57 protein-coding genes and 1 pseudogene (1 of these 58 cut by a window edge) are annotated in these 55,237 nt (G+C 60.1%); 23 read left to right on the top strand and 35 right to left on the bottom strand.

The window, feature by feature from the left end; genetic code table 11:
* The first annotated feature begins 282 nt into the window (after positions 1-282).
* Both DXY10_RS12725 and DXY10_RS12730 read left to right on the top strand, forming a co-directional pair.
* A complete protein-coding gene (locus DXY10_RS12725; RefSeq protein WP_115019829.1) occupies positions 283-819 on the top strand; it encodes a photosystem I assembly protein Ycf4 in 537 nt (178 codons plus the stop codon).
* A 5-nt stretch (positions 820-824) separates the two neighbouring features.
* A complete protein-coding gene (locus tag DXY10_RS12730) occupies positions 825-1,517 on the top strand; it encodes a peptidylprolyl isomerase (RefSeq protein WP_115019908.1) in 693 nt (230 codons plus the stop codon).
* Positions 1,518-1,562: 45 nt separating this feature from the next.
* Here DXY10_RS12730 and ilvN read toward each other — a convergent pair whose 3' ends face one another.
* Positions 1,563-2,093 (bottom strand): acetolactate synthase small subunit, encoded by a 531-nt coding sequence (gene ilvN, locus DXY10_RS12735; RefSeq protein WP_115019830.1) that lies wholly within the window; start codon positions 2,091-2,093, stop codon positions 1,563-1,565.
* Entirely contained in the window at positions 2,090-3,100 is a 1,011-nt protein-coding gene (locus DXY10_RS12740) for an alpha/beta fold hydrolase (protein ID WP_115019909.1), read from the bottom strand. Before DXY10_RS12740 ends, ilvN begins: the two co-directional genes overlap by 4 nt.
* 99 nt (positions 3,101-3,199) lie before the next feature.
* Here DXY10_RS12740 and DXY10_RS12745 point away from each other — a divergent pair, with 99 nt between their 5' ends.
* The 5 genes from DXY10_RS12745 to DXY10_RS12765 all read left to right on the top strand — a co-directional run bounded on the left by DXY10_RS12745 (position 3,200) and on the right by DXY10_RS12765 (position 6,672).
* Positions 3,200-4,279: a N2,N2-dimethylguanosine tRNA methyltransferase gene (locus DXY10_RS12745; RefSeq protein ID WP_244282320.1), complete on the top strand. Its 1,080-nt coding sequence runs from the start codon at positions 3,200-3,202 to the stop codon at positions 4,277-4,279.
* Between the two features lie 28 nt (positions 4,280-4,307).
* Positions 4,308-4,406: a cytochrome b6-f complex subunit PetM gene (gene petM, locus DXY10_RS12750; protein ID WP_115019832.1), complete on the top strand. Its 99-nt coding sequence runs from the start codon at positions 4,308-4,310 to the stop codon at positions 4,404-4,406.
* 61 nt (positions 4,407-4,467) lie between these two features.
* Positions 4,468-5,430, top strand: coding sequence for an NAD(P)H-binding protein (locus DXY10_RS12755; protein ID WP_115019833.1), 963 nt, complete (start codon positions 4,468-4,470; stop codon positions 5,428-5,430).
* Positions 5,431-5,593: 163 nt separating this feature from the next.
* Entirely contained in the window at positions 5,594-5,809 is a 216-nt protein-coding gene (locus DXY10_RS12760) for a hypothetical protein (protein ID WP_115019910.1), read from the top strand.
* A gap of 65 nt (positions 5,810-5,874) precedes the next feature.
* Complete coding sequence (locus tag DXY10_RS12765; RefSeq protein WP_115019834.1) at positions 5,875-6,672, top strand: methyltransferase domain-containing protein; 798 nt, start codon at positions 5,875-5,877, stop codon at positions 6,670-6,672.
* On the opposite strand, the gene DXY10_RS12770 is transcribed toward DXY10_RS12765, so the two are convergent.
* The gene (locus tag DXY10_RS12770; protein ID WP_115019835.1) at positions 6,626-7,279 is read right to left on the bottom strand and encodes a pseudouridine synthase; all 654 of its coding nucleotides are present in this window, start codon (positions 7,277-7,279) and stop codon (positions 6,626-6,628) included. The genes DXY10_RS12765 and DXY10_RS12770 overlap by 47 nt on opposite strands.
* A gap of 317 nt (positions 7,280-7,596) precedes the next feature.
* Here DXY10_RS12770 and infA point away from each other — a divergent pair, with 317 nt between their 5' ends.
* The gene (gene infA, locus DXY10_RS12775; protein ID WP_006041809.1) at positions 7,597-7,866 is read left to right on the top strand and encodes a translation initiation factor IF-1; all 270 of its coding nucleotides are present in this window, start codon (positions 7,597-7,599) and stop codon (positions 7,864-7,866) included.
* Positions 7,867-7,936: 70 nt separating this feature from the next.
* On the opposite strand, the gene trxB is transcribed toward infA, so the two are convergent.
* The 3 genes from trxB to DXY10_RS12790 all read right to left on the bottom strand — a co-directional run bounded on the left by trxB (position 7,937) and on the right by DXY10_RS12790 (position 11,316).
* A complete protein-coding gene (trxB, locus tag DXY10_RS12780) occupies positions 7,937-9,340 on the bottom strand; it encodes a thioredoxin-disulfide reductase (protein ID WP_115019836.1) in 1,404 nt (467 codons plus the stop codon).
* A gap of 149 nt (positions 9,341-9,489) precedes the next feature.
* The gene (locus DXY10_RS12785; protein ID WP_115019837.1) at positions 9,490-9,735 is read right to left on the bottom strand and encodes a hypothetical protein; all 246 of its coding nucleotides are present in this window, start codon (positions 9,733-9,735) and stop codon (positions 9,490-9,492) included.
* Positions 9,736-9,831: 96 nt separating this feature from the next.
* Entirely contained in the window at positions 9,832-11,316 is a 1,485-nt protein-coding gene (locus DXY10_RS12790; RefSeq protein ID WP_244282308.1) for a DEAD/DEAH box helicase, read from the bottom strand.
* Between the two features lie 60 nt (positions 11,317-11,376).
* On the opposite strand from DXY10_RS12790, the gene DXY10_RS14680 reads away from it, so the two are divergent.
* Positions 11,377-11,553, top strand: a complete 177-nt coding sequence (locus DXY10_RS14680; RefSeq protein ID WP_170955848.1) for a hypothetical protein — start codon at positions 11,377-11,379, stop codon at positions 11,551-11,553.
* A 19-nt stretch (positions 11,554-11,572) separates the two neighbouring features.
* On the opposite strand, the gene DXY10_RS12795 is transcribed toward DXY10_RS14680, so the two are convergent.
* On the bottom strand, positions 11,573-12,151 hold the full coding sequence (locus DXY10_RS12795) for an EF-1 guanine nucleotide exchange domain-containing protein (RefSeq protein WP_115019912.1): 579 nt from the start codon (positions 12,149-12,151) through the stop codon (positions 11,573-11,575).
* 118 nt (positions 12,152-12,269) lie between these two features.
* On the opposite strand from DXY10_RS12795, the gene DXY10_RS12800 reads away from it, so the two are divergent.
* Genes DXY10_RS12800 through DXY10_RS12820 form a run of 5 tightly spaced genes read left to right on the top strand, consistent with a single transcriptional unit; the run spans position 12,270 to position 16,545 of the window.
* Positions 12,270-13,415 carry a Re/Si-specific NAD(P)(+) transhydrogenase subunit alpha gene (locus DXY10_RS12800; RefSeq protein ID WP_115019838.1) on the top strand — a complete coding sequence of 382 codons (1,146 nt, stop codon included), beginning with the start codon at positions 12,270-12,272 and terminating at the stop codon, positions 13,413-13,415.
* Positions 13,415-13,759, top strand: a complete 345-nt coding sequence (locus DXY10_RS12805; protein ID WP_115019839.1) for an NAD(P) transhydrogenase subunit alpha — start codon at positions 13,415-13,417, stop codon at positions 13,757-13,759. The genes DXY10_RS12800 and DXY10_RS12805 overlap by 1 nt, the downstream gene beginning before the upstream one ends.
* Positions 13,759-15,180, top strand: coding sequence for an NAD(P)(+) transhydrogenase (Re/Si-specific) subunit beta (locus DXY10_RS12810; RefSeq protein WP_115019840.1), 1,422 nt, complete (start codon positions 13,759-13,761; stop codon positions 15,178-15,180). Before DXY10_RS12805 ends, DXY10_RS12810 begins: the two co-directional genes overlap by 1 nt.
* A gap of 10 nt (positions 15,181-15,190) precedes the next feature.
* Positions 15,191-16,330 carry a YheT family hydrolase gene (locus DXY10_RS12815; protein ID WP_244282309.1) on the top strand — a complete coding sequence of 380 codons (1,140 nt, stop codon included), beginning with the start codon at positions 15,191-15,193 and terminating at the stop codon, positions 16,328-16,330.
* A 29-nt stretch (positions 16,331-16,359) separates the two neighbouring features.
* Positions 16,360-16,545 carry a hypothetical protein gene (locus DXY10_RS12820; protein ID WP_115019842.1) on the top strand — a complete coding sequence of 62 codons (186 nt, stop codon included), beginning with the start codon at positions 16,360-16,362 and terminating at the stop codon, positions 16,543-16,545.
* Here DXY10_RS12820 and DXY10_RS12825 read toward each other — a convergent pair.
* Together DXY10_RS12825 and DXY10_RS12830 are read right to left on the bottom strand one after the other, a co-directional pair.
* Positions 16,520-16,900, bottom strand: a complete 381-nt coding sequence (locus DXY10_RS12825) for a ferredoxin (protein ID WP_115019843.1) — start codon at positions 16,898-16,900, stop codon at positions 16,520-16,522. The genes DXY10_RS12820 and DXY10_RS12825 overlap by 26 nt on opposite strands.
* Entirely contained in the window at positions 16,897-18,144 is a 1,248-nt protein-coding gene (locus DXY10_RS12830) for a 1-deoxy-D-xylulose-5-phosphate reductoisomerase (RefSeq protein WP_115019913.1), read from the bottom strand. The genes DXY10_RS12825 and DXY10_RS12830 overlap by 4 nt, the downstream gene beginning before the upstream one ends.
* Before the next feature lie 77 nt (positions 18,145-18,221).
* On the opposite strand from DXY10_RS12830, the gene DXY10_RS12835 reads away from it, so the two are divergent.
* A complete protein-coding gene (locus DXY10_RS12835; RefSeq protein WP_115019844.1) occupies positions 18,222-19,559 on the top strand; it encodes a sodium-dependent transporter in 1,338 nt (445 codons plus the stop codon).
* A 27-nt stretch (positions 19,560-19,586) separates the two neighbouring features.
* Here the strand turns inward: DXY10_RS12835 and DXY10_RS12840 are convergent, their stop codons facing one another.
* Complete coding sequence (locus DXY10_RS12840; RefSeq protein WP_115019914.1) at positions 19,587-20,006, bottom strand: DUF2721 domain-containing protein; 420 nt, start codon at positions 20,004-20,006, stop codon at positions 19,587-19,589.
* Positions 20,007-20,129: 123 nt separating this feature from the next.
* On the opposite strand from DXY10_RS12840, the gene DXY10_RS12845 reads away from it, so the two are divergent.
* Positions 20,130-20,363 carry a hypothetical protein gene (locus tag DXY10_RS12845; protein ID WP_115019845.1) on the top strand — a complete coding sequence of 78 codons (234 nt, stop codon included), beginning with the start codon at positions 20,130-20,132 and terminating at the stop codon, positions 20,361-20,363.
* Positions 20,364-20,385: 22 nt separating this feature from the next.
* Here the strand turns inward: DXY10_RS12845 and cysS are convergent, their stop codons facing one another.
* From cysS to DXY10_RS12860, 3 genes are all read right to left on the bottom strand, one after another.
* Positions 20,386-21,876 carry a cysteine--tRNA ligase gene (cysS, locus tag DXY10_RS12850; protein WP_115019846.1) on the bottom strand — a complete coding sequence of 497 codons (1,491 nt, stop codon included), beginning with the start codon at positions 21,874-21,876 and terminating at the stop codon, positions 20,386-20,388.
* 40 nt (positions 21,877-21,916) lie between these two features.
* Positions 21,917-24,931 (bottom strand): DNA polymerase I, encoded by a 3,015-nt coding sequence (gene polA, locus DXY10_RS12855; RefSeq protein WP_115019847.1) that lies wholly within the window; start codon positions 24,929-24,931, stop codon positions 21,917-21,919.
* A gap of 75 nt (positions 24,932-25,006) precedes the next feature.
* On the bottom strand, positions 25,007-26,176 hold the full coding sequence (locus DXY10_RS12860) for an efflux RND transporter periplasmic adaptor subunit (protein WP_115019848.1): 1,170 nt from the start codon (positions 26,174-26,176) through the stop codon (positions 25,007-25,009).
* 103 nt (positions 26,177-26,279) lie between these two features.
* Here DXY10_RS12860 and ychF point away from each other — a divergent pair, with 103 nt between their 5' ends.
* A complete protein-coding gene (gene ychF, locus DXY10_RS12865) occupies positions 26,280-27,371 on the top strand; it encodes a redox-regulated ATPase YchF (RefSeq protein ID WP_115019849.1) in 1,092 nt (363 codons plus the stop codon).
* A gap of 628 nt (positions 27,372-27,999) precedes the next feature.
* Here the strand turns inward: ychF and DXY10_RS15150 are convergent.
* Entirely contained in the window at positions 28,000-28,419 is a 420-nt protein-coding gene (locus DXY10_RS15150; protein ID WP_115019851.1) for a YadA C-terminal domain-containing protein, read from the bottom strand.
* Positions 28,420-28,647: 228 nt separating this feature from the next.
* On the opposite strand from DXY10_RS15150, the gene DXY10_RS14685 reads away from it, so the two are divergent.
* Positions 28,648-28,806: a hypothetical protein gene (locus tag DXY10_RS14685; RefSeq protein ID WP_170955850.1), complete on the top strand. Its 159-nt coding sequence runs from the start codon at positions 28,648-28,650 to the stop codon at positions 28,804-28,806.
* A gap of 592 nt (positions 28,807-29,398) precedes the next feature.
* Here DXY10_RS14685 and DXY10_RS12885 read toward each other — a convergent pair.
* The 3 genes from DXY10_RS12885 to DXY10_RS12900 form a co-directional block, all read right to left on the bottom strand.
* Positions 29,399-30,007, bottom strand: a complete 609-nt coding sequence (locus tag DXY10_RS12885) for a hypothetical protein (protein WP_115019853.1) — start codon at positions 30,005-30,007, stop codon at positions 29,399-29,401.
* A 720-nt stretch (positions 30,008-30,727) separates the two neighbouring features.
* Positions 30,728-31,405 carry a Coq4 family protein gene (locus DXY10_RS12895; RefSeq protein WP_115019855.1) on the bottom strand — a complete coding sequence of 226 codons (678 nt, stop codon included), beginning with the start codon at positions 31,403-31,405 and terminating at the stop codon, positions 30,728-30,730.
* The gene (locus tag DXY10_RS12900; RefSeq protein ID WP_170955851.1) at positions 31,371-32,624 is read right to left on the bottom strand and encodes an MFS transporter; all 1,254 of its coding nucleotides are present in this window, start codon (positions 32,622-32,624) and stop codon (positions 31,371-31,373) included. The genes DXY10_RS12895 and DXY10_RS12900 overlap by 35 nt, the downstream gene beginning before the upstream one ends.
* Between DXY10_RS12900 and DXY10_RS12905 the strand changes: the two genes are divergently transcribed.
* Positions 32,618-34,297, top strand: coding sequence for an alpha/beta hydrolase (locus DXY10_RS12905; protein ID WP_244282310.1), 1,680 nt, complete (start codon positions 32,618-32,620; stop codon positions 34,295-34,297). The two genes, DXY10_RS12900 and DXY10_RS12905, sit on opposite strands and share 7 nt — an antisense overlap.
* Positions 34,298-34,307: 10 nt before the next feature.
* Here the strand turns inward: DXY10_RS12905 and DXY10_RS12910 are convergent, their stop codons facing one another.
* The 7 genes from DXY10_RS12910 to DXY10_RS12945 form a co-directional block, all read right to left on the bottom strand.
* Positions 34,308-35,327 (bottom strand): ABC transporter permease, encoded by a 1,020-nt coding sequence (locus DXY10_RS12910; protein WP_115019857.1) that lies wholly within the window; start codon positions 35,325-35,327, stop codon positions 34,308-34,310.
* Positions 35,327-36,940, bottom strand: coding sequence for an ABC transporter substrate-binding protein (locus tag DXY10_RS12915; protein ID WP_115019858.1), 1,614 nt, complete (start codon positions 36,938-36,940; stop codon positions 35,327-35,329). Before DXY10_RS12915 ends, DXY10_RS12910 begins: the two co-directional genes overlap by 1 nt.
* Before the next feature lie 394 nt (positions 36,941-37,334).
* Positions 37,335-38,657, bottom strand: coding sequence for a homoserine dehydrogenase (locus tag DXY10_RS12925; protein ID WP_115019860.1), 1,323 nt, complete (start codon positions 38,655-38,657; stop codon positions 37,335-37,337).
* A 34-nt stretch (positions 38,658-38,691) separates the two neighbouring features.
* Complete coding sequence (locus DXY10_RS12930) at positions 38,692-39,153, bottom strand: SufE family protein (protein WP_115019861.1); 462 nt, start codon at positions 39,151-39,153, stop codon at positions 38,692-38,694.
* Between the two features lie 6 nt (positions 39,154-39,159).
* A complete protein-coding gene (locus tag DXY10_RS12935; protein WP_244282311.1) occupies positions 39,160-39,642 on the bottom strand; it encodes a hypothetical protein in 483 nt (160 codons plus the stop codon).
* A gap of 200 nt (positions 39,643-39,842) precedes the next feature.
* Complete coding sequence (locus tag DXY10_RS12940) at positions 39,843-40,523, bottom strand: 5-formyltetrahydrofolate cyclo-ligase (protein ID WP_115019862.1); 681 nt, start codon at positions 40,521-40,523, stop codon at positions 39,843-39,845.
* A complete protein-coding gene (locus DXY10_RS12945; protein ID WP_115019917.1) occupies positions 40,520-41,275 on the bottom strand; it encodes a class I SAM-dependent methyltransferase in 756 nt (251 codons plus the stop codon). Before DXY10_RS12945 ends, DXY10_RS12940 begins: the two co-directional genes overlap by 4 nt.
* A 535-nt stretch (positions 41,276-41,810) precedes the next feature.
* Here DXY10_RS12945 and DXY10_RS12950 point away from each other — a divergent pair.
* Complete coding sequence (locus tag DXY10_RS12950; RefSeq protein ID WP_115019863.1) at positions 41,811-42,119, top strand: DUF6447 family protein; 309 nt, start codon at positions 41,811-41,813, stop codon at positions 42,117-42,119.
* 502 nt (positions 42,120-42,621) lie between these two features.
* Here DXY10_RS12950 and ruvC read toward each other — a convergent pair.
* From ruvC to DXY10_RS12980, 6 genes are read right to left on the bottom strand one after another with little or no spacing between them, the layout of a single operon-like run.
* On the bottom strand, positions 42,622-43,104 hold the full coding sequence (ruvC, locus tag DXY10_RS12955) for a crossover junction endodeoxyribonuclease RuvC (RefSeq protein WP_115019864.1): 483 nt from the start codon (positions 43,102-43,104) through the stop codon (positions 42,622-42,624).
* A gap of 11 nt (positions 43,105-43,115) precedes the next feature.
* Complete coding sequence (gene bchI, locus DXY10_RS12960) at positions 43,116-44,204, bottom strand: magnesium chelatase ATPase subunit I (protein ID WP_115019865.1); 1,089 nt, start codon at positions 44,202-44,204, stop codon at positions 43,116-43,118.
* Positions 44,201-45,634 (bottom strand): DUF3370 domain-containing protein, encoded by a 1,434-nt coding sequence (locus DXY10_RS12965; RefSeq protein WP_244282312.1) that lies wholly within the window; start codon positions 45,632-45,634, stop codon positions 44,201-44,203. Before DXY10_RS12965 ends, bchI begins: the two co-directional genes overlap by 4 nt.
* A 25-nt stretch (positions 45,635-45,659) precedes the next feature.
* Complete coding sequence (locus DXY10_RS12970; RefSeq protein WP_115019866.1) at positions 45,660-46,820, bottom strand: serine hydrolase; 1,161 nt, start codon at positions 46,818-46,820, stop codon at positions 45,660-45,662.
* A 27-nt stretch (positions 46,821-46,847) separates the two neighbouring features.
* A complete protein-coding gene (locus DXY10_RS12975; protein WP_115019867.1) occupies positions 46,848-47,633 on the bottom strand; it encodes an RNA methyltransferase in 786 nt (261 codons plus the stop codon).
* Positions 47,630-48,028 (bottom strand): cytochrome c, encoded by a 399-nt coding sequence (locus DXY10_RS12980; RefSeq protein WP_115019919.1) that lies wholly within the window; start codon positions 48,026-48,028, stop codon positions 47,630-47,632. Before DXY10_RS12980 ends, DXY10_RS12975 begins: the two co-directional genes overlap by 4 nt.
* 53 nt (positions 48,029-48,081) lie before the next feature.
* Between DXY10_RS12980 and petG the strand changes: the two genes are divergently transcribed.
* Positions 48,082-48,195 carry a cytochrome b6-f complex subunit V gene (gene petG, locus DXY10_RS14945; protein ID WP_006041770.1) on the top strand — a complete coding sequence of 38 codons (114 nt, stop codon included), beginning with the start codon at positions 48,082-48,084 and terminating at the stop codon, positions 48,193-48,195.
* A 10-nt stretch (positions 48,196-48,205) separates the two neighbouring features.
* On the opposite strand, the pseudogene rsmD reads toward petG, so the two are convergent.
* The 5 genes and pseudogenes from rsmD to DXY10_RS13010 form a co-directional block, all read right to left on the bottom strand.
* Positions 48,206-48,796 (bottom strand): annotated as a pseudogene (gene rsmD / locus DXY10_RS12990) (16S rRNA (guanine(966)-N(2))-methyltransferase RsmD); the annotation flags it as partial.
* The gene (hisH, locus tag DXY10_RS12995; RefSeq protein ID WP_170955860.1) at positions 48,754-49,362 is read right to left on the bottom strand and encodes an imidazole glycerol phosphate synthase subunit HisH; all 609 of its coding nucleotides are present in this window, start codon (positions 49,360-49,362) and stop codon (positions 48,754-48,756) included. The gene hisH and the pseudogene rsmD, both read right to left, overlap by 43 nt.
* 41 nt (positions 49,363-49,403) lie before the next feature.
* Complete coding sequence (trxA, locus tag DXY10_RS13000) at positions 49,404-49,727, bottom strand: thioredoxin (protein WP_007098263.1); 324 nt, start codon at positions 49,725-49,727, stop codon at positions 49,404-49,406.
* A gap of 224 nt (positions 49,728-49,951) precedes the next feature.
* The gene (locus DXY10_RS13005; RefSeq protein ID WP_115019870.1) at positions 49,952-51,115 is read right to left on the bottom strand and encodes a GuaB3 family IMP dehydrogenase-related protein; all 1,164 of its coding nucleotides are present in this window, start codon (positions 51,113-51,115) and stop codon (positions 49,952-49,954) included.
* Positions 51,116-51,205: 90 nt separating this feature from the next.
* Positions 51,206-51,964 carry a CAAD domain-containing protein gene (locus DXY10_RS13010; protein ID WP_115019871.1) on the bottom strand — a complete coding sequence of 253 codons (759 nt, stop codon included), beginning with the start codon at positions 51,962-51,964 and terminating at the stop codon, positions 51,206-51,208.
* A gap of 141 nt (positions 51,965-52,105) precedes the next feature.
* On the opposite strand from DXY10_RS13010, the gene gyrA reads away from it, so the two are divergent.
* Positions 52,106-54,811 carry a DNA gyrase subunit A gene (gene gyrA, locus DXY10_RS13015; protein ID WP_115019872.1) on the top strand — a complete coding sequence of 902 codons (2,706 nt, stop codon included), beginning with the start codon at positions 52,106-52,108 and terminating at the stop codon, positions 54,809-54,811.
* A gap of 2 nt (positions 54,812-54,813) precedes the next feature.
* A protein-coding gene (gene crtL, locus DXY10_RS13020; RefSeq protein ID WP_115019873.1) for a lycopene beta cyclase crosses the window boundary here: on the top strand, positions 54,814-55,237 show its 5' end (the start). 851 nt of this gene lie beyond the right edge of the window; the window shows 424 of its 1,275 coding nt (coding positions 1-424); its start codon is at positions 54,814-54,816; the stop codon falls past the right edge of the window.

The raw sequence follows: 55,237 nt of genomic DNA on the forward strand, positions 1-55,237 counted from the left end.
CGAGGACGTCGAACCATCCCCGCTGAGGCGCGCGTCCTACAGCGATCGTCATGAGTAGTGAACGGGTGCGGTTTCCCGCAGGCTGTGGGATACCCGGCGACCTTAACAATTTCAGCGTGACCCGCGGGGCTGTTTGGCATCAGCTGAAATCCGTTGTATCGAAACGCGTTTTTCGAGTTTCTTCGGATTTCCTCGCTTCAAGGTTTCTGTCCTCTCACCTGACCCTGCTGGGATCAGCTTGATCCCCTTGCGGGTCACAATGGGCGCTCCCCAGGGGCATCCATGTCTGCCGATCTGCTCGAACAACCGGTTCTCGGTTCCCGCCGACTCTCCAACGTGCTGGTGGCTCTGATGGTGAGCATCGGAGGCATCGGCTTTCTGATGGCTTCTCTCTCCAGTTATCTCGGTAGGGATCTGCTGCCCCTCGGTCATCCTGCAGCCCTGATTTTTGTGCCTCAGGGTCTCGTCATGGGTCTCTACAGCGTGGCCGCTGCCTTGTTGGCAACGTATCTCTGGTCGGTCATTGCCATTGACGTGGGTTCAGGCAGTAACCGGTTTGATCGTGAGGCAGGGGTGGTCACCATTTCCCGTCGCGGCTTTCGCAAGCCATTCAGTGTGGAGATTCCTCTCAAGGATGTGAAGGCCGTGAAGGTGGAGGTTCGGGATGGTCTGAATCCCCGGCGGCGCATCTCCCTGCGTGTGCAGGGTCGTCGCGACATGCCGCTGACGCGGGTTGGTGAGCCTCTCCCCCTGGCACAGCTTGAGCAGGACGGCGCTGAGCTAGCCCGTTTCTTGGGCGTCAACCTTGAGGGGCTTTGATTGTGATGGCGCGTCGTTCCCTCTGGGCCAGCTGTCTGGCAACCCTCCTTTGTCTGCCTTTGTTGGTGGGTTGCAACCCTGCAACCAATGCGTCTGTTCCGATTGGTTGTGCTCAGGCCAGTAGTCCCTGCCTCAAGGGCAAGGCCACTGTGCTGCTGACCACCAGTCGTGGTGAGATCACTCTCGAACTGGATGGTGATGCGGCTCCGGTAACCGCGGGTAATTTCGTCGACCTCGTCCGACGCGGTGTTTACAACGGAACCGTCTTCCATCGGGTTGTGCGTGAACCGGTGCCGTTCGTTGTCCAGGGTGGAGACCCTGCGTCCAAAGACCCGAACACAGCCAAGGCTGCCTACGGCAGCGGCAGTTTTATTGATCCGGCCAGCGGTCAAGCCCGATACATCCCTCTTGAAGTCAAATTCAAAAAGGAAGACCAACCCCGTTATGGACGGGTGACCAGCAATCCCAGTGATCTCTTACAGATTGAACTGGCTCACGACCGCGGTGCACTGGCGATGGCCCGCTCGCAGGCACCGGATTCCGCCAGCGCTCAGTTCTACATCGCTCTGAGGCCTCTGCCTGAGCTCGATGGTCGCTACGCCGTTTTCGGACGGGTGGTGCAAGGGATGGAGGTTGTTGATGCCATCCAGGCCGATGACCGCATCACCAAGGCGGCCCTGCTGACACCCACGCCTTGAGCTTGCTGCGGCTGTCGCCACAGCGACAGCGGCCAGGGCATTGGCTCAGGCGGGAACACGCCCACCCGTGATCGCCGCCTTCAGCAGTTCGGTGTTCACTCCGGAAGCCCGTTCCAGGGCCACCTTGCCGGTGCGAGCGATTTCGAGAATGCCATAGGGCGCCATCAGTCGCTCCAGAGCCACAAGCTTGCCTGGGTCACCCACCACCTCAAGGGTGAGGGCGTCATCTGCCACGTCCACCACCTTGGCCCGGAAGACCTGCACCAGTTCCAAGATGGCGCTGCGCTGGTCGGGCGGTGCTGCCACTTTGAGAAGCATCAGCTCCCTTTCCACCGCTGGGATCTGCGAGAGGTCCAGCACCTGCAGCACATTCACCAGCTTGTCGAGCTGTTTGGTCATCTGCTGAAGGGTGTTTTCGTCCCCTTCCACCACCATGGTGAGTCGCGAACGCCCCTCAGCCTCGGCCGGACCGACCGCCAGGCTGTCGATGTTGAAGCCACGACGGGCGAACAGACCGGCGATGCGGCTAAGGGCGCCGGATTCATCCTCCACCAGCACGGACAGGGTGTGCTTCATTCCCCTCGTTTCGTTTGCAGCGGACGTGTGCTCTCCAAGTTACGGTCCAGCCAGCTCAGCAAGGCCTGATGAAAGGCATCAGGTGTTTCGTCATGGGGGCAATGGCCGCTGTTGTCGATCACCTCCAAGTTCAGCCAGGGATATTGCTTCAGCAGTTGTTCTCCGATCACTAGAGGGACAAAACGATCCTCCCGGCCCCAGACCAGCAGCACTGGAATGGCCTCCGGACTGGAGGCGAGGCGTTCGATTAGAGCCGGAGCGGTGGCCCCACGCGGTCGGAGGGCCATGCCGATGCTCATCGCCCGGAGGGCACGGGCGGCCGTGGGACGCCGTGCTGGAGCGGCCACCAGTTGATGCAGCTCACGGTCGGTACGGATTGAGCGGTGATAGGCACCCTGAAGGCCAAGGCGGATCAGTGCAGTCCGGCTAATCAGCGGGATCAGCACTTCCAGAGGTAGCAGTCGCATCGCCATCACAACGAAGGGCTTTCTCAGCCGGCGCCAGAAGCGAGATCTGCGGAGTGGCAGTGGTTGCATCAGGGCTGGATCCGGTAGCGGGGCAGCGACGACGGCGGCCACCAGGTCGGGGCGGAGGACTGCTGTGGTGAGGGCTGTTAGCCCTCCAAGAGAATTGCCGACCAGCACCGCCTGCCTGGTGGCATCGGCCCCTACCACCTGTTCGAGAAAGGCGCTGAGCTGTCTGGCCCAGAGGCGGTTGTCGAGAGGTCTGCGATGGTTGTGGCCTGGTTGTTCGGAGCGTCCGAATCCGATCAGATCAAGCCCATACACCCGGTACCCCGCCTCAGCGAGGTGGAGTGCGTTGTGCCGCCAGTGGTCGCTGCTGGCACCGAATCCATGCAGCAGCACTAGTGGTCGACCCTGCCTAGGGCCGTGCACGCGCCAGTGACTTTGCATGCCCTGCCACTGCCAACGTGCGCTTTCCCCCCAGTCGGTTTGGCGCACCACCCCCTGCCCGGCAGTCTGGAGAGCGGTTGCATCCACAGGCATCTGAGCCACGACACATCTCACTATCGCGAAGGTGCTGCCCAGCTGGAGCTTGGCGACGGCTTCTTCCGGCCGGAGTCCAGACCTTCTCGGGATCTCTCCGTGCTGATGGCGGCTTGGCAGTTGCGGCAGCGCGGAGAGAGTCCCTGTCGATGGCTGGATCTGATGGCGGGTTGCGGGATCCGATCCGTGCGCTGGGGGCTAGAAGCGCTGCCAGCGATCCGCACCTCATCAGCGGTCACGCTCACCGTCAACGATGCCGATGCTGCACGCCAGCTCCAGCTGCAGCGCAACCTGGCTCCACTTCGGTCAGCGCGTCTCACCCTCGCCTGTCATCAGGAGCCGGCGGAGGTGCTGTTGCGTCGTGCCTATCTCGATCAGCATCATTTCGACCTCATCGATTTGGATGCCTTTGGCTGTCCGAATGGGCTGCTGCAGGCCAGCTTGCAAGCGCTTGCGTTCGATGGGGTGCTGCTTCTAGCCAGTACGGACGGCCGCTCGCCCACTGGTCATGACAGGGTTGCTGCGGTTCGTAAGTTCGCTGCAGCGGCGCGGACCCATCCGGCCAGTTGGGAAGTGGCCCTGCGCTTGCAACTGGCTGTGCTGGCGCGGGAAGCCTGGATGCTGGGCCGTGGTCTAGAGCCCCTGGCTTGTTTCAGTGATGGCCGCACCTTTCGATTGGCGGTGCGGATGCGGCGACGGCTGGCCGACGGGGAGGAGCAGCAGCTGGGATTGCTTGCCCGTTGTGAGCGATGTGGGGCCCAGGCGATGCAGCCACTGTTGAGGCTGCAGGGTTGGCCGTCTTGTGCTTGCGAGGGCAGCCAGGGGCGTTGGGCTGTGACGGGACCCCTCTGGCTGGGGCCGTTGCAATCGCCTGCTGTGATCAGCGAGCTACTGGAGCTCGCTGATGCTCTGGAGCACACGTTGGCGAAGCCAGGGCGTCGTCTGCTCCAACGTTTGCAGGCCGACCCGGGCTTGCCTGTGTGTTGTTGGTCGACGGCTGAACTAGCCCGACGACTCCAGCTCCAGGGGCCTCCCTCTCTCATCGATCTGGTCGGGGCATTGCAAGCGTCTGGGTATCAGGCCTGCGCCAGCGGGGTGATGGCCGGACAGCTCCGTACAGATGCTCCTCTCGACAGCTTGTTGCAGGTTTGCCGCCATCTCGGCCGTAAGGATCGTTAAATGGGTGTTGAAACGATTTGCCCCCACCATGGCCGCGGAGATTTTTGGAACTGCTGCAATCTTTTGGGTTCTGATCCCCGTTGGTCTTGTGGGCGGAGCCTTGCTGCTCAAGCTCCAGGGTGACTGACGCCAAGCTCCCGATCAGCAAGTCATCCCTTTAGGCTCCTGCACTTGTGCGAGCGAACCCTATGCAGGTTCTGGTGGTTGGAGCAACTGGCACCCTTGGAAGGCAAATTGCCCGCCAGGCCCTGGATGCAGGCCATCAGGTTCGCTGCATGGTGCGAACACCCCGCAAAGCATCCTTCCTCCAGGAGTGGGGTTGCGAGCTCACCCGCGGTGACCTGCTCGAGCCCGCCAGCCTCGATTACGCCCTCGAGGATATGGATGCGGTGATTGACGCTGCCACCAGTCGACCGGACGACCCTCGCAGCGTTTACGAGACGGACTGGAACGGCAAGCTCAACCTGTTCCGAGCCTGTGAGAAGGCTGGGGTTCAGCGTTTGGTCTTTCTCTCTTTGCTGGCTGCAGAGAAGCACCGTCAGGTGCCCTTGATGGACATCAAATACTGCACTGAGAGGCTCTTGGAGGAATCAGAGCTCGACTACACGATCCTGCAGGGCGCAGCCTTTATGCAGGGTGTGATCGGTCAGTTCGCCATTCCCGTGCTCGAAAGTCAGACCGTGTGGGTGAGTGGCAGTCCTACCGCGATCGCCTATATGAACACCCAGGATGTGGCGCGATTCGCCGTGGCTGCGTTGGAGCGTCCTGAAACCGTGCGCTGCAGCTTCCCTGTGGTCGGTCCAAAAGCCTGGAATACCGGTGAAGTGGTACAGCTGTGTGAGCTTTACAGCGGAAAGTCGGCTCGGGTTTTTCGGGTGCCGCCGGCTTTGATCCAGTTGCTGCAAGCCGTCTGCAATTTCTTCGAGTCGGCTGTGAATGTGGCAGAGCGTCTTGCGTTTGTAGAGGTGACTGGTGGCACGGAGGGGCTCGATGCGCCGATGGAGGCCAGCTATGGCGCTTTTGGGCTCGAGGCTTCGGAAACGACCGCGTTGGAGGACTACATCCGTGAGTACTACGAGACGATTCTCAAGCGACTGAAGGCGATGGAGGCTGATCTCGATAAAGACGCCAAGAAGAAGCTGCCCTTCTGATCGCAGCCATGAGCATGACGTCTGTTGGCTTGGCGTCAATTCAAGTCAGAGCTCTAGTCGCTAGCGCAGCAAGACCCGCGAGCAACCGTCGCTACTCCCACCTGTAGTGCAGATGTACTGATTCTTCGGTAAGGTGGCCGGGTCTCCTGCGTCGTCGTTTGCGATGTCCGTCGCTCAAATCAAGAATCTGCAGCGTCGCCTCGACAACCTCAACCGTGAGGCGGAGGCCGAGCTGACCCGATCCTGTGGTCATGAGCTCTGGCGCACGCTCGGTTTCGATGCCTTTGATGGGCTCGAAGATGCGGACCGCAGGGCCACTGCCAACTACTACTACGGCCAGTGGCAGACCGTTCGCGAGCTCCAGGATGTCTTGGGGTGAACCCGAAGGCGTCGCTTGAAAGCTTCGCCTGCTTGGATAGGTGCCGAATTGATCAACTTGGCTTGATGAGTAGCTGCTGTGGCCCTGCGACGCCTCTGGATCAGACCAGTGCCGTTGAAGCCCGCTATGGCGCCGCAGCCCAAGAGCAGGAATCCTGCCTTTGTACGCCTGTCGCCTTTGACCCCAAGTGGTTGAAGGTCATCCCCACTGAGGTGGTTGAGCGTGATTACGGCTGTGGTGATCCCACTCGCTGGGTTGCGTCTGGTGACACTGTGCTCGACCTCGGCAGTGGCAGTGGCAAGAACGCTTTGATCTGTGCCCAGGTGGTGGGCGCAGAGGGTGCCGTGATCGGCGTGGATCGCAATCGCGACATGTTGGGGCTCTCCCGTCGTGCGGCCGCTGTGGTGGCGGAGCGCATCGGCTTCAGCAACGTCAGCTTTCTGGAGGGCGCGATTGAGGCCCTTGATGCACCAGGGCTGGATGGTGCTGCGTTGATCGCCGATGCGAGCGTGGATCTGGTGCTCAGCAATTGTGTGCTCAATCTGGTCAACCCTTCTGCCCGTCAGCGCCTGCTCAACAACATCCGCAGGGTGCTTCGGCCTGAGGGCCGGGTTGCGATCAGCGATATCGTCTGTGATCGCCCCGTTCCTCTCGCCCTGCAGCAGGACCCTGAGTTGTGGAGCGGTTGTATCAGCGGGGCCTGGGAGGAGCAGGCGTTTCTCAACGACTTCAAGTCACTGGGATTCGAAGCTGTTTCCTATGCCGACCGGTCTGAGCAGCCATGGAAAGTGGTGGAAGGCATTGAATTCCGTGCCGTCACCCTCGTTGGTGCCTTGCCGGGTTCGGGGCGCTCCTGCTGCTGAGTAGGCGGTTGAGTCTCCTTGCCTCGTCGGGGCTGACTCGGCGCCACTGCCCTGGGGCCAGGCCCTCCAGGTTCAAGTTTGGTTGGCCATCCATCAGGTCGAGGCTGGTACGGATCAGTCGCAAGGTGGATAAGCCCACCGCCGCTGTCATCCTGCGCACCTGTCTGTTGCGACCTTCGCGGAGTGAGAGGGCAATCCAGCTGGTGGGGATCTTTGCTCGAAAACGGATGGGGGGATTGCGCTCCGTCACCCCGAGACTCAGGGCTGGCTCCAGCAGTGCTGCCTTGGCGGGCAAGGTCATTGTTCCCTGAATGACCAGTCCGCGTTCCAGCTTCTGCAAATGCTCGTGTTTGGCTTCGCCTTCCACCTGGACCCAGTAGGACCGCCAGTGGCCGAAATGAGGGGAGGTGAGCCGATGCTGAAGACGGCCGTTGCTCGTGAGGAGCAGCAGGCCCTCGCTGTCAGCGTCGAGGCGGCCGGCGGCATACACATCAGGGATTGGAACCAGATCCGCTAGACAGCCCCAGCGGCAGTTGGGTTCTGGCGTGAACTGACTGAGAACGCCGTAGGGCTTGTGCAGGAGCAGGGTGGAGAGTTGTTCTGCCATCACCGTGCACCGGCTTGATGTTGAGACATGGCCCGGGATGACGGAGAGGCAGGAGCCGGCTTCATCAACTGGCCTTGGGTGAGGCCATCCCGCTCACAATCCAGAGGGGGAGTCCATCACGCTAGGTAGAGCTTTGACGGGCCCGCCACAAGTTGACAACGCCGATCGAAATCAGCAGCAGTCCAAGATCAAGAGTGAGAGGCGGCAGAATCATTTGCTCCGATCAGCGACATGGACCCTAGAGACAAACAACCGTCCTGTGGTCGAGCAGGTCGCCACCTAAACTGTCCTCAACTACAGAGCTCAATCGCCGGCGCATGATCGAAACCTCGGGCGTGATTGAAAAGGAGCAGGGCAACGGGTTCTACCTCGTGACCCTCGAACAGCCCGCAGGTCACCAGTGTCTGTGCCGTGCTGCCGGCAAGCTCACGAAGTTCCGGATCAAACTGCTGGCTGGCGACAAGGTGCTGGTGGAGATCAGTCCCTACGACCTCACGCGCGGTCGGATTACCTATCGAGAGCGCAATGCCGGAGCCCCAGGTGGACGGCCGGGTGGAAACCGTCCAGGTGGCCCTCGCCGTCGCTGATCCAGGCTGAGCGAACTTGTGCCTCGCTTCCGGTCTGAAGCTGAAGTGTTTGATGGCGTTCTGGATCCGATCAGCGTGCCGTTAGCAGTTGTTCGAGGGCAGCTTTGAACTCTTGGCGCTGTTTGACGCCACGCCACTGTTGTCTGAGCTCCTTGGCTTTGAACAGTTGCACCGTCGGAGTGCCGTTCACTCCGGCTTGTTCAGCGATCTCCTGCTCTGCATCGATATCGATCTCAATTCCTTGGGCTTGCCCCTCAAGTTCGTTGAGAACTCGTTTGAGCTGGGGCTTGAGCACATGGCAGGGGCCGCAACTGGGTGAGGTGTAGACGACCAGAAGTGGCTTGTCGCTGTCGTGATAGAGCTTGCGCAGCGCGTAGCTGCCCTTTTGCCATAGGGCATTGGGGTCATACGTGACCTCTGTAACGGCTTCACTCGGTTGGGGAGTCTCCGCCTGCTTGGGTTCCACCGAGTCCCGTCGCACCAGTTGGGCCAGATTGTGGTGGCTGAGCCAACGCTCGGCCGCGAGGGCGGCCTGGCAGCCGCTGCCTGCTGCGGTGATGCCTTGTCGCCATTCGCCATCAGCCACATCGCCAGCGGCATAGACCCCTTCCTTCGAGGTTTCCGGGCGCCCGGGTTCGGTGATCAGGTAACCCTTGGAGTCGCACTGGAGTTGGTCTTGCAGCAAATCGGTGTTGGGGGTGTGACCGATGGCATAGAAGAGCCCCCGAACCGGCAATTGAGTCTCTTCGCCGCTGATGCGGTGGCGGATGGTGAGTCCGGTCAACCAGTCCTCTCCGAAGGCATCCACCAGTTCAGTGTTCCAGTGCACTGTGATCTGGGGGTTGGCCGTGACCCGATCCGCCATGGCTGCACTGGCTCTCAGTTGATCTGAACGCACCATCAGGTGCACATGGCTGCCGTACTTGGTGAGATACACCGCCTCTTCACAGGCGGAATCACCGCCACCAACCACTGCCAGTTCTGCGTTGCGGAATTGGGGTGTGGCTCCATCGCAGATGGCGCAAGCGCTAATTCCACTGCTCCAAAAGCGTTGCTCGCTTGGAAGCCCGAGGCGATTGGCACTGGCTCCAGTGGCAATGATCAGGGCCTGGGCATGGATGGTGCGGCCCTCGGTCTGAAGCCGGAAGGGTCTTTGGCTTAGGTCGATGGCGTCGGCGTCAGCTTCCACCAGGCGCGTTCCCCAGCGTTCCGCCTGGGCCTTCATCAAGTCCATCAGATCGGGACCGAGCACGCCATCGGGGAAGCCCGGAAAATTCTCAACGTGGGTGGTGGTCATCAGCTGACCTCCGGGGATGCCGCCCCGCTGAAAGCCTGTGATCAGCAGAGGGCTCAGATTGGCTCTTGCGGCATAGATGGCGGCGGTGTAGCCGGCTGGTCCCGAGCCAACAATGACGAGGTTTTCAACGTCACCCTCAGCGGATGTGTCGGATCCAAGCTGCCCGGGGGCGATCATGACTTAGGCGGAACGGGTATGAGTTAAGCCTAGGGGTGATGGCCCGCCTCTGTTGCATTATCTCTGTGGTGTCGCCGGATATTGACCGGAATGACGCCAAGAATTGAGATGGAATTAAAGCGAAATTAATCTGGAATTTAATCTTAGCTTTAGATTTCGAGGGTGTTGTCGCTGGCGTCTCGATCGAGTTGGGGGCGTTTACTCGGTGTTCGAGGCGCTACAAGTACAGATTCCTCAAGCAGTTCTTGGTGATCGCCGATACAGGTGATCCATTCTCGAAATTCCTGGGTGATTGCGTAACTGTCCTCATAGCGCTCAGCGCTGTCGAGTACTGCGATTCTTGTGCTTGCCCAGCAGGTCGCAACGCTGACTCGTCGTTCGATGGCTGCGTCCATGATCTGCTCCCAGATGCGAACAGGCTGCTAGGTCAAGGGGACCATTTGCGCCTGAATTGTGCAGAACTTCGCATTTTTCTACGCAGAATGATGTCGTCATTGCTGCAGGAAATGGGGTAATTCCGGAGTGCGCAGACGGATCACTTCGCCGGCGCCATCGTTCACTGCCTCCAGGGGCAGGCTTGGCCCTCTCCAGCTACCGCCAGCAGTTTCTTTGGCGTCGTCTTCGGGTTGATCGCTGCGAATCCGGTAGGGCTCCGATAGGGACCAACTGCGCGCATAGCTCATCAGCAGTGGATCGGCTGGCGCGAAGATGACGGAGGGGTCTCGAGGAATGTCTTCGATGGCTGCCCGTTCCGAGGACATGCGAACGGCCCTGGTGATGCCCTGCACAAAGCGGCTTCGGGTCACCACGGTGGTGAGGTAGGCCACCACCCTCAGCCGGGGGGCATCGAATCCTTCGGCGCACATGTCGATGCTGACAAGCCAGTCGGCCTGTCCTTCCTGAAATTGGGCGAGCCGTTGGGCGGCGTCTGGATCCTGAGAATGCACCAGGTCCACCCTGTCGCCCTCCTCCTCCAGCAGCCTCCCGATCGCCGAGGCGTGGTCAATGTCGCGGGCGATCACAAGACCACCCGCCCGGGGATGCTGTTGGCGCACACGCTCGAGTTGACGGCGCGCGCGCAGCAGCAGCTGGAGGGCAATGCTGCTGGAATCAGACAGCCGGATGGCGCGCCGCAGGTTGCGAGCACGCCAACTTTCACGTTGTTCAGCAGAGAGTGGTGACACATCCCTGTCGGGCATCCCTTCTCGGCTGTGTTCCACCCAGCCGTCCTGGAAGTGGAACTCCAGAGGGCGAACATCTCCGGCGGCAATCAGTTGCCGCGGCTCTACGCACAAGTCTGGGCTGATTTGTTCCACCAGTTGCCCTTGGGCTTCCACGCGCACGCGCCGGGCTGCGCAGAAGGCCAGGTTGTCCGCTCGGAAGGGCGTGCCTGTTAACCCGAGCCTCAGCCGGCAGCCATGGCTGAGGTCCAGAAAGGTCCGTCCCCAGATGGGCCCATCCGGTTCGTCGGGGTCCATGCCGAGGTGATGGGCTTCATCGGCGATCGCCAGGAGGTCAGGTCCACCCCATTTCTGTATTGCTGCCATCAGGGTGGGGAGCTGACGCGCCGCAGCCTGGTACGTGAGCAGCCATCCATCCGCTTGTTCTAGGAGGCCAGCATTGCTGCACGCTGACCACTCTTCAAGGCTTAAGCCCAAACCAGCGGCCGCATCACGCCATTGGCGCAGGATCGAGGTGCGGTGGCAGAACACCACAAAGCGCGACAGCCTGCCTTCGTGCTGCATGGCTTGAAATCCGAGCAAAGCACCCAGGGTTTTGCCAGCCCCGGGGCCGGCATGCACGAGCACATCTCTTCCCTTGGTGCTGGCTGGATCACTGCGGCGCCGCAGCAGCTGGATCAGTTGTTGTTGCCAGATTCGCGGCCGGATGCGGGGTTGGTCCGCATCGGAGCAGAGAGCGAACGACGGTGCTGCGATGGGACTGATCGGAAAGATGAGTCTTTCTAACCATTCCAAACGGCTCAGGCATCCTTAGCTTCCGGCCATCAGCCCTGCGGGTGAGATCCCATTCGCGCCATGGCCAGACTTCCTTACACACCTGGATCCAGCCCCCAGCAGCCACAGCTGCTGGAGCACTGCTTGGCGCTGGACTGTGACATTGATCCGCTCATCCTCCGCGCCAGGCTCCTCCATCAGCAGGGACGGAATCGCCTAGCTCGAGCCTTGGAGCAGGAGGTGATGCCGCTCTTCTGAGCAGCACACCTCCCCATCGTCAGAGTGCTTCGCTGTGATTCGTCAGAAGCCTCTGCACTTCATCCAACCCTTCGCCTGCCGCTGTGCGGGCCTGCTCGAAATCACCTTCGGCACTCTCCAGAAGTTGGGAGGCGCAACGATCGAGCAGATCCTCTTTCTTTTCTCTGAGCAGGCTGAGCAGTTCACCATCAATCAGATAACGCACAGCCTGGCGTTGTAGATGCTCATCGCTGGCTTCTTCGAGCGTGCCTTCCACCAGTTCCTGGATAAACAGGCGGTGCACTTCACTGCTTCGCAGAAAGCTTTCAGTGGCGTTGATGATGCCGTCTACAAGGGTGCGGTCTGGCTCGGAATTCTCATCCGCCAGCTTGAATTCCCAATCGAGATGTCGGCGCTGCCAGCCCTCTGCATGCAGGCTCGGCATCACTGTTTGGGTAAACGTGTCGACCGAAATCTCATAAATACGTTCAGCCAGGCGTTCGCACCATTCACGGCCGTGCTCTTGGAGAACCTCGCGCATGGCAGTGCGCTCAACCGCATGGCCACCGTGGTGGCTGTGGCAGACGCCATCGGGACACTCGATCGCCTTAAGGCCCATGGGATTGCTCAGGGGGCTCTTTTTGCTTAGCCAGGGTGTCTTGATCACAAAGCAATCTTCAGGAAAGCTGCGGTAACCGATACGGCGACCCCGTAATCTCCCTTGGGTCGGCGGCGTCATGATCTTGCCCAGACTTTTAATCCCTGTTGAGACAGCGGCGGCGGAAACACGCGTCGCTGTATCCCCGGAAACCATCAAGAAGTTCATCGGCCTGGGCTGTTCGGTTGCCATCGAGCAGGGAGCAGGTGCTTCCGCCGGTTTTGTTGATTCCTCCTATGCAGAGGCCGGGGCCGAGCTGGTGGCCGTTGGGGATGCTCAGGCTTGGGGGCAGGCTGATCTGCTCCTCTGCGTCCAGACCCCTCAGCAACAGGCCTTGGCCAAGCTGCGCAACGGTGCGTTGGTGGTGGGTCTGCTCTCGCCTTACAGCAACGAGTCGCTGACTACATCCCTCAAGAATTGTGGCCTTTCGGCCATGGCACTGGAGCTGCTGCCACGCATCAGCCGGGCGCAGTCTGCTGATGCCCTCTCCTCCCAGGCCAACATCGCTGGCTATAAGGCTGTACTGCTCGGGGCCGCTGCTCTTGACCGTTACTTCCCGATGCTGATGACGGCTGCGGGCACGGTGCAGCCGGCGAAGGTGGTGATCCTTGGTGCTGGTGTGGCGGGTCTGCAGGCGGTAGCAACCGCCCGCCGACTTGGTGCTGTGGTGTTTGTGAGTGATATTCGCCCTGCCGTGAAGGAACAGGTGGAGTCCCTCGGTGCCCGTTTCATTGAGCCCCCTGAGATGGACGACAAGCCCGCCGAATCCGGTGGCTATGCGAAGCAGGCCTCAGAGGCCTTTCTCGCAGCCCAGCGTCAGCAGCTTTCCGATCAGTTGGCCGAGGCAGATGTGGCCATTTGCACCGCCCAAGTGCCTGGTCGGCGTGCTCCCCGTCTGATCAGTGACGACATGCTTGACCGCATGCGCCCGGGGTCGGTGGTGGTTGATCTGGCCGTGGCCCAAGGCGGTAACTGCGCTGACACCCAGCCCTCCCAGACGGTCGATCGCAAGGGCGTGAAGCTGATCGGGGCCAATGATCTGCCCTGCTCGGTGCCCAACCACGCCAGCGCTCTTTATGCCCGCAACCTGTTGGCACTGCTGGAGCCAATGTTCAAGGACGGCCAGTTCAGCCTCGATACCGAGGATGAACTCATCGCCGGTTGTCTGATCGCCCAGGACGGCAGCATCCGTCGCGGCGACGTTCTCACCCCCGGAGCCAACTGATGGATCCTCTTTTCCTTTTAGGTGCGGCCAGCGCGGCCCAGACTCCCCCGTTGGTGGACGCCCTTTGGGTGCTTCTGCTTGGCAGCCTTCTCGGCCTTGAGCTGATCGGCAAGGTGCCTCCAACGCTGCATACGCCGCTGATGAGCGGTGCTAACGCCATTTCGGGCATCACGATGCTGGCGGCCCTAACCGCAATCATCAAAGCGAATGGGAATACACCACTGCTGATCCTGGGTTCCGTCTCCCTGGGCTTTGCCCTTTTCAACGTGATCGGTGGATTCCTCGTCACCGATCGCATGCTCGCCATGTTTAGCCGCAAGCCGGCCAGAAAGGAGAACCGCTGATGGACATCCTCAAGTACGCGATCGATCTGGTTGCCGTTCTGCTGCTGGCACTCGGCATCAAAGGGCTCTCCAAGGTGCGTTCTGCCAGGGAGGCCAATCAGTTAGCGGCTGTGGCCATGGCCCTCGCCGTTGTCGGTCTTCTCTTCAATTACCTCGGTGCTCCGGGTTTTACGGCTCAGGCCTGGATCTGGATCATTGGAGGCACCCTGGTCGGTGGTGTGCTCGGCGCCATCACGGCCCAGCGCGTCCCCATGACCTCCATGCCGGAGACCGTGGCGCTGTTCAACGGTTGCGGAGGCATGTCCTCCCTGCTGGTTGCTCTGGCTGCAGCTCTGTTCCCCGGAACGCTTGATGACGGCACGCTCGTCGCGATTATTTCGATCGTGATCTCTGTGTTTGTTGGTGCGATCACCTTCACGGGCTCGATCGTGGCGATGGCCAAACTCCAGGGTTGGCTCTCCACTCCGTCTTGGATGCAGAGCAAGCTTCGCCACCTTGTCAACATAGCTTTGGCGGTGGTTTGCCTGGTGGCTGCGATCAAGTTGATCGCAACCGAGGGCAACAGCCAGGAAGCCCTCTGGCTGTTGGTGATTGCCTCAGGTCTGCTCGGCATTGGCGTCACCCTGCCGATTGGCGGTGCAGACATGCCCGTGGTGATTTCGCTGCTGAACAGCTATTCCGGCGTGGCTGCGGCCGCGGCAGGTTTTGTGGTGGGCAGTCAGCTGCTGATCGTGGCGGGCGCCATGGTGGGTGCCGCCGGCCTGATCCTCACCCAGGTGATGTGCAACGGCATGAACCGCTCCCTGGTCTCCGTGTTGTTTGGTGGTGCCCTCGGGGCTTCAGCAGCTGCCGGAGGCGGAGGTGGTGAATACACCAACATCACCAGTTGCAGCGTGGAGGAATGTGCTCTCACCCTGGAGGCTGCCGAGCGTGTCGTGATTGTTCCAGGCTACGGTCTCGCTGTTGCCCAGGCCCAGCACACTCTGAGAGAAGTGACTCGCTCGCTTGAAGCTGCTGGCATAGAGGCGGCCTATGCGATCCACCCTGTGGCAGGCCGGATGCCTGGGCATATGAACGTGTTGCTGGCAGAGGCGGATGTGCCCTACGAGCAGCTCAAAGAGATGGATGTGATCAATCCTGAGTTCCCCGCCACCGATGTGGTGCTGGTGCTCGGTGCCAATGACGTGGTCAATCCCCAGGCCAAGACCGATCCAAACTCGCCGCTCTATGGGATGCCTGTGCTGGATGTGCAGCAGGCACGCACCGTCTTCGTGGTGAAGCGCGGCATGAGCGCCGGCTATTCCGGCATCAAGAACGATCTGTTCGAGCTCGCCAACACCTCCATGGTGTTTGGAGATGCCAAGAAGGTGCTGGGTGATCTGCTGGGCGAGCTCAAGGAGCTTGGCGTCGGCAAGAAGTGAGTCTTTCCCAGTGACAGACCACGTCTCCTGCGTGATCGAGAACCCCCGGCTGCTTGAGCAGTTGGGGGTTTCTCCGTATCAGCAGCGCTGGCCATGGCTGGGGGGAGATCTCCAGACCCTTCGCGACACCTTGCGGCCCGTCTCTCTCCCACTGGATCACGGTGCTCCGATCCAGATTTCTGTTCCTGCTCTGGCCAGTGGTGCCGCTGAAGCCGGTCAGCTACTGGCCTATTTTGATCGTCCCATTGCGCCACTGGATGGGGGCTGTGCCAAGCCAAGGGCTCTGGTGGTTCTCCTGCATGGACTAGGCGGCTCGAGTCGCCGCGAGGGCCTGCGTCGGCTAGGACTCAGCCTGCAGGGGGCAGGCTTCGCCGTGCTGCGACTCAACCTGCGCGGTGCCGATCCCGGACGTGATCTGGCCGGTGGGACGTATGCGGCTTGCTGCAACAGTGATCTTCTTCCGGTGCTGGAACGGGCACGCCAGCTGGCCGCAGACCTTGCCCTGCAGGCCAGTCAGTCCAGCTCAATTCCTCTCTATGGGGCAGGTATTTCCCTCGGAGGCACCATGCTCCTCAATGCCTGCCTGGCGATGCCAGGGGCGCTGGATGGTCTGTTCTGTGCCAGCAGTCCCCTCGATTTAGCCTTATGCAGCGCGTCGATCGAACGCCCACGTAATCGGATCTATCAGCGCTGGCTTTTGCAACGGCTGGTGCGACAGACCCTCGCCGACCCCTTCGGTGTGAGCGCCGATGAGGAGAAGGCTCTTGGTCTGGATCCGCCGCGCACGATCCGGGCCTTTGATGCGGCGATTACGGCACCACGTTGGGGTTATCTCGATGTGGATGCCTACTACGCCGGCGCCTCTCCCTTGCCCAGGCTGTTGGAGCAGCCGATGGCCTTGCCGCCCACGATGTTGCTTCAGGCGATGGATGACCCTTGGGTGCCGGTGGAGTCCGCCATGCGTCTGCAGAGTGCGCTGGTGGCCTCAGGCCAAGACGGCGATCTGGATCGGGTGTCGGTACTGCTCACCCACCGGGGCGGGCATAACGGCTTTCATAGCCCTGGCGACAGTCTCAGTCAGGGCTGCTGGTCGGATCGGCTGGCCTGCGCATGGTTCAGCCGCCGCTGTGCGCAGGATCAAGGTCGTTGATGCCTTGAATCATCTCCAGCCTCAGCCCCATGGTTGAGGCTGAAGGGACTGCGATCCCCACTGTTCCGATGACCGAACAACAGGCTGAAGTGATGCTGGCCCTCGCCGATGAGCTGATTCAAAATGGCAGGGCTGAATCGGCTGAAGTGCTGCTCTCCCTGCTGCAGGGAGAGCTGCTCTCGCCTGAATTCATGTTGGATCAGCAGCAGACCTGACGCTTGAGAGTGGTGTGTGCTTGAGCATCCATTGCTGGCAGGGCCTGCCTAGCACCACGTGTTCGCGCAGGATTGTTCCCAGCCGTTCCGGGGTCACTTCGCGATACCAGATCCCATCAGGCCAGATCAGCAGGATCGGTCCCTGCTCGCAGATGCGCAGGCAATCAACCTTGGAGCGCAGCACCATCCCTTCAGGGCGTTGGGGATTCTCAAGGTCGAGCTCGCGGATCAGCCGCTTGAGTGCATCCCAGCTTTTGAGTCCCAGTTCGGGGTCACAGCATTTGGCTTTGGTGGGCGTGGCACAGAGCAGGAGGTGATGGCTGATGCGTGGTTCCGGCGATGGTTCGCCGTTCATGCCGCGAAGGCGCCAGCAGGGATGTGACGGGTTCCACGGGCGACCTGTTCACGCACTGCCTGACGCGCCCATTGATCAACAGACAGCACATCCTCAAGCTGGGGTTGGCTGATCAAGTCGTTTTTGTGTCGCTCACAGGCCGCTTCGATCACCTCGGGGATATCGAGGAAGTGAATCTTCTCTTCTAAGAACTGGGCGACTGCTTCTTCGTTGGCGGCATTCATCACGGCAGGCATGGTTCCCCCGGCTCGTCCGGCGGCGTAGGCCAGTTGCATGCAGGGGTATTTGGCTGGGTCGGGTTTGCGGAAGTTGAGCTGTCCTACCTCGGTGAGGTCGAGCCTGCGCCAGGGGGTCTCCAGTCGCGAGGGCCAGCTGAGGCAGTAAAGGATGGGCAGTTTCATGTCGGGCCAGCCCAGCTGCGCCAATACGGAGGAATCGGCCAGCTCGATCATGGAGTGAATGATCGACTGAGGGTGGATCACGATTTCAATGTGGTCGTAATCAAGGCCAAAGAGGTAGTGAGCTTCGATCACCTCGAGGCCTTTGTTCATCAGGGAGGCGGAGTCAACGGTGATCTTGCGCCCCATGCTCCAGTTGGGGTGGGAGGTGGCATCGGCCACGGTCGCTTTCTTGAGGTCCTCGGCCTTCCAGTCTCTGAAGGCTCCGCCGCTGGCGGTGAGCTGGATGCGACGTAAGCCTGGGGTGGGTACCCCAGTGGAGAGGCGAGCGTTATCGGCCCAGGGAGTGCCTTGCAGGCACTGGAAGATGGCGGAGTGTTCCGAATCCGCCGGCAGCAGACGGCTGCCGCTCTTCTTCAGTTCTGGTAGCACCACCGGTCCGGCGGCGATCAGGGTTTCCTTGTTGGCAAGAGCGAGGTCTTTGCCAGCGCTGATTGCCGCGAGGGTCGGCAGCAGGCCAGCGCAGCCCACGATCCCTGTGACGACAAGATCGGCGCTATCCCAAGAAGCGGCCACGTTGAGGCCGTCGGCTCCTCCGACCAGTTGGGGAGCGGCTGAGCCGAGAATGTCTGCGCTGCGAAGCCGATCCTGAAGCTCTGGAAGCAGAGTTTCATCGGCGAGGGCGACGACCTCCGGGTGATGGTTCCGGATCTGTTCAACCAGAAGGGCCAGATTGCGACCGGCGGTGAGAGCCACCACCTTGAACTGTTCTGGGAACTCCTGGGCGATCTCCAGAGTCTGAGTGCCGATCGAGCCCGTGGAGCCCAGCACGCTGATGGCTTTCACGTCGATCTGGCGGTTGGATTCAGTTTCCCATGCCGAACCCTGGCAAACTTCAGCCAGCTCAAAGGGTCCCAAAGCGGATGGCGGTGAAAGAACACTGGAGGTCGAACCTGGGGTTTGTGCTGGCGGCTTCCGGCAGTGCCGTCGGTTTGGGCAATCTCTGGGGATTTGCTTACCGAGCCTCTCAAGGCGGTGGCGGCGCCTTTCTTCTGCTCTATCTCTTGATCGTGCTGGTGGTTTGCCTGCCAGTGCTCGTGGCTGAGATGGTTCTGGGCCGGAGCACTGGCCAGAGCCCGTTGCTGGCGCCCGGGACAGCCGCTGATCAACGTTGGCGGCCGTTGGGCTGGCTCTTCGTCGTGGCTGCCTGCGGAATCCTTGCTTTTTACGCCGTGCTGATGGGCTGGACCGGGACCACCCTGATCCATGCGCTGATCGATGGTCTTCCCAAAAATGAGGCGGAAGCGACGGCTTTCTATGACGGACTCAGTGGTGGCCGTTCCGCATTGTTGGGCCAAGGAATCAGCTTGTTGTTGACAGCCTGTGTTGTCGCTGCAGGCATTAGAGGGGGCATCGAACGCTTGTCACGTTGGGGATTGCCTCTGCTGTTCGTGATGTTGATTGGCCTGGTGATCTGGGCTGGGCGTTTGCCTGACGCGGTGAGCGGTTACAACACTTTCTTGCTGCACTGGGATGCAGCCTATTTGTTTGATTTAACGACCATTCGTCATGCTTTTGAACAGGCATTCTTCTCGATTGGTACTGGCATTGGTTGCATCCTTTGTTACTCGGCTTATCTCGATCGGCGGGCGCGTTTGCCGAGGGAAGCTGTCGCCATCGTTGGCATGGATACGGCTGTCGGGTTACTGGCAGGCATGGTCACATTCCCGATCGTGATGAGCTTTGGGTTGATCGATCTTGTTGGATCCAGGCCCTTGGGCGCCATTTTTATTGCGCTGCCCACGGGGTTGTCATCTCTGGGCGGTGTTGGTCTTGCCGTGGCGGTGATCTTTTTTGTTCTGGCTTATATCGCTGGCATTACCTCAGCGGTGTCATTGCTTGAGGTTCCTGTTGCGTCTCTGATGGATGCTCTGGGTTGGAATCGCAGCAAGGCTGTGTGCCTTTCGGCGACGTTGATTTTTATTCTCGGATTACCCGCGGCGACATCCACACCCGTGTTGTGGTGGATGGCCTCGGTGTTTGGAGGGGTGTTGTTGGTGCTGGGTGGCCTGCTCCTTTGCGTCTTGATGGGCTGGGTGCTCCCGTCGCGTTTTCAAGAGGATCTCAGCCAATCTGGAAGTTCTCCGCTTCTGCGTCGGATTCTGCTGTTGGCCTTGCGCTGGGTTTCGCCGCCGGTCGTCGCTCTCGGTCTTGTGATCAGCGTTGTTGATCTGGTGCGGAGTTGGACTGGCGCAAGCTGAGTTTGGATCGTCGCTGAACCAGAAGAGTCAGATCAGGGTTTGTAAAAGCATGGCCGACAGCTGGACCTCCCGGAGGAAACACAGGGAGGCCAGCATCAGCAGAATCATCGCGCCGATGAAGAGAGGCACCACCACCGCGGTGAGGTTGAGCTGAAAGACCACACTGAGGAACATCGTTGCCACTACAGCGGCGATCAGAAGGGTGGTGGCAGTGAGCAGCCCGATGGCGCGGATCGTGAGCTGCATGCGCTGCCGATAGATGCGCCGAGTTCGAGCATCCATGCCCTCGGCTTCTCCCTTTTCATGCTGCAGACGAACCTGTTTGGTGGTGTCAACGATCCGGGCCAGTCGGCCTGAGAGCACGTTCATCAAGGCGCCGATGCCGGCCAGCAGGAACACAGGTGCTACCGAGAGCTGAATCGCCTTGGACAGGCTTTCGGGTTGCATGGTGATGGCAAAAACAAGCCAGGTGGACGGCATGACCGTCGGCTGAATCAGACCTTAGGGACGCGGTCAGAGCTTTTCATGTTTCAAGTCAGGTAGACAGGGTGCGATCACACGCGGCTACGGATGTTCTGGCTGAAGCGTTGGAATTTCATCGAGAGGGCCAAGCTCGAGCGTCAGCTCTGGGATGCATTCGAGCAGCGTGAAGATCTGGAGGCCAAGGTCAAGGCGTTACGCGAGATGGTTGAGAGCGGCACGTCGACCGATCTGGCTGAAGACCGTTTTCGACTCGAGGTGTGGTCCACCACTCTTGAACGGATTCGCAAGATCGAAGTGATGATGAAGGATCAGCAGCGCTGACCCTTCTGCTCGCCGTCCAGGATCAAGCCCGCCTCCACTCCGTGATCCCACCAGGCTTGTCGATCAGTTCGATGCCCTGGGCGGTCAGTTCGTCGCGGATGCGGTCGGCTTCTGCGAAGTTCTTGGCGGCCTTGGCCGCTTTGCGCGCTTCGATCGCAGCCTGGATCGTGGCGTCATCGGCCGCGCCCGCTTGCTCCGCTCCAGGGTGTTCTTCCTCGCTTAGGCCGAGCACGGCAGCAAGTTCCCGCAGCAGAAGCCATCGATTCCGAAGGTCTGCAAGTTCTTCGGTGGATTGCTCTGGCTGGTCGCCTCGGTCAAGACGATTGGCGATGCCGCGCAGGGGCCGCGCTAGGTCGAACAGGACTGCAAGGGCTCCGGAGCTGTTGAGGTCATCGTCCATGGCCGTGATGAACCGGTCCCGGAACGAATCAAACCCATCGTTTTGGCTGGCCGAGGCGGTTTGCGCGCCTTTGGAAAGGGCAGGTGCGTCAGGCCAGCGCAATGCGGCTGCATGGTGGTGACCAAGGGCAATGGCTGCGTTCAGTCCTTTCCAGCCTGTTGTGGCTGCATCCAGCGCTTCTTTGGTGAAGTCCAGGGGCTTGCGGTAGTGGGCCTGTAATACGAACAGGCGTAAGGTCATGGCCGACACACCATCGTCGAGCAGGGCTCGGATGGTGGTGAAGTTGCCCAGAGATTTCGACATCTTTGTGCCGCCGACATTGACCATGCCGTTGTGCATCCAGAGTTTGGCTAGCGGCTCTCCATTCGCTGTTTCGGATTGAGCGATCTCGTTTTCGTGGTGGGGAAAGACCAGGTCGCCACCACCCAAATGGATGTCAATCGTGGGTCCGAATTCCTGGCGCACCATGGCAGAGCATTCGATATGCCATCCAGGTCGGCCGGGACCCCAGGGGGAATCCCAGCTTGGCTCACCATCTTTCGCCTTTTTCCAGAGGGCAAAGTCGAAAGGATGGCGTTTGCGATCGTCTTCCTGATCGTTGGTGCGCCCACTGGCGCCTTGCTGCTGGTCGTTGGGATCGCGGCCACTGAGTTGGCCGTAATTATTCGCTTTGGAGATATCGAAGTAAACGTCACCACTAGAGCTGTATGCAGCTCCTTTGTTTTCCAGCTCGCTAATTAATGTCTGGATTCCATCAATGCACCCTGTCGCTCTAGGCATGCGGTCGGCAGGTAGGATGTTTAGTCTTGCCATGTCGACTTCAAAGGCTTCAATATTGCGCTCGCTTACTTCTTCCATTGTGCTGCCTTCTGCGGCAGCCTTGTTGAGGATTTTGTCGTCAATATCGGTGTAGTTTTGTACAAAAGTGACCTCGTATTCCTTCCAAATTAAGTAACGGCGCAGTACGTCCCAATTGATATAACTGCGGGCATGGCCCAGATGGCAGAGGTCATAGACAGTGACCCCACAGCAATAGATCGACGCCTTACCAGGCTTCAGTGGCTCGAACGTTTCTGTTCGATTCCGCAGGCTGTTGGTGAAGCGAAGGGGCACAGGTCTGGCCAAACACTAGATGGAGGTTACGGCGAAGCCCTTACTTCGCCTCCATCCAATTCGCCCCGCTGCCGGTTTCTACTACCAGGGGCACGGTCAGCTGAACGGCGTTTTCCATGGTGCTCACCACTAGCTCCTGCACGCTGTCGAGAGCGGCAGGATCCACCTCCAGCACCAGTTCGTCATGCACCTGAAGCAGCAGACGTGCTGGCAGCCCCTGCTGTTCGAGGCCAGCTTGCAAGTGCACCATCGCCAGCTTGATGATGTCGGCGCTGGAGCCCTGAATGGGAGCGTTGGCTGCCGCCCGCAGTTGCTGGGCTTCCAGGCCACCGCGGCGGGCCACCTCCAGATCGATCTCCAAAGGGTCTTTGCCCAACAAACGGCCGAGGCCATTGCGGTCGAAATGGAAGGGACGGCGCCGACCCAGGATCGTTTCCACGAAGCCGCGGCTGAGGGCTAGGCGTTCTTGCAGCTCCAGAAAAGCGAACACCTTTGGATAGCGCTGCTTGTACTTGGTCAAGAACTCCTTGGCTTCGGCTTGGCTGACGCCGGTCTCGCGGGCGAAGCGCTGGGCGCCCATGCCGTAGATCACGCCGAAATTGATCGTTTTACCCAGCCGGCGCTCATCAGCACTGACCTCCTCCTTGTCGAGCAGCAGACGGGCCGTGAGGGCATGAACGTCATCACCGTTTTGATAGGCCTGCTGCAGTACGTCTTCGCCGGAGAGGTGGGTGAGAATACGCAGCTCGATCTGGGAATAGTCGGCACTGAGCAGCTGCCAGCCTTCTTGAGGCATGAAGGCTTTGCGAATCCGGCGTGAGAACTCCGTTCGCACCGGGATGTTCTGAAGGTTGGGATTGCTGCTGCTGAGGCGGCCGGTTGCTGTGACCGCCTGATTGAAGTCGGTGTGGACCCGCCCGGTTTCTGCTTCAAGCAGCTGGGGCAAGGCTTCGACGTAGGTGCTCTTGAGTTTGCTGAGCACACGGTGCTCCAGCAGCAGCGGCACAACCGGATGGTCGCCCTCCAGCTTTTCGAGCACGGTGGCATCGGTGCTCCATCCGGTCTTGGTGCGCCTGGATTTCTTGCGGTTGAGCCCGAGACTGTCGAACAGCAGCTCACCCAGTTGCTTGGGTGAGGCGAGGTTGAAGCTGGCACCAGCCACCTCTTGGGCTTCGCTCTCGAGGCGTTCAAGGGTGGAGCCAAGCTCTGCCGAGAGCTCCTTGAGATAGGGCACATCAATGCGGATACCGGTTGCCTCCATCAGGGCCAGCACCGGTTCGAGTGGTAGCTCCACTTGGTCAAGCAAGGCTGGCAGTTGCTTGCCCTGTGCCTGCAGCTGTTGGCGTAGGTCCAGGGCGAGGCGCCGGGTGAGGTGCACATCCATGGCGCAATACAGCGCCGCCTCATCCAGCGGCACTGCCGCAAAAGTGCTGGCCTTGCCGTCTTTCTTTTTCCCGACCAGATCGGAGAACAGGGTTGGGGTAATGCCGTAATCGCGCTGGGCCATCAGATCGAGGCTGTGCTTGGCCGCGGCATCGCGCAGATAGTCAGCCAGCAGCGTGTCCATCACCACGCCCCCCAGCATCAGACCATGGCGCAGCAGGATCAGGCGGTCGTATTTGGCGTTCTGCAGCGCTTTGGGGTGATCTGTGCTGGCGAGCCAAGGCGCTAGGGCCTGGAGCACGGCATCGAGCGGAAGCTGATCGGGGAGAGCCGGCTCTGCTTCCCCTTCGGCTGTTGCGGCAGGTGTATGACCCACCGGGATATAAGCCAGGTTCCCGGGCTCCTGGCCCCAGCAGAACCCCAGTCCCACGAGTTGGGCCTTGAACGGATTGAGATCGCTGGTCTCGGTGTCGAAAGCGACAGGCTGCTGTTTGTCTTGGTGGCTGTTCAGGCGTTCCACCAGGGCACTTAGCTGGGCTTCTGTCTGGATCAGCTGGGGCTGCAGAGACGGCTTGTTGGAAAGCTCCTCTGCTGACGCAGCAGCCTTGCCGTCTGGGGCTGGAACCGGCTCGCTGCCCTTTTTGGCGTGGGTTCGAGACCCGGTGGTGGTGGTGTTCTGCAGCTGGTGCTTGTTGGCCGCAAGACCACCGGTGGAGAAGGTGGCGACGAAGGCCGGCACCTGTCGCACCAGGCTGTTGAGCTCAAGGGCCTCAAGCCGCGATTCGAGCCCTTCGGCATCCACTGGCCCCAGCTCCAGTACGGGCTCCTCCGGCAGGGGGATGTCCACCAGGATCTCGGCTAGCTCGCGTGAGAGGTAGGCCTTGTCGCGGTCGTTGCTGAGCTTGCCCTTGAGCGCCCCTTTGATCGCACCTCGGCTTGCTTTGGGACCTTCCGCCTCCACTTTGCTCAGCGCCCGGTAGACGGCATCCAGATCTCCGTTCTCCTTGAGCAGATTGATGGCGGTCTTGGGGCCGACGCCTTTCACGCCTGGGATGTTGTCGGAGCTGTCACCGGTGAGGGCCTTGAGATCTACCACGGAGGTTGGGGCGACGCCGAGCTTGGCCACCACTCCCTCTTCGTTGATCAGGGTTGGCCCGCTGCTGCGGGCGTAAGGACCACCACCCATGTACATCACTGCGATATCCCGGTCGTCATCAACCAGTTGGAACAGATCCCTATCGCCGCTGAGGATGCGAACTCGCCAACCTGCATCGGCGGCCCGGTTCGCCAGGGTGCCAAGGACATCGTCGGCTTCGTAGCCAGGCGCCAGGCAGAGGGGTAACTGCAGCTGGAGGCGAAGGATCTCCTGCAGCTGATTGAGGTCTTGGAAAAAGACCTCAGGTGCTTCATCACGATGGGCTTTGTAGTTCGGGTCCGCCTTATGACGGAAGGTGGGCTCGGGGGTGTCGAAGGCGATCGCTACACCCTGAGGTGTCAGCGTCTTGCAGTTGTCGAGAAGGGCCTTGAGGAACCCATAAGTGACGCTTGTGGGGATGCCGTCTTTGGTGGCGAGCCCCCCTTCCCCACCTTTGCTGAAGGCGTAGAAGCTGCGGAAGGCCAAGGAATGGCCATCCACCAGCAGCAGCAGGGGGTTCTCCGGAGAAGGGCTCATCGATGCGGTGGCGGTGCAGCAGGAGAGGCGGTGGCCTCAGGTGGTGGTGGCAAGAAGCCTCTCAGTTCAGGCGGCTCAGTCGCGATTTTTGGCCCAGGGGGGCAGGTCGATGAACACTTGGGTTCCAGGCTTCACACCATCAAGGATGGCGGTCTGACTGCCGCTACTGGATCCAAGCTCCACTGCCTGGAAGCGGGGCTGATCCTGATCCCCCACCAGCAGAACCCCTGGCTTACCGCTTTCAGTCACGATCGCCACCGTCGGTACCAAGGTGCTTGGTCTGGTGCTTCCGGTCTGAAAATCAACGTCGACGGTCATGCCGATGCGCAGATCTGGGGCGGGATCCACCAAGTCAAGCTCCACTTCAAAGGAGGTGACGTTGTCGGTTTTGATCGCTCGCGGCGCGATCTCTTTCACCTGGGCTGAGAAGCGCTGGTCGGGAAAGGCGTCAACGCGAACACTGGCGTTTTGGCCGATTCGAATCCGGCCGATGTCGCTCTCTGGCACCTTGGCCGCCACCTCAAGCCCTTGGGAGAGTTCCACGATCGAAGCGCTGGTGGCTCCTGCTGAGGCCGATGCGGCTGTCGTGGGAGTAACGAAGGCGCCAGGTTCTGCGAAGCGTTGGGTGATTTTGCCGGCGAACGGGGCACGGATCAGGAGTTCATCTCCTTCCACATCACGCTGTTGGATCCGTTCACGCGCTGCAGCCAGGGAGGCCCTACTGGTGAGGTAGCGGGCTCGGAAGTCGTCGAGATCGGCGGCGCTGATGGCCCCCCGCTCGTACAGGGTCTTGCGGCGTCGGTAATCAGCTGCACGGGCGTCAAAATCTGCCTGGGCCTGGCGTTCGAGGGCCTGCAATTCATCGAGGCGATCACGGAAATCCCCGGGGTCCATGCGGGCGAGCACTTGGCCCTTGCTGACAGCGTCACCCTCATCGACCAGCAAGGCCTCAAGCAGTCCTTGACGTCTTGGGCTGACGTTCACCCGTCGCACTGCTTCTAGTTCACCGCTGGCGGTCACGACACCGGGCAGCGTGCCCCGCTCCGCCGCCACTGTGTAAGCAGACAGATCACGGTTATTCCGGCCAGGTCCGAGGAACCAGACAAAACCTGCTCCCAGCAGGAGCGATGCCCCGGCTAGCGCTGCCAGGGTGCGGCGTCGGCGTCTCAGGCCGCTGAGTCTGATAAGTGGCGTCAATCCCTTGTCGGATAGGGGCGTGGGGCGCAGGCTGGTTGGTGTGGCCATGGCCCCCAGGTCTTAACTGTTCTCAACAAGTCTCGCGCGCCGGCGGCCTTCATGGTGATTGGGTGTGCAGATCATCGGAGTGCGACCCAGTTAGATTCCCGCGATGCTTAAAGCCGGAATCGTTGGCCTCCCCAACGTGGGGAAGTCGACCCTCTTCAATGCCCTGGTGGCCAATGCCCAGGCCCAGGCAGCCAATTTCCCGTTCTGCACGATCGAACCCAATGTGGGCACCGTGGCAGTCCCGGACGCGCGTCTGCAGAAACTGTCTGACCTGAGCTGTAGCAAGGAGATCATCCCGACTCGAATGGAGTTTGTCGATATCGCTGGCTTGGTGAAGGGAGCCAGTCAGGGTGAGGGCCTGGGCAATAAGTTTCTGGCCAACATCCGCGAGGTCGACGCGATCGTGCACGTGGTGCGCTGTTTTGAGGATGAGGACGTGATCCACGTCTCCGGTTCGGTGGGGCCTGCCCGTGATGCAGAGGTCATCAATCTGGAGCTTGGCCTTGCGGATCTGGCCCAGATTGAGAAGCGTCGCGAGAGGCTGAAGAAGCAGATGCGCACCAGTAAGGAAGCGCAAGTGGAAGATGAAGCGCTGCAGCGCATTCAGGAGGTGCTTGAGCAGGGTGGAGCAGCGCGAAGCGTGACTCTGAATGAGGATGAAGCCGAAATGATCAAGCCCCTCGGCTTGCTCACTGCCAAGCCGATTATTTATGCCACCAATGTGAGTGAAGATGACTTGGCGCAGGGCAACCGCTTCTGTGAGGAAGTTGTTGAACTCTCTGGCAAGGAGGGAGCCGAAACGGTGCGCATCTCGGCTCAGGTAGAAGCTGAGCTGATCGAGTTGGGTGAGCAAGAGCGTGCCGATTACCTCGAGGGACTTGGCGTTATTGAGGGCGGCCTGCATAGCTTGATCAAAGCCACCTATCGGCTGCTTGGCTTACGCACTTACTTCACCACTGGAGAGAAGGAAACCCGTGCCTGGACATTCAAGGCAGGCATGACGGCACCTCAGACCGCCGGGGTCATTCACACTGATTTTGAACGGGGCTTCATCCGTGCCCAGACGATTGGCTGGGAGAAGCTGCTGGAGGCGGGCTCTCTAGTGGAAGCACGCAACAAAGGTTGGCTGAGAAGCGAAGGTAAGGAATATGTGGTGGAAGAGGGGGATGTGATGGAGTTTTTATTCAACGTTTAAACGTTCAGTTTCCTTATACGCATGGATGCTGAACCCCCAAACCCCATAGGGGCCTCGTCTCTGGCTAGTTAGGTTATACCTATCGACTGCATCATCCACAATCACCCACTGAATGTAGAAGCAGTGATCAAGGAATGGGTTTAGTGCTTATGCTTCAACTAAGCTCAATGCAATCATACTTAAGTTGCATATCAACTCCCATCACCATCAAGAAATCTAGTTCTGTCTGATCGGAAAGGAGTAGGCAAGTTCGTTCCACTCCGTCTTTCTGATAACAGTAAGTATCGAACATTTCGGGATCCCTCGATGACTCAAAAACGTCACCATTCCTCAAGACAAACCGAGTCACTTCCATCAAGCATCTATTCTTCTTGTAGCCATCACCTCTTCAGAGGTCAGGTGATGATCGCTACCAAGTGTGGAAGTGCTAACTCTTTAAAGGCCGACCGGTTTTGAACTGATCAGCCTTGTGCGCGCTCCTTCTCTCTCAAAAACCGCATGAGGAGGTTATGGGCCCTAGATGGTTCCAATAATCATTTCATGCTGACTTTCGTGCTCGGGGACTGATTGCCATGTGCGATTGCTTCTAGGCGTTCGAGCCGTGCCATCAACTCTTTCTTTTGCGGCTCTATAGATTCGTGCCTTGCTTTAATCGCCTTATTTTATTCCTGGTAGTCCTATTCGCATCCTGCACTGCATCTAGCCGCGACTTCAGTTGCTCATGATTATTGTTAGATGTTTGAATGTTTCCTAGCTTAAAAATCAAGCCAGCACGACCAGCAACGTTCGAAAGAGATCCACTCCTGTAATCTGCTTGACCACCAAACACATAAGAACCACCTGCGTTAAATGACAACCGGTTGTTGGCCTTCACAGCACAACCAACACTCATTGCATAACGACTGCTGTAGCCACCAGTCCCAACACAACAAGACAATGGTGAGTCTTCTGCAACCGCTGGACGTGCTGTTATCGCAGTGGAGAGTGCTGTTGCGCCTTCTGGCCAAGAAAAAGGAGGGGTTTCTCCCTCCTTGATCCCCCTATCCAGACGCCATCAAGGTGTCCTTGTGCCCATAGTGCGGTCTGATGATGGCGAATCAATAGGCAGAAGCACTGGTTGGCTGGCAACTTTCTTTCAAACGTTTGATATGGACTACGTTTTGGTCAGAGTCGACTGTGTTTTTAATCGCAAGCCCACAGGCGACATAAAATCAACTAGGTAGCCACGCTTCGCATGTGAGCTTTCTTAACGTTTTCTTGTGAATGACTTCGTTTTATGCTCCCTCTCCACCAGCAGTTTGAGAAGCGGCTCCTTGCTGAGGCGATCGAAAGCTCAACGGATCTCGATGAATTGAAATCCGTCGCTCGAGACCTGCTGGAGCTTTATTTTCAGCAGAAGCATGCAACAGCAGCGATTGTTTCCGGCAAAATCTAAGCGTCAGGCCGCTTGTGGCGAGCTGGGGTGTGGTTGCTCGGCTTGCGGCTGGATTGGATCGGGGGCCTGTGACTTGAACGGTTCAATCGTCTCTGGCATCAATGCTGAGCCGGCCTCAATTGCCCGCATTGGCTGACATGACTTTGCAAAAGTTTATGATATCTACTCTTTCTGCCTGCTTTTGGCCGTGATCCCAAAGGGAATCAAGCGATTCCGTGTGATTTTTGAGAAGTTTGGGAAAGTAAAAATAACTTAATGCAGCTCAGTGATTCGCATTCAACAATTGACGATCCATGGTTGGACCACTTTGGGCTTCAATCTCGAGATCCACGAGGCCCTGCTCAAGGCCAAGGACCTGTCTGCGCAAACCAGTCACTCCTATCGTCTCGTCAATGATGATTTGGAAATGATCTGCTTCTTGAGGGGTGGTGCAATGAGGCTTGGCTCGCAGGATTCTGATGATCAAGCCCCAATGGTTGTGGGTGCCTAACGTCGCCTTTCTTTCGGTTTGCGTTGTGCTTAGCCGCGCTCACTGCCTGATCTGTGGAGTTTTGAACTGCTTCAAGTGATGCCTCCTGCTGATGGGCTCCTCTCAATCAGAGGAGCAGGAATCGTTGCTAGAGCTGCTATCGCTTGAGTCACATGAATTGTCTTGATTGTCATGATCCCCATGGCTTTGCATCGACCTGAAGGCCTCATCTTCGATGTAATCCTGTGCTGTTGTCTGGCTTGATTTGCGTGTCGTTTCCCTCGCTGTATCGGCTTGCTGTTTGATGCTTGCGATTTGCCAGAAGAGCCAAATGACGACGAGGGCTATTAATCCTACGGCGGGGAGATATGAGTCCAAGCCGATCTGGTAGGTGGGTGTTGGGTTGGGGATCTTGCCCTCGGTTTGTAGCGCTTTTGTTAGGTCAGCATTGAGGTCGTAATACGACTCTCCTGGTTTAGTGCTGCCTGGCTCGACCTTGGCAAGTACATAACTGTCGACGAAAATCTGGTATGGAATGATGAAATTTTCGGTTTTAATTAGCGCTGCGTAGCAAACATTTGTGGGTTTATTTTCGTTGTCGTTGATTGTGAATGTCTTCAGTCCATCGATGCATTTCAACTCTTCGCCGGTTCCCATTTGGTAGAAGAAGCCGAGGGCTGGTTGTGGCCATTCGGTGAGGAGTTGGCCAAAGTTTCGTGATGAGTTGTTCACGACTACTCCTGTTTGGTTTGAATAGTATGGCTTTGTGGATCGTTCGTAGATTCTTGTTCTACAAGTGGCAATAATTATTTTTGTTGTGGGACCTGCCTAGGCGTGCATTGCTGTTGAGTTGCTTGGTCGAGCCTTTTCGGGCTCCTGCCTGCTGCGCGCTTGCCGAGGGCTGTCTCTTGGCTTGAGCAGGGCATTTGCTAGCAGCGTTGGATGGGCAACAGGTGGCCTCAGTGGCGGCCAGTCCTTCAGCGGCGTTTACTTGGCCTGAGTTGCCTTGACTTCGTCTCTGTAGTTCTTGCAGTTGTAAGACGAGTTGCTTACTGGCGTTGTCTCGTCTGATGCGCATCGGAAGCCTTCCCGGAACGATGCGCGTTTGGCCTCGTCAAGTTGGGCAATGCCAAGAACTCCAAGCACCACCAGTACCACCAGAGAGATGCCAGCACCTGTTCCTCTTGGGTAAAACCGCATGGTCTTGGATGAACGCTCCATTGTTCATTTTGGCATGACCAAGGCCGCTGAAGCTGATGGATTGGGATTAGGTGCCAGCCTGTGATGTCGTCTGTTGAATGCTCGTCTGCTCTGTTTTGGTGTGGCCGAGATCGCGCTTGTGAATGAACGCGATCTGTCTCGGCTGCAGAGTCAATTGCAGAGTCAATCCTGCTTGGCTTGACTGCACTGATTGTTTGCTCCAGCTCGTCTCTGTTGGAGTGTGAGTGATCATTAGTAAGAGGCACTAATGATTTCGGGTGCCGGGACCCTCACTCCTAGTTCTTGGCGCCATTCGTCCAGGGGTTTGTCCCATCCCTCTTCCCATGTCTGCACCACCAGTGGAGCAGCTTCCAGGCCGATGCGATTGCCATGAGCAATGCCGCAGCTGATCGCCTCTAGTTCTGCTGGTTGAAAGCGAACGGATTTGAAACTTGCCAGCAAGTTGAGGAGCACATAGGCGGGAAAGCCGATTTGGGTGGCTGTGATCGCTAGCACCCCTGATTCCCCCGCTGGCTCTGTATTGAAGCCAGCGATGACATGGTGAATATCGTGGGTGGTGGCGATCCGCTGGGTGAGCCAGAGGGCCTCGCTGCTTGTGTCGCGCGGCCGGAAGAACTCCGGGTCGTAATTCAACTTGCGAATCATGCCCGCATAGGCATGGCCCAGCGTGTCTTCGGGTAACGCAGACAGCGCATCTAAGTCCGGTTGGAATGGTGGATAGCGTTGCTCGATCAGCTCGGCGCCGCCGGGTAATGCGCGAAATCGCTCCACGCACACTGTCATCGCTTCGCTGTCGATGAAGTTGTCAACCAGATCAGCGACGCTGTCCAGTCCACCGCCCGTTTTGGCGAGATCCCGAAGAATCCCGAGATTCCTAACGGATCGGAGAAGTTCTCTGGCCTTGCCCATCGATGTCGGCCTCCAGATGAAGAGTGGCTAGTTCCGCTGTATAGCGCGGGCGCACATTCTTGAGCAGGGGGAGGCTGACGACACACAGTCCTGCCATCAGTAGCCAGAGGCTGAGGCCATGACCTTGGTAATCCATCAGGGCTCCGGTCACGAGCGGCGCACCTGTGGCACTGATGGCGAAGCACTGGGAGAAGAGAGCCATCGCCAAGCCCCGATGTTGCAGGGGCGTTTCCTCGATCATCGCTTCTGCCGCTGTTGGCAAGAACGCCGCCTTGCCGAAGGCCATCGGTACAACCGCGACGGTGATCAGGACAATTCCTCCGCTCCAGAGGGCTGAACAGGCCAGCAGTAGACCGCCGATGCTGAAGCTGCAGAGGCCGATGCCAAGCCCAAAGCGAAGGCTTCGCTGTGCCACCCAGTTGCCAACTGGCCACTGCAGCAGAACCAGCCATCCGAGCTCGAGGGCAATCACGACGCCACACCAGGCTGGGCTCAGGGCCGGTCTTTCCAATCCACCACGGACCAGATCAAGGGGCAGGGCACTCTGGAGCAGTGACACCATTGCCGTAGCCACGATGCTCACCAGCAGCACCGGCAGCAGTGGCATGACCCAGCCAAAACTGGAGTCGCTGTTGTGGCTGATGCCATCGTTGACGCCGATTTCTGCGTCTGCTTTGAGCAGCGACTCACGGCCATCCGGTAGAGGCTTCACGGTGAGGATCATCAACATCGTGACCACCGCAATGGCTTCAATCACGTAGACCCCGCGGATCATCCCGAAGGCGGCGAGCAAGGCGCCTCCTAGAGCGCCAATCGCAACACCAACGGCATCCGCACTGCGGGCTAGGGCATAGCCGCGGCTGGATGGGACGCTGCCGCTGCTCAGTGGAACCGCCAGTTCGATCGCCGGGAAGTAGAGCCCAGCGGCGATCCCGATCAGCATCTGACCACTGAGATAACCCTGGAAGGTGTTGGAGGGCAGCAGCACCAGGTCGGCCATTAGTGCAAGCAGTGCGGCACCACGCACTGGCCAGGAACAGCTCAAACCGCGGTCGAGCAGGATCCCGTTCACGAGCCGCACCAAGGTGCCGACCAGTGCCGCGGCGGCTAATCCCTGACCGACCTGGCTGGCTGAGAGGTCGACCTGGTGAAAAATGATCGGAGTCATGTAGATCACGCCACCGGCGCCGATCGACGCCAGCAAACGAATCCATGCCACTTCCTGCAATGTTGCGGGAAACTGGTTCCACCAGTTCAAGGGCCTGGGCCTTGCGACGACGACGCTCAACAGGACGTCCCACGCGGTGGTGGGCGGTGAAGGGTTTGGCCCTCAGTCTGCTGCTCTCACTGGTGTCACCGTGCCCAATCCAGGCCGCTGATCAGCTGGAGGTCACGTTCGATGGTGTGGTGATCCCAGTTGACATCACGGATCTGGTCGCCTGGGGGCGTTCCGGTGGTGTCTCCAACACAGAACTAGGGATTTGGCTGGATTTGCTCGAGCCGGCCAGTCGTCGGGGAATGCTTGAGCTGTTGCGAGCGCCATTAATCACCAACCGCAGCATGGCCCGACAGATGCTCGACAGCTGGGCCGGGCGTCGCCTGTTGGATGAGGTTGCCGATCTTGTGCGGGTGGATGACGACACCGTCGGCGTCACTGTGCTCAATACCCTGGAGGTTCTGCTCAGCAAGCAGCCCCACGTCACCAGTTTGGATCTGCTTGAAGCCTTGCCTGCGAAGCGGGTGCGTCTCGACCTCGACGGTTTGCTTGGAGTCGCCGAGCATTGGCGAGGCCAGTTGAAGCACCAGCAAGCCCTGGTGAATCGGCTCGATCAGATTCCGATCACTGCGGTGGCACCCAGTCAGTCGATCTCGATCGATGCCACGACCGGCCGCACACCGCTCCCCCAGGCTCTAACTGTTTCGCACCGTCCCAGGCCGCTGCAGTTGCAGCTGTGGCAGCCGCCTGCAGAACGGTTTCGATCCAATGCTCGCGAGCGACCTTGGATTGTGCTGATGCCTGGTCTCGGCGGCAGTCCGGATCACTTCCGCTGGCTAGGCCGTCTGCTCAGTGCAAAGGGCTGGCCCGTGGTGGTGCTCGAGCATCCCGGCAGCGATTCTGAAGCCGTGGGCGCTTGGCTTCAGGGGCGTCGTCGCCCCCCTGGGGCGGAGGTGTTGCCTGACCGTCTCAAAGATCTTGAGGCGGTCCTTCAGGCTCAGACGTCAGGCTCTCTGCCTGTTGCTGGCAACAAGGTGGTGTTGGTGGGCCATTCTCTGGGCTCCCTCACCGCGTTGTTGGCAGCGGGTCTGCGTCCACAGCCTGGGTTGGAGCGTCGCTGTCGCAAGGCGCTTGATGATCTACCCCTCAGCAATCTGTCCCGTTTGCTGCAGTGCCAACTGAGTGCTGTTCCGCTTCCCTCAATCGAACCCCCTAGCCAGCTCCTCGCAGTGGTGGGGATGAACAGCTTTGGCAGCCTCCTTTGGCCCCGCACGCGTCCGGTTCGTTTACAGGTTCCGGTCTTGTTCACTGGGGGCACGCTCGACCTGATCACACCGCCCCTGAACGAGCAGTTGGAGTTGCTCGTGGCCACGGCTCCGGCTCCTGGCAGTGGCGCTGTGGTGGTTCAGGGTGCCAGCCATTTCTCTCCGATCCGGGTTGAAGGTCAGGCTGGAGAAAGCAAGGGCAATGACCTTTTTCAGCTCGGCGAGGAGTTGGTTGGGGTTCAACCCCTGCAGGTGCAGGCCTTGCTCGGGGAAGAAATTGTGGCCTTCCTGGAAGGGATCAATGCGACCTCTTCTTCTGCCATGCCCAGTCTCGTGCACCGTCAGGTGGGGGAGCTGCATCTGCATCGGATCGACCCTGCCGGTGCGGCAAGCCTTCTCGGTGGCTCTTAGCGCTTCAGGATTAGTAGCGCACGCGCGGATCGAGCGTCGCGACCAGCAGGTCCACGAAGACGCTAACCATCACCACGAGAGCCGCGATGACCACGACAATCCCTTGCACCACTGGGTAATCGCGCTGGTTGATGCTCTCCTGCAGGCGCAGGGCAATGCCCGGCCAGGAGAAGGTGACTTCGATCAACAGGGCGCCGCCAATCAGCGATGCAACAGTGATGCCGGCGATGGTGAGAACGGGCAGCAGCGCATTGGGCAGGGCATGGCGCAGCACGACTTGGGATTCGCTCAGGCCGCGGCTGCGGGCAGCCTCGACGTAGTCGGAACGTAAAGCTCGGCGCAGATTGAGGCGTAGGGCGTTGGTGAACACCCCGCTGAGCAGGAGCCCAAGGGTGCAGGCTGGCAAGGCCAGATGGCGCACAGCCCCATTGAGCGCAACCCAGTCGCCGCTGAGGATGCTGTCCAGGATTAGGAAACCGCTGCCCGAGGGGGGCACCAAGCTGGGTGGAAAACGTCCACCCACTGGAAGCCAGCCCAGGATGACGGCAAACAGCAGCTGGAGCAGCATCGCCACCCAGAAGGGGGGCAGGGCATAGGTGCCGATGCCGTAGAAGCGTCCGGCCAAATCCAGCTTCCCCTCCGGACGGGCGATGCCGCTGAATCCCACGGCCAGGCCGCTCACGGCTGCCAGCGTCAGGGCCGTGATGCTCAGCTCCAGGCTGGCTGGCAATGCATCGGCAATGATCTGGCGCACCGGTTCCTGGTTGATCAATGCAGCTCCGAGGTCGCCGTGGAGCAGCCGATTGATGAAGTCGATGTATTGATCGCTCAGGGGCATATCCAGCCCGAGCCGTTCCCGCAGCAGCGCCTTGGCGGCGGCAGGGGCCCTGCTGCCCAGGACTGCATCCACTGGGTCGCCCGGAGCGACCCGCAGGAGAAGAAACACCAGGCTGGAAATCAGCCAAAGCATCACCGGTGCCAGGGCGAGTCGGGTCGCGCCGTAGCGCAGCAGTTCGCGTCCGCGTGCCATCAGCGTTTCTCCCGCAGTCGAGCCAGTCGCAGTTGGCCACTGCCGTTGAATTCAGGCGGTGCTAGGTGAGTCTGGGCCCAGGCCTTGGGGGTCACCAGCCACACCGGCAGGTATGCGGCGCCCTCTGCGGCCATTGTGTCGATGGCCAGGAGTTGTTCCAGCCGTTCCGCGCCTTTGAGGGAATCGCTGCGTCGGAGGGCTGTCTCAAGGCCTGGACGCGTCCAGAAGCTGCCGCTGATCACCGCCTCGCCGGCTTCGCAGATGTCTCCTTTGGCTTGGGTGCAGCTCAGTAGAGGAGCCAGATAAGCCTCAGGGTCTGGATAGGAGCCACCCCAGTCGAGCATCACAGCCTTGAAGGCCCCTTCGCCGAGCTGCCGGTACACAGTGGTGGACTCCACTCCCTCCAGTCTGAGACGAATGCAGTCGGGTAGATCGCGGCTGAGTTGGGCCTGCCAGGTGAGAGCCATCAGTCGATCGGAGGGCACGTTGGAGCGATAGGTGAAGGGCAGTTCCAGGGGTTGTCCCTGGCAGTAGCCCGACTGACGCAGCAGGGTCCGGGTTCTTTCTGGCGAGTAGAGGGGCCAAGGTTCCTGGCTGCCGCCCTGGAGGCTGGGCGGAATCAGTGAGCGGAGTGGTTGGCGTTGGCCGTGGCTGACCCGGGTGCTGATCAGGCTGCGATCAAGGCTGTGGACCAATGCTTGGCGCACCTGCTTTGACAGCAGCGGTGGGGAGTTGCTCAGGAAGGTGATGTAGCCGATCTGGAGGGCAGGGCCGCTGCTCTCCAGCAGCAGGCCCTGGGCGGCCCTTCGATCCAGGGCAAGGCGCTGGTCTTCGTCAATGGATTCCGACAGCAAGACATCCACCTCACCACTACGCAAAGCTCCAAACAGGGCTGTGGAATTGCTGAGGTTGATTAGGTCGAGTCCCGCATTGCTCGGAGGGGCGCCCCAATAGCGCTTGAACGGCACGAGGCGCTGTTGCGTGGCCCGAAAGCTGGCCAACTTGTATGGCCCTGTGCCGATGAAACGATCGTTGAGAAAACGGTCTTTGTACTTGGCGTAGGCCGTCGGGGAAATCGGCGTGAGGTAGGGGGATGTGAGCAAGCTCTCCAGTGAACTGGAGGGACGGCTCAGCCGCAGCCTCAGTACATCGCTGGCAGGTGTCTCGATCGCCTGGATGCGGTCTCCAACCACGTAGCTCTGAGTGCCGATGCGCAGAAACCGGTTCAGGCTGAAGGCCATGGCCTCAGCATCGAAGCGAGTGCCGTCGTGGAACAGCACATCGCGTCGAAGTGGGATGGTGACTGTGCGGCCTCCATCGCTGATCTGCGGTTGCTCAGCAGCTAGTTGGGGTTTGAGGCTGCTGTCCTGTTCGCGCGTGTAAAGGGTGTCGCCGAGTGCACTGAGCAGCTGGAGTGTGCCGTAGGTACTGGCCTGGGCGGGATCCAGCGATGCGATCCGGCCAGCGCTGGCCACGGTTAATCGATCACTGCTGCGCTGGTGTTGGCAGGCGAGCTGGCTGATGCTCAGCCCCAGCACAACAGCAACGCTGATCCAAGTGCTGCGGAACCGACGCTGCTGCTGCAAGGGTTGAGATTGGCTGGTGCACCCCATTCAAGGGTGGCTTGCGGCTCCTTGGGCATCCTCGTGGCGATCTGATGCGTCTGACAGGCAGATCTGCCCGAGTGACACCTCAAAAACATGGGAGCCTCCGGATGCCTGGAGGGGCCACCGCCTCACCCAGCAGCGATCGTGGCAGTCATCGATTCCTATCACTTGGAACAGATCACAGCTGTCAATCAGCTGGATGCAATCCCCCTGATGCACGTCCATGGTCGATGGTTGCATCGATTGGAGGCAGCGTTGACCGTTTCCTGGAATCAAAGCGTTCGGCATGAACGGAACAGCACAAATCGAATAGTTCTGATCTGGGCCGCTGTGAATTGTCATAACTCTGCCCTATCGCCAGGGTGTGGCGCCAGTGCGGCTGGCTTGTATGTGGTTTTGCTCAGAGGCAGCCGAGATGGGCGGCGATGCCGCGCACCTCGGGTAAGGCTGTGATCGCCTCCAGGGCGGACTTCATGGCGCCGTTGCTCACTTCGTGCGTGATCACAACGATCTCTGCAGCTGCATCGGTGGGGTCAAACTGCACGATCGATTGGATTGACACGCCCTGATCACCAAAGCAGGAGCCGATCCGGCCGATCACTCCAGGAGCATCATCCGTTGTGAAGCGCACATAGTTGCGCTGGCGGATCTGGCTGCTGTTGACCAGGTGGCAGGCGCGCCAGCTGCTCGCCGCTAGCAGCGGGTCGAGGTTGCCATCGCTGTCGTCGAGTTGTCGGATGCCGGCGATGTTGAGGATGTCAGCCACGACGGCCGATGCTGTGGGGCCTGCACCTGCGCCCGGGCCGTAGAACATCACCCTGCCAATCGGGTCGCCCTCGACAAGGATGGCGTTGTTGACACCGTTCACACCGGCCAAGGGGTGGTCGCTGGGGACCAGGGTGGGTTGCACCCGCACGGCCAGCGGTAAGGAGGTCTTGTCGTTGTCACCCTCGTCGTCTTCCACGCGCTCGGCGACAGCCAGCAGCTTCACCCCGTAATCCAGTTGCGTGGCGTAATCCACATCGCGGCTTTGGAGGTTGCTGATGCCAGCGGTGGGAATGCCGCTGCGGTCGATCGGTCCGCCGAAGGCCAGGCCGGAGAGGATCGCGATCTTGTCGGCGGCATCGAGTCCGTCGACGTCAGCTGCGGGATCGGCTTCCGCGTAGCCCAACTCTTGGGCATCCTTCAAGACCGATTGGTAGTTCGCCCCTTCATGGGCCATGCGGGAGAGGATGTAGTTGGTGGTGCCGTTGATGATGCCGCTCACCCGTTGGATTCGGTTTCCGCCAAGGGATTGCTTCAACGGTTCAATGATCGGAATGCCTCCACCCACGGCGGCTTCAATCAGCACGTACACCCCTGCGGCCGCGGCGGCCGCGGCAATCTCTTCGCCATGGCGTGCGATTACAGCCTTGTTCGCGGTGACCACGGATTTCCCGGCGGCAATGGCGCGCATGATCAGGGTGCGTGCCGGCTCAAGGCCGCCCATCACCTCCACCACCACATGCACGTTGGCATCGTCCACAACCTCTTGGGGATCTGTGGTGAGCAACGAGGGGTCGAGTTCAACCGGGCGTGAGCGATTGAGGTCGCGAACAGCGACACGGGCGATTTGCAGGTCGCCGATCAAGGGGTGTCGGTCTTTCGGATTGTTGAGGATGGCGGCGACCCCTGCTCCGACGGTGCCAAGGCCGAGCAGGCCGATGCCGATCCGAGTCGCCATGGGGGGGTCCGTTTGCGTCGTCAGTGCTACGACTTTATTCAGAGGCGGGTGCCGAGTCGCCCACGAAGCGTGAGGCCTGGGCCTGCATCATCCGCAGGATGTTGAGGAAGCCATTGGCGCGTGATGGGGTGAGGCTGGCCTGAAGGCCTGTTGCGGCGATAAAAGTAGGGTCGACAGCCATCACTTCGGCTGGAGTGAGGCCATCAAGGCCCTGAATCAGCAAGGCCAGCAACCCTTTGGTGATCAGGGCGTCAGAGGCGCCCTGCCAGTGCAGGACTCCATTGTTGAGGCTGGAGTCGATGAAGACCTGGGAGACGCAGCCCTGAACGCGACGGTCTTCGGTTTGCAACTCTTGCCCCATTGCAGGCAGCTTTTTGGCTAGCCAAAGCACGTATTCGTATCGCTTCCGTGCGTCTGACGTGCCGTTGAGTTTCTCCGCCAGTCGGTCGAGGGCGGCGCTGCCGTAGCTGCTACCGGCACTGGCGGATGGATCCATGGCGTGTCAGCCGATGCGTGAGCGTCGAACCCTACCGAGCAGGGTGGTGGTGCTGAAGAAGCCCACGCCTCCGAGCGCGCCAAGCAGAAGAAGGGAGGATGGCTCTGTCTGGCTGATCGCATCGATCTGCACCTGGCCATTGCGGATCGGTAGGGCCAGGTAGTCCCGGTGCCCAGGGCCGCCATCAACCTGCAGATCAACGGTCTGCAGGTCCGAGTTGTCTTGGTCGAGGGTCGGCAAGCTCAGCCGCAGCTGTCCGCTGGCATCGATGCGACCCAATTCCGCTCCGGCGCTGCCATCGGCCTTCATGACGCGCACTACTGCATCTTTCACTGGATCGCCGCTGGAGTAGGTGCTGCGCAACTCCAGGTTGCCGTTGAGATAGCGAAGGCTGCTTTCGATCGCATGGGCTTTGCCTTCAGCAGGCAGGCTCAGCGTCAGGGTGCAGGCCGTGGCGCCAATCATCAGGCTGCGTTTGAGGCTGAACATCGATCGCAGGCAAACAGCTGTTTCATCGTGCGGGCCATCACTCGGAATGGGAAGGGGGCGTCCCCGAATCCGTTGCTGCGGCCGACTGTTTTCGGCGGCGTCCCCTATGGCTCGCCTTGGCCCTTGGGTATGGCTCTTCCTGAGCAGTTGAAGCCTCTGGTGACGTCAGCTGGTGACGTCAGCCCCAGCACGCGACAGCCTCATTCAGCCCAGTCCTCAGCTGTTGTTGGCGAGGCTGGCTTGCTCTCTCCACTGCACTCCACTGCACTCCACTGCACTCCACTCCACTCCACTCCCCTTTCGCTCACCCAGCCATCAAAGGGCAGGTCCCAGGCTGATCTGGGCAGGTCGACAGGGCTGATGCAGGCCTCGGCCACCACCACCATGGCCTTCACGCTCTTCCAGTGTGGGTCGGCACGCAGGCGGTCGTAGTAGCCGCCGCCGTAGCCAAGCCGGACCCCTTTCAGATCCACAGCCAGGGCTGGCACGAGAAGGATCTGGATCTCTTGCGGCATCAGCAGCCTTCCGGTTTGTGGAGCGGGGATTCCGCTGCTGTCAGGAGAGAGTGGGCCGCCATCCCAGGGGCGATAGGTCAGTCCGCCTGCTCCATCACTGCAGGGCAGGGCCAGGGGCCAGGGCTTCAGCGCTGTTGGTAAGGAGCGGAGGTCGGTTTCGCCTGGAAGCGGCCAGTAAATGCCGATGTGGCCGCCGCCCCGGATCAGAGTCGTTCTGGCGATCATGTCCGCCAGCATGCGCTCCACTGCTGCTTGGATCAAGCGGTCATCGCGTTGTCGACGCTTGGTGCGGAAATGGCGGCGTAGCCGCTGTTTGGCTTCTTGGCCGTTGTCATTTTGGTTGTTGTCATTCGAGGACTGATTCATGGCAGCAGCCCCCAGCGCCCCATCAGGGGGAGATGAAAGTGGAGTTCAGTGTCCCCCTCCGGCCATAGCGTCTCCAGCTCATTCCGCAGGGAGGTCATGAGGGCAGGCGCCTGGTCGGCGCTACGCAGCGCCGACCAAGTGCTGATAAAGCCCAACAGTTGATCCATGGACCACTGCAGTTCGATGCGCAGTTGCGAGGGGATCGGCTTGCTGGATCCAGGGAAGGGCAGATCGCTGTAGCGCTGATCCACGTGAGCGCGTTCGGGTGGCCACCACTGATTCAGGCGTTGGTGGTAAAGCTGATCAAGCCAGGTTTGCAGCCCAGGAGGGGCTCCCTGGAGAGGGTCATAACCCACCCAGACCAGTAATCCACCAGGTCGAAGCACCCGATGCACCTCCAGGTTGAATTGGGGAACCTTCAGCCAGTGGATGGCCGCAGCCACCACCACAGCGTCAAGGCTCGCGTCCTTGAGCCCGCTCTGCTCCGCCGGGGCCACGCTGTAGTGAATGCGTGGATGGGCAGGGGCTGCGGCAATTTGGGCGGGACTGAGGTCAGTGGCTTCCACACGGTCAAACCATTGGGCCAGTCCCAGGGAGGCCTGGCCGCTGCCGCAGGCGACATCCCAGCAGCAGTGATGGTGAGGGGTTTGAGCGGCCAGCCAGTGGAACAGCTGGTCTGGATAGCGCGGTCGGCAGTGTTGATATGAGGTGGCCACTGCATCGAACCAACCGTGGTCAGGGCCGCTGCTCATCGCAGGCACCAGGGGATGAGGGCTGGAGTGAAGACCATCCATCCTTGCCTCTGATGGTGCTGCTCGCCGATCTCTCGATACGGAAATCCGTCAGGAGTAGACACGCTTCCCTTCACGGGCGTGATCCTATGGCTGCTCCCCTCTGCGCAAGATCTAGAGATCGCGACATGCTCGTCTGTCGTCGCTTTTCTTTCGGCACGGGTGCGTTTGGGTCCCACCGCTTGAACTGCAATCTTTGCCTGACGACTTCGCGTTTGCATTCACCGCCCGGTGCGGAATCGGCCGCTGATTGATGACGTCAAAAGCTGGGTAATTGTGATCATCAGTGTCGCTGTTCGGCTTGGGTGGTGATCATTCGTAGCCAGCTTCTGGAGGGGCGCAAGCTGGTGAGCACTCTGATGGGGTCGTGTCTCGCTTGGCATGAAGAGTCTGAGACGGCTCGCAAACAGGAATTGATCACCTGTCTGAAGCCCTATGTCACTTCATGGCACCGTGTCTGATTGGACGCCATCGTGGGTAGAGGGGGAATTGAGACATGTTCAAAAAGCTCAAGGAGCGTTTCTGGAGCAAGTCACGGCAGCCAGGACCTGGCGCGGACTCTGTCGATGCTCATGCAGGAACCGCCCAGCCCGATGCAAGGCCTCAGAAGACTGCAGAGAATGTGATTACGGTGGACGGACGCCGCTATGACGCCGCAGACATCTCTGAGGATCTCTCCCAAATGATCACAGATCTGATGAAGGCTGACCGCGCTCTCCGTCGCCATAGCGACAAGGTACAGATCTTGCGGCTTGGTCGGCGGCAAATGGAGCAGCAGCTTCGGCAAGGTCTTTCCAGTTTGTAGGCATTAAGCCTCCTCGGGCCCTGTCTCCACATCAGATTGTCAAGTCTTGCTGTTGCACAGAAAGGATCCCGATCTGCCGATCGATGTGACCTTTTGGTTCGCACTGAATGTGTTTTCTGCTCGCAACGTGTGTTGGTTGGACTTATGGCAAGTCGTCATTGGCCTTGGCCGGTTCATGGGCTTGGATTGCAAGTGCAGTGGTGACTAAAGCCAGACCAAGCAAGAATTCCATGGGGTTTGCAATCGTGAATGCCTGCTGATCTTGTGTTGCTCTTTGAATGGGTGCGGTGCAATTGATATCTCTCGCGAAAGGGTATATAAAAATGCGCTTTCTTTCGTTGGTGAGCCGATATTTCTGCCTTTGTAAATGATTTGCCTATGAATCGCTCTCTTTATGGTTGGAATGACTGGGTGCTCTTGGCCGATAGAACCGACAAGTCCATGCCTGATCTTCTGCAGAACTCAAGTCGGCCTTGGTTCAAAGCTTCCAGGACCGGGATGCCTATCTCTGGAACCAGCCGGTGAGGGCCACCGCCAGTGCATCGGCGGCGTCATCGGGTCGTGGTGGCGTGTCGAGGTTGAGTTCGCGCATCACGGCATCCAGCACTTCATCCTTGTCGGCATGCCCATGGCCCGTGAGGGCCTGCTTGATCTGCATTGGGGGAAATTCCACGATCGGTAGACCGAAGCGGGTGAGCGTCATGATCACCACACCCCGCGCCTGTACCACAGCAATGGTGTTGCTCGAACGGTAAAAAAAGAACTTTTCAACGGACGCGATCTCCGGCTTCCAGAGGCGGATCAACTGACGCAGATCACGGGCGATCTCCACCATCCGTTCGCCCTCACTGCGACCGGCATCGGTGCGAATGATGCCGCAGTCCACCATCCGCTGGCTATCTGCCCCTCTGCCTGCGCTTGGATCCACATCGATGACGCCATAGCCCACTCGGGCCAGACCTGGATCGATGCCGAGGATGCGCATGCTCTCTTGGCTCAGGCCACCAGAGCGAGTTCGAATTCAGCTCGGTCGCTGCTCTCGCTGCGTTCAAACACCTTGCAGAACACTTTGACCACGCGGTCACCAGAGTCCACCTGCTCGAGAGGGTCCTTGCGCAGGCGGTGTCGGAGGCAGCAGGAGGCGACACGGGCGACGTCCTCTTCGCTGACTTCGGTGCGCCCTTCGAATGCAGCCAGGGCACGAGCGGCGCGGTTGGTGACGATGTCACCCCGCAAACCATCTACGTCGAGTTCACCGCACACGGCCGAGATCCGCAGCCGTAGGTCGTCATCGATGCGCACCTGATCAAGGCGTTGCTGAGCTTCCACAACCCTTTGTTGCAGGGCCTTTTGGTTCGACTCCACGCTGGTACTGAAGCCGTCGGGGTCGGCGTCGAAGGCGGTGCGTTGATCCACCACTTGCACCCGTAGTTCGGGCTCGCGCACGGTGCGCACTTCCACGCTCATCCCGAAGCGGTCCAGCAATTGGGGCCGTAGCTCGCCTTCTTCCGGGTTTCCCGAGCCGATCAAGACAAAGCGGGCTGGGTGCCTGACGGACACGCCTTCGCGTTCAACGGTATTCCAGCCAGAAGCGGCAGAGTCCAGTAGGACGTCGACGAGGTGATCGTCTAGCAGATTCACCTCGTCGACGTAGAGAAGGCCTCGATTGGCCTTGGCCAATAGCCCGGGCTCGAAGGCGCGCACGCCTTCGCTCAGAGCTTTCTCAATATCAATCGTGCCGCAGAGTCGGTCTTCTGTGGCACCCAGTGGGAGGTCGACCATCGGTACCTGGCGTTGTTCGCTCCCAAGGCTTTCGCCCCGATCCAAACGCTCACGTACCTCGCTGCTCTGGAGGTCGGGATCGGAGGGGGAGCTGTTGTAAGGGTCGCCTGCAACGACCTCGATCCCTGGCAGCAGATCAGCCAAGGCACGGATTGTGGTTGATTTCCCGGTGCCTCGATCACCCATGATCATCACTCCGCCGATGCGGGGGTCGATCACGTTGAGTAGTAGGGCCAGCTTCATCTCCTCCTGGCCGATGACGGCGGTGAAGGGGAAAACCCTGCGCTTCCGGGGTGCACTCACGGGCTGACACTCACAGTTGCTGTGGATTGTTTCACAGGCAGGACGGACAACACCTGCGGTGGTGTGGCATCGGCTGGATAAATGAGGCGAACCTGCACCCGACGGCTGGCGCCTGGGGCCAGGGTGACGCGGCCTAAAACTGGACCTTCCATGCCCTGGCGCAGAACGAGGTGATACAGGCGTCGTCCGCTGGGGCGGCCTTCGCTCCCGTCCAATCCCCGCACTTCGACTGGGCCACGGAACATCACTGAACTCTTTGCGGGACTCTGAAAGCGCAAACTGCCAGATTTGCTGCCGCTCTTGATCGGAGATTCGAGGGCGATGGCGACGCTGCGCGTCTCTCGGCCTGGGTTGTGCAGCGGCAGGAGAATGTCGTACTCGACGCCGTAGTTGCCATGGGCCGCCCAGGCAGTACCGGGGCTGAAGGCCTGCAGCTCTGCGGTCTGTACCTGGCCAGTGCCGAGCTCCCCACGCTCCAGGCTGCTGATTGGCCACGAGATTGGCGCCTGAGGCAGCGACAGAGTGCTAGTGCCTGGGTCGGTGATGGTGGCGGCCCAGCGGCTGCCCACCTGGATGCCGCTGACGCGCGAATAAATCATTTTGCCTCGGCTTCCTCGTGGCGTCGGCTTGTGCTCTTTTGGGCTGAGCCGCCCTGAGCGCAGTAGCTCCTGCCAACGGGTCAGCGTTGGTGCAGCGTCGTTGTTGCCCTGGGCGGCCAAGGTTGCCAGATACACAGGCCCTGAGCTGCGCAGTCGCAGTTGCAGATTGCGGCCATTGAGCAAGGGGTCAAGGCCGGCCACCGGAATGGGGAGCACCATCAGGCTGCTGGGGGCTCCAGGCTCCAGCGTCCAGACCTTCGGGAGTTCAGGTGCGCTGGATCCCCGCAACAGGTCACCGGCGACGCGGCTACCCGGTCCTGCTGCGATCGGCTCGCTGGTCTCGCTCATCAGTGCAGGCAGGGGTAAGAAAGGCGCCGCCGTTTGACCGGGGGCGGTGGCCTGGGAGAGCGAGGTGCTTCCACCCACCAACTCCAGAGTCACCGGATCATCACCCACAGGCTGGGCCAGCACTGCCAGCCAGAGCGTGGAGTCGAGGTGTTCAGGGGTGCCTGCGTAGACGTGATGGCTGAACAGATCGAAGCGTCCGTCGAGAGGCTGATTCAGCCCGGGCTTATCGGGAAAGGTGGAGAGCAGGATCCCGTCGTCAGTGATCAGTTCCGGGTTGTTGTCGTTGACCACCAACACCTGATCGAGTCCCCCTGGTAGAGCCAGCACCTTCTGCTGCCTCTGAATGGTTCGCACCTCAGCTGATGGCTCGAGCTTGTCAGTCGCGCCTGCACCTATGACGTCTGTTTCGACGCAGCACAAGCCGAGGGCGGCCAGGGTGAGAGCCATCGTTCCCCGAAACGTTCGGCGGCGATCTGTGGTCATGCGCGTGCTGCCATTCGCCACTGTTCTAGGGAGACGGTGCAGCAGTGGCAGGTTGGACCGGTGCGCGAAGGGGCACTGGCTTTGGTTTGAGCACCGGGGCCATCGCTGCCGCCATGTTGCGGATCAGTTCGGTGGAACGGGGGTCGTTGAAGGGTCCCTGCACCATGAATGCTGCAACGGCTCGGCTGCCATCGGGTAGTTCGATCAAGCCCGCATCGGCGTAGGCGATGCCGATGTCGCCTGTTTTGTTGTACACCCTGTAGCCCTTGATCATCAGGCTGTCATCGGGGCGGCCCTGTTCGCCGCCTAGTCCTTTGAGCAGACCACCTGGAAGCAAACGATTGGTCACTGAGGTTCCCATCACCTCCCGGAACAGGTCTCGGCTGCGGGTGCTGAGGGCTTTCCCGGTGTCCACGAGGGCAATCGCACGGGCCAGGTCTCGGGCGCTGGAGGTGTTGGTGCCCTGGAGGTCAGGCAGCCAGTTGTTCACCTCTGTAGCGCTGAGGCCTAGTGCATTGAAACGGGTATTGATTACCTTTTTGCCACCCGCTCGTTCGATCAACAGGTTGGTGGCGGTGTTGTCGCTGATCCGGATCATCTCAGTGGCCACTTCATGGGTGGGGAAGCGCGTTCCAAGAGGTTTGGTGGCCATCCAACCGGCGCCTCCGCCCACAACCGGTTTGGTGAGCGTGAGCGGTTCGTTCCAGCGCAGGCTGCCGCTGTCGAGCAGCTCAAGGGTGGTGAGCAGGATGGGTGTCTTGATCGAGCTGGCAGCAGGCAATGCCGTGTCGGGATTGAGCTCGGCGTAGCGCCCGTCATCGAGCACGAGCATGAAGGCACTGACCTTGAGGTCGTTCTGTTGCGCTGCCAGCTGACGCCAGCGCCCGCTGAGGGTGGTGACTTCCTTTTTGGTCTCGAACCGTCCGAGCTGAGTACCCCAGGCTTGGGTCGGATGCTGTTGGTTCTTCACTGCGCTCGGTGTGAGCTTGGTTGTGATGCTGTCGCGTTCGGGAAGCTTCAACCAGGCGGGCAGGTTGATCTGACCTTGTTCGATCTGGGGCGCCAGCATCTTCAGAGCGGAGCCAGTGATCACCCCGAGGCCGATGCCCATCAGCATCAACCGCAGCATGAGCCGCACCGGCTTGCCCCACCCGGGTTGATTGCGCTTGGAACGACTGCTGCTCACCCGAGATCGATGGAGGGCTGCCAGAGATTAGGGGCGGTGTTGCCGAACCGCCCAGCGGAGTTGGCGCACCATGCCGCGAAGTAGGGCCACTTCATCGGCTCGGATCAGGCCGCGCAGCAGCAACCCTCTGAGTTTGGCCATGCGGGCTCGTGCGGTGTGCTCGAGCAGAAAGCCCACCTCCAGCAGCAGCTCTTGGGCATCGTCCAAGCAGGCTTCCAGCTGCTTAGGGCCAGACGGTTCATTCGGCTCGGCAGGGGTTGGCGGAGGATTGGCCATGGATGCCGGCACCGCCTCGGCTTCGATCGTCTGCTTCGCCGCTGCAACCCGAAGTCGGGTGATCTCGTGAAGCACGACTGCCACGGCGTGAGAGAGGTTGAGCGATGGATAGTCGCCACTGCTGTGGAGCGTGATGACTCGCTGGCTGAGCAGTAGCTCGGCATTGGTGAGGCCATGGTCCTCCCGGCCGAACACCAGAGCAAGTGGTTGTTTGGATCCTGGCTTGATCGCCCACGGCAGCACGGCGTCAGGAGGGCCGAGAGGAATGGTGCCGTGATCCAGTCGGCCTGCTGTGGCCACTACTCGGCTGCAGTCGCCCACGGCCTCCAGCAATGTGGAATAGACGCGGGCTGCCTCCAGCACAGGGCGGCCATGGACCGCCATTCGTCGTGCATCGGCATCGTTCGGGTCGCATCGTGGTGCCACGAGGCGCAGATCATCAACGTCGAAATTGGCGCAGAGTCGGGCCACGCTGCCCACGTTCAGAGGACCAGCCGGTTCCACCAGCACCACACACAGCGATCCCCTCAAGCTCATTCAGGGGTCGTGAAGGTTTTGAGATGGGCCAGCAGATCGGCCATGTCTTGCGGTTCGATCTCGAAGCGGGGCATCGGCGGTGTCTGACCACTCACCACCTGCTGGATGATTTGAGGATCGTTCAGGCGTGATTCCAGCCCGTTGAGGCTGGGCCCCACTAACCCCTGGCCGGCAATGCCATGGCAACCGGCGCAGTTGATGCGAAAGAGCAGGCCACCATGCTCGGCATCACCCGAAAGCGAGCGAGTCGCAATCACATAGGGATCACGGCCGGCACTGCGCATCAGCCAGAGCAGCAGCACGATGCATGTCAGCGCCGCCAGCGTGACCAGTCCAGCAATTAAGCCCCGACGTCGCGGCGGCGTTGCTGCAGCAGTTGATGACGGGGAAGTCACGATCGCGTCCAAGCCATGAAACAATTGTGGGCAAGTTTTCCATTGGGCGCGACATGATCGAACCCCTGCTCTGCGGCATCGTTCTGGGTCTGATCCCCGTCACCTTGTTGGGACTGTTTGTTGCGGCTTGGAATCAGTATCGCCGGGGCAGTGCTCTAGGGGGCTGAGAAACATCACAGAACTGTTGCCGTAATGGCGTTGATCCACTTCCCGCCACCCTTTCGGAGTGGCGGGTTTTTTTGTCTTGGTGTGTTCGCAGAGCACGACGGCGTCTGGTCGCAACCACTGCCCGCTGATCAGAGCGTCCAGTCCTGCCCCATAGAGCCCTGAGCTGTAGGGAGGATCGAAGTACACCAGATCAAAGCCAGGATCGTCGTCAGGGCGTCCTCGCTTCAGCCAGGTGACCAGGTCGCGCTGCACAACCACGACCTGCACAGGGTCGGGTTGGCCGGAGGCGGTGGCTAGCAAATTGCTGCGGCAGATGGCTGCAGAGGCTCCATGGGCCTCAATTGCAACCACCCGTTGCGCCCCGCGTTGGAGTGCTTCACAGCCCATCACACCGCTGCCGCTGCAGAGGTCTAACCAGTGGGCACCGTCGAGACGCGGCCCCAGGATATTGATCACCGCCTCACGCACTCGGGCTGTGGTTGGGCGAGTCTCTCCTCCCTTTGGACTGCGCAGTTTTCGTCCGCCGGTGAGCCGAAGCTGACCCTGGCCGCCGCTGCTCACTGGGGAAGAGGTGCGCCCTGATCCAGCCAGCTCAACCACCGCTTCAGTAGCCGCTGGCCGGCTTCACCGGATTTTTCTGGGTGGAACTGGCAGGCCCCAAGCCGTCTCTCCCAGACGATGGCCGTGGCCTTGCCCGCGCCAAATGGGGCGGTCGCGGCCAAGGCGGCGGTGTCGGCGGGATGGGCGGCGTAGGAATGCACGAAATACATCCACTCCTGATCGTCTTGGACGCCTAGTAGCGGCGAGGTCTGGCAAGACTGGAGTCGTGCCCAGCCCATATGCGGGATACGTTCGCCCTGGTCAGCAGGCAGGCGCTCTACCCGTCCAGGCAGCATGCCAAGCCCAGCTCGGCTTCCCTCGTCACTCGCGTCGAATAGAAGCTGCAGACCCAGACAGATGCCGAGCAGTGGCCGCTCATCCTCGTGCCATTGGCGCAGGTCTGGCACCAGCCCTGTGGCCTCAAGTCGTTCCATCGCTGGGTCGAAGGATCCAACCCCAGGCAAGATCAGGGCGCTGCAACCGTCGAGGTCTGCCGCATGATGCACGGCTTTCAGTGACAAGCCAAAACGGCGAAAGGCAACCCGCACCGAGTGCAGATTGCCCATCCCGTAATCAATCAGACCGATCGTCAAGTTGACGAGTGCAATCAGAGGTACTTGGAGATCGTGCCAGAGAGAGTGGCCTTTGGAACGGCTCCAACCACCGTGTCAACTTTCTGGCCGCCTTTGAACACCATCAAGGTTGGAATGCTGCGGATGCCGTACTGGCTTGCAACGTTTGGGTTTTCGTCGGTGTTCAGCTTGAAGACCTTGATCTTGCCCTCGAACTCCTTGGAGATCTCATCAACGATCGGGGCAACCATGCGGCAGGGGCCACACCAGGGTGCCCAGAAGTCCACGAGCACAGGCACGTCGCTTTGGAGCACGTCCTGCTCGAAGGAGGCGTCTGTAACAGCAGCTGCGCTGGACATTCTCTTGACCTTGGTATGTGCGGAAATTTAGCAATGGTTTTAAGGAAAACCCGGGTTTCACGCCCCTTTAGGGAGGAACTGTGATCAACCCCTGAAGACAAAAAGCCCGAACGCGTCGGGCCGGAGGGTGTGAGGAGTGTGTGGGCCGGAGCCCGCACGCCTGAAGATTAACGCTTGTCTCAGGCGTCTCAACCATCTTCGTTGCTTTGCAGTGGTCGGGGTTCTTACTTGCCCATGCCCAGCTGTTGGGCTTTTTGATAAACCTTGCCTTCCGTGAGGAGCGATGGGGCGACGACCACTTCGACTTGCTGCATCTCTTTAATGGTTCGGGCTCCGAGGGTGCCCATGGATGTTTTCAGGCAGCCGAGAAGGTTGTGGGTGCCATCGTCGAGCTTGGCGGGGCCACGCAAGATCCGCTCGAGGCTGCCTGTGCTGCCAACATTGATGCGGGTGCCGCGGGGAAGCACGGGGCTGGGTGTGGCCATCCCCCAGTGGAAGCCTCGACCAGGAGCTTCTTCGGCGCGGGCGATTGGGGAGCCGATCATCACGGCGTCAGCACCACAGGCGAGGCACTTGCAAATATCACCACCGGTCACGATTCCGCCATCGGCAACGATCGGTACGTAGCGGCCACTTTCGCGTTCGTAGTCGTTTCGAGCTTCGGCGCAGTCCGCAACGGCTGTGGCCTGAGGGATGCCGACGCCAAGCACGCCGCGAGAGGTACAGGCTGCCCCTGGGCCAATGCCCACCATCACACCTGCGGCTCCGGCGCGCATCAGCTGCAGGGCGACGTCATAGGTGACGCAGTTGCCAATCACAACGGGGACACCCATGTCACGGCACAGGGCCTCGAGATCCAGAGTCTCTTGGCCTTCCGGGCCGATGTGATTCGTGGAGACGACCGTCGCTTGCACGAAAAAGAGATCGGCACCTGCTTCGGCAATGGCCTTGCCGAAGCGCATGGCGGCCACGGGAGTCCCGCTCACCGCGGAGATGCCACCCTGAGCCTTGATCTGTTGAATCCGCTTGCGGATTAGGTCTTCCTGTACTGGCTGGCTGTAGATCTCCTGCATCAGTGGAACGAATGCGTCCTTGGCCACCGCGGCGATCTTGTCGAGTACCGCATTGGGGTCCTCGTAGCGGGTCTGGACCCCCTCAAGATTCAGCACACCCAGGGCGCCGAGCTGAGAGAGCTTCACGGCCATGTCCACATCGACTACGCCGTCCATGGCACTGGCAATGATCGGAATCTCACGTTGAATTCCGCCCAGGCTCCAGTGGGTGTCAGTCACCTCCGGGTCAACGGTGCGGCCGCCTGGCACCAGGGCTATCTCGTCGATGCCATAGGCCCGACGGACAACTTTGGAACGACCAAGCTGAATGTTCACCGCAAGCGAATGAAAGATCAGGTCAAGCTACCAAGCGGCCTTGGCTTGATTGGCCGCTTGGCTTGATTGAGATCTTGCCAGGGAGATGCTTCAGTTTTTGCTGCCGGTGAAGGAGTTCCAGCGTTCGCGCAGGCTCTGGAGCACGTCGCGGCGTTCGTCGCTTCTGACCAGTCGTGTCACGGAGAATTGGATCATCCAGCAAATTCCCACCAGCTCGAAAAGGCGGGGAGCAAGGGGGATGGTGTCAATCGCGCTGAGGAGTCCGGAATAGACCTTGATCAGCAGTACAACGGCGATCAGGATGGCCACAATCCGCAGCGGCTGGCGCAGTTGATTGAGCTGCTCGCCGAGATCGTTGCCTTCCCACCAGGACGTCAGCTTGGCGGTGAGCAGTTTCCATTCGCCACCGGTGCTGGCGTCGTCATCGCTGCCACTGCCGGCAGGGATGGAAATCCGTTCGGCGATTACGGCGTCGTCGCTCGGTGTTGATGCTGGAGGCGTGGTCGGAACTGAGGGAGGGGGCGTTGTCCCCGCGGTGGTTGACGTCTCAGCCGAATCCTTCTGGCTCGGGGAGGTTGGTGGCTGTGCGCTTGTGGAGGAGCTGGAACTGAAGGGGGCAGGAGTTGTTGGCATGCCTGTCCCTGTCACTGCCGAGAACGAGGGAGTGGACGGTGTTGAAGGGGAGGGTTTGGTTTGTGGATTGGTCGCGTCGTTGGCTGCTGCGTAATCGCTCGCTGCGCCATCGCTTGCTGCGGCCTCGGAGCTTGTGTCGCCAGCAGAAGTGGTGTCTCCGGAGGGAGAAGAAGGGGTGCTCGAAGAGGAGGTTGAGATATTGATTTCAGAGCTCATCGCGGGTCTCACGCGTTGTAGGCAGGCAATTTAAGGGCGGTCGACGGAAAATGTCTGCCCGCAGCATTGATTGGTATTGATCGCAATAACTGGTGAGTAGCGCTCTGCCGCGATAAAGTTGTTGGGTCTTTTAGGTCTTGTATGGCGGATCCAGTGGGGCCCGGCAACGGTGGTCCTGGCGAGTCCGACGACCGGATCATCCAGACGGATCTGCGCAACGAGATGTCGCGTTCCTATCTGGAATACGCGATGAGCGTGATCGTTGGGCGTGCTCTGCCTGACGCCCGCGATGGTCTCAAGCCCGTGCATCGCCGCATTCTCTATGCGATGTACGAACTGGGGCTCACCAGCGATCGGCCTTACCGGAAATGTGCCCGTGTGGTGGGCGAGGTGCTCGGTAAATATCACCCCCATGGCGATACCGCCGTCTATGACGCCCTGGTGAGGATGGCCCAGGACTTCTCTATGTCGATGCCGTTGATCGACGGCCACGGCAACTTTGGTTCGGTTGATAACGACCCGCCGGCGGCGATGCGGTACACCGAATCGCGTCTGCGGGCTCTTACCACCGACAGCCTTCTCGAAGATATCGAGGCTGAGACCGTTGATTTCGCTGACAACTTCGATGGGTCTCAGCAGGAACCTACGGTGCTGCCTGCCCGGATCCCCCAGCTGCTTCTGAATGGCTCGGCAGGGATCGCCGTCGGGATGGCGACCAATATCCCTCCCCACAACCTCACTGAGCTGATTGATGGCCTTCTCGCTCTGATCGAGGACTCCGAAATCGATGACAGCGCCTTGATGCGCATCATCCCTGGCCCCGACTTCCCCACGGGAGGTCAGATTCTCGGCCGCACCGGCATCCGTGAGACCTATCTCAGTGGCCGTGGCTCGGTGACGATGCGAGGCGTGGCTGAAATCGAGACCATCGAAGCCCCCGGCCGGCCAGACCGCGATGCCGTGATCATCACGGAGCTTCCTTATCAGACCAACAAGGCGGCTCTGATCGAGCGCATCGCCGAAATGGTCAACGACAAGAAGCTGGAAGGCATTTCCGATATTCGCGACGAAAGTGATCGCGACGGCATGCGCATCGTGGTGGAGCTGCGCCGCGACGCTTATCCGCAGGTTGTGCTCAACAACCTGTTCAAGCTCACACCGCTGCAGAGCAATTTCAGCGCCCATATGTTGGCGCTGGTCAACGGTGAACCGATCCTGCTCACCCTGCGCAAAATGCTGCAGGTGTTCCTCGACTTCCGCGTCGAGACGATCGAGCGACGGACTCGCTACTTGCTGCGTAAAGCAGAGGAACGGGACCACATCCTCCTCGGTTTGTTGCTGGCACTCGACCAGCTCGATCCGATCATTGCCCTGATCCGGGCAGCGTCCGACACGGCAACGGCCCGTCAGCAGCTGCAGGAACGTCATGGCCTCACCGATGTGCAGGCGGACGCGATTCTGCAAATGCAACTGCGTCGCCTCACAGCTCTGGAAGCCGACAAGATCCGGCTTGAGCATGAAGATCTTGTGACCAAGATCGCTGATTACAAAGACATTCTTGGTCGCCGCGAGAGGGTTTTCGGGATCATTCAGGACGAGCTCAGGCAGCTGCGTGAGCGCCACCAAGTGGAGCGCCGCACTGAAATTCTCGATGTGGCCGGTGGCTTGGACGACATCGATCTGATCGCTAACGAGCGTTCAGTGGTGCTTGTGACGGAAACGGGCTACCTCAAACGGATGCCGGTGAGCGAGTTCGAGGCCACAAGCCGAGGGACGCGTGGCAGAGCCGGAACCCGCAGTCAGGGTGAAGAGGCGGTGAAGCTGTTCATCAGCTGCAACGACCACGACACTCTGCTGCTCTTCAGCGACCGTGGTGTGTCGTACGCCCTGCCGGCCTATCGCGTGCCTCAGTGCAGCCGCACCGCCAAGGGCACTCCCGTGGTGCAGTTGCTGCCGATCCCGAGAGAAGAAGCGATCACCTCGCTATTGGCCGTGTCGGAGTTCAACGACGACACCGATCTGCTGATGCTCACCCAGGGGGGCTTTATCAAGCGCACCCGCCTGTCGGCCTTCAGCAACATCCGTTCCAATGGTTTGATTGCCATTGGCCTGGAGGAGGGGGATGCCCTTACTTGGGTGCGACTGGCGGTACCCGGCGATAGCGTTTTGATCGGCTCTCAGGCCGGCATGACCATCCACTTCCGCCTCAGCGATGAGGAGTTGCGCCCGCTGGGACGCACGGCACGGGGGGTGCGTTCCATGAATCTGCGCGACGGAGATGCGCTAGTGAGCATGGATGTGCTGCCTGTTGAGCTTGCCGATCAGGTGGCTGAGAGTCATGAGGATGGGGCAGATGAGGACGAGGGATCCACTGCTTCGGATGGCCCCTGGGTGCTGGTGGCCTCGGCCGGTGGTCTTGGTAAGCGAGTGCCGGTGACGCAGTTCCGACTCCAGAAACGGGCCGGTATGGGCCTTCGCGGTATGAAATTCCGCAAGGAAGGTGATGCGCTGGTCGCCCTGCGGGTGTTAGGTGCCGGAGAAGAGCTGCTGCTGGTGAGTGAAAAAGGTGTGATCGTGCGAACCAGTGCGGATGCCATTCCCCAGCAGTCCCGAGCTGCCACTGGCGTGCGACTCCAGAAGCTTGATAAAGGTGATCATCTGCTCAAGGTGGTGCTTGTTCCACCACAGGCGGAATCCGATGCTGATGAGTCCATCGATGAGACTTCCGACCGTCCTGATGGGGCCGAGGCTGATGCAGTCGATGCTGAAGCAAGCCAGGCAGATGCAAGCCGTGCAGATGCGGCCAAGGCGGAGGCCCCTGAGCCTTCCTCTGATCAGGACGGCTGACCTTGGCTGAAGGCCCGGATGTGCTGGTGCTCGGGGGTGGACCCGCAGCCCTTTGCATCGCCTCAGAATTGGTGCTTCGTGGAGTGCACGTCGAGGGGATCAGCCCTGAGTCTGTGCAGGAACCATGGCCAAACACCTACGGCATCTGGGCGAATGAGCTCAAGCAGCTGGGGTTGGAACACCTGCTGGAGCACCGCTGGAGTGACACCGTCAGCTTTTTTGGCATGGGCGGTTCGCCGGATCAGGATCAACCCACGGCGCATGGCATCGATTACGGCCTGTTTGATCGGGCCTGCTTGCAACAGCATTGGCTGACGCGTTGCGGGCCGATGCGCTGGCATCAAGACACGGCCGAGCGGGTGGAGGCCGGGCATCAGTGCACCACAGTGACGTGCGGATCCGGCCAGATCTTGCAGGCTCGATTGG

Source organism: Synechococcus sp. UW140 (assembly GCF_900474295.1).
GTDB lineage: Bacteria > Cyanobacteriota > Cyanobacteriia > PCC-6307 > Cyanobiaceae > Synechococcus_C.

Excerpts from the sequence above, each read along its gene's own strand:
- DXY10_RS12800 (WP_115019838.1), top strand. The coding sequence starts at position 12,270 with ATGATCTTGCCCAGACTTTTAATCCCTGTTGAGACAGCGGCGGCGGAA.
- DXY10_RS12825 (WP_115019843.1), bottom strand. The coding sequence starts at position 16,900 with ATGAACGGCGAACCATCGCCGGAACCACGCATCAGCCATCACCTCCTG.
- DXY10_RS12725 (WP_115019829.1), top strand. The coding sequence starts at position 283 with ATGTCTGCCGATCTGCTCGAACAACCGGTTCTCGGTTCCCGCCGACTC.
- trxB (WP_115019836.1), bottom strand. The coding sequence starts at position 9,340 with ATGATCGCCCCCGGGCAGCTTGGATCCGACACATCCGCTGAGGGTGAC.
- DXY10_RS12765 (WP_115019834.1), top strand. The coding sequence starts at position 5,875 with ATGAGTAGCTGCTGTGGCCCTGCGACGCCTCTGGATCAGACCAGTGCC.
- DXY10_RS12905 (WP_244282310.1), top strand. The coding sequence starts at position 32,618 with ATGCCACTTCCTGCAATGTTGCGGGAAACTGGTTCCACCAGTTCAAGG.
- gyrA (WP_115019872.1), top strand. The coding sequence starts at position 52,106 with ATGGCGGATCCAGTGGGGCCCGGCAACGGTGGTCCTGGCGAGTCCGAC.
- DXY10_RS12975 (WP_115019867.1), bottom strand. The coding sequence starts at position 47,633 with ATGAGCTTGAGGGGATCGCTGTGTGTGGTGCTGGTGGAACCGGCTGGT.
- DXY10_RS12840 (WP_115019914.1), bottom strand. The coding sequence starts at position 20,006 with ATGCAACCCGAAAGCCTGTCCAAGGCGATTCAGCTCTCGGTAGCACCT.
- DXY10_RS12950 (WP_115019863.1), top strand. The coding sequence starts at position 41,811 with ATGTTCAAAAAGCTCAAGGAGCGTTTCTGGAGCAAGTCACGGCAGCCA.
- DXY10_RS12740 (WP_115019909.1), bottom strand. The coding sequence starts at position 3,100 with ATGCCTGTGGATGCAACCGCTCTCCAGACTGCCGGGCAGGGGGTGGTG.
- hisH (WP_170955860.1), bottom strand. The coding sequence starts at position 49,362 with ATGGGCAATCTGCACTCGGTGCGGGTTGCCTTTCGCCGTTTTGGCTTG.
- DXY10_RS12760 (WP_115019910.1), top strand. The coding sequence starts at position 5,594 with ATGTCCGTCGCTCAAATCAAGAATCTGCAGCGTCGCCTCGACAACCTC.
- DXY10_RS12835 (WP_115019844.1), top strand. The coding sequence starts at position 18,222 with ATGGCGGTGAAAGAACACTGGAGGTCGAACCTGGGGTTTGTGCTGGCG.
- DXY10_RS12805 (WP_115019839.1), top strand. The coding sequence starts at position 13,415 with ATGGATCCTCTTTTCCTTTTAGGTGCGGCCAGCGCGGCCCAGACTCCC.
- DXY10_RS12755 (WP_115019833.1), top strand. The coding sequence starts at position 4,468 with ATGCAGGTTCTGGTGGTTGGAGCAACTGGCACCCTTGGAAGGCAAATT.
- DXY10_RS13010 (WP_115019871.1), bottom strand. The coding sequence starts at position 51,964 with ATGAGCTCTGAAATCAATATCTCAACCTCCTCTTCGAGCACCCCTTCT.
- DXY10_RS12925 (WP_115019860.1), bottom strand. The coding sequence starts at position 38,657 with ATGGCGACTCGGATCGGCATCGGCCTGCTCGGCCTTGGCACCGTCGGA.
- DXY10_RS12910 (WP_115019857.1), bottom strand. The coding sequence starts at position 35,327 with ATGGCACGCGGACGCGAACTGCTGCGCTACGGCGCGACCCGACTCGCC.
- trxA (WP_007098263.1), bottom strand. The coding sequence starts at position 49,727 with ATGTCCAGCGCAGCTGCTGTTACAGACGCCTCCTTCGAGCAGGACGTG.
- DXY10_RS12845 (WP_115019845.1), top strand. The coding sequence starts at position 20,130 with ATGTTCTGGCTGAAGCGTTGGAATTTCATCGAGAGGGCCAAGCTCGAG.
- DXY10_RS12730 (WP_115019908.1), top strand. The coding sequence starts at position 825 with ATGGCGCGTCGTTCCCTCTGGGCCAGCTGTCTGGCAACCCTCCTTTGT.
- DXY10_RS12930 (WP_115019861.1), bottom strand. The coding sequence starts at position 39,153 with ATGGATCCATCCGCCAGTGCCGGTAGCAGCTACGGCAGCGCCGCCCTC.
- DXY10_RS14680 (WP_170955848.1), top strand. The coding sequence starts at position 11,377 with ATGGCCAGACTTCCTTACACACCTGGATCCAGCCCCCAGCAGCCACAG.
- DXY10_RS12940 (WP_115019862.1), bottom strand. The coding sequence starts at position 40,523 with ATGAATCAGTCCTCGAATGACAACAACCAAAATGACAACGGCCAAGAA.
- DXY10_RS12770 (WP_115019835.1), bottom strand. The coding sequence starts at position 7,279 with ATGGCAGAACAACTCTCCACCCTGCTCCTGCACAAGCCCTACGGCGTT.
- DXY10_RS12860 (WP_115019848.1), bottom strand. The coding sequence starts at position 26,176 with ATGGCCACACCAACCAGCCTGCGCCCCACGCCCCTATCCGACAAGGGA.
- DXY10_RS12935 (WP_244282311.1), bottom strand. The coding sequence starts at position 39,642 with ATGTTCAGCCTCAAACGCAGCCTGATGATTGGCGCCACGGCCTGCACC.
- DXY10_RS12810 (WP_115019840.1), top strand. The coding sequence starts at position 13,759 with ATGGACATCCTCAAGTACGCGATCGATCTGGTTGCCGTTCTGCTGCTG.
- infA (WP_006041809.1), top strand. The coding sequence starts at position 7,597 with ATGATCGAAACCTCGGGCGTGATTGAAAAGGAGCAGGGCAACGGGTTC.
- DXY10_RS12895 (WP_115019855.1), bottom strand. The coding sequence starts at position 31,405 with ATGGGCAAGGCCAGAGAACTTCTCCGATCCGTTAGGAATCTCGGGATT.
- ilvN (WP_115019830.1), bottom strand. The coding sequence starts at position 2,093 with ATGAAGCACACCCTGTCCGTGCTGGTGGAGGATGAATCCGGCGCCCTT.
- DXY10_RS12820 (WP_115019842.1), top strand. The coding sequence starts at position 16,360 with ATGGTTGAGGCTGAAGGGACTGCGATCCCCACTGTTCCGATGACCGAA.
- DXY10_RS12945 (WP_115019917.1), bottom strand. The coding sequence starts at position 41,275 with ATGAGCAGCGGCCCTGACCACGGTTGGTTCGATGCAGTGGCCACCTCA.
- petG (WP_006041770.1), top strand. The coding sequence starts at position 48,082 with ATGATCGAACCCCTGCTCTGCGGCATCGTTCTGGGTCTGATCCCCGTC.
- DXY10_RS12795 (WP_115019912.1), bottom strand. The coding sequence starts at position 12,151 with ATGGGCCTTAAGGCGATCGAGTGTCCCGATGGCGTCTGCCACAGCCAC.
- DXY10_RS12915 (WP_115019858.1), bottom strand. The coding sequence starts at position 36,940 with ATGGGGTGCACCAGCCAATCTCAACCCTTGCAGCAGCAGCGTCGGTTC.
- petM (WP_115019832.1), top strand. The coding sequence starts at position 4,308 with ATGGCCGCGGAGATTTTTGGAACTGCTGCAATCTTTTGGGTTCTGATC.
- DXY10_RS14685 (WP_170955850.1), top strand. The coding sequence starts at position 28,648 with ATGCTCCCTCTCCACCAGCAGTTTGAGAAGCGGCTCCTTGCTGAGGCG.
- polA (WP_115019847.1), bottom strand. The coding sequence starts at position 24,931 with ATGAGCCCTTCTCCGGAGAACCCCCTGCTGCTGCTGGTGGATGGCCAT.
- ychF (WP_115019849.1), top strand. The coding sequence starts at position 26,280 with ATGCTTAAAGCCGGAATCGTTGGCCTCCCCAACGTGGGGAAGTCGACC.
- DXY10_RS12965 (WP_244282312.1), bottom strand. The coding sequence starts at position 45,634 with ATGACCACAGATCGCCGCCGAACGTTTCGGGGAACGATGGCTCTCACC.
- DXY10_RS12785 (WP_115019837.1), bottom strand. The coding sequence starts at position 9,735 with ATGGACGCAGCCATCGAACGACGAGTCAGCGTTGCGACCTGCTGGGCA.
- ruvC (WP_115019864.1), bottom strand. The coding sequence starts at position 43,104 with ATGCGCATCCTCGGCATCGATCCAGGTCTGGCCCGAGTGGGCTATGGC.